Below are 42,705 nucleotides of genomic sequence, written 5' to 3' on the forward strand. Positions count from 1 at the left end.
AAATTATAACACCATAAATGGCATCCTTGTTGCCACTTAAATAAGTATCAAGATTAACAAAAGTTCCACCAAGTATGACAAGAGCAAAAATTATTGCAAAAATGTTACTTGAAAAATTAAAGCCTTGTCCCACAGTTTGAATAAGGTCATATTTGAAGTTTGAAAATTTTTCTTTGCTTTTTGTGATTGCATTATTTCTTGCTTCTTTCTGCCAATTATTATAATACTCCTTGTAAATTTGTTTTTCACGAAATATTTCAAACTCAGTCTTTACGTTCTTTTGATAATGTCGTTCGTATAAATAATCGTATTTTATTTTCTTTGTTAAATCACTTAGGATTTCATAGGCTTCCTGGATTTCTAGAAATTTATTAGTTGAATCAGTATCCCTGTTAGTATCTGGATGATACCTTAATGCTAATTTTCTATAAGCCTTTTTAATTTGATCTGAGGTGTGATTTTTGTCTACTGAAAGAATTTTATAATAATCAATGAACACATTTAATAGTTTAGTGAATTTGTCAGTAGTCGATGTGTAAATATATGTTATTAAACATGATAGGTGAATTTCTCTCCCCGGTCGGTGTCTTCACCGACCGGAATGCTGCATTTCAAATGTTGTAACGGTTCGGTGAACACACTGCCGCCTGAAGAGCTCAATACTCCATATTTTTTAATGCCGGTGCTTTAAACCAGGTAACCACCACCACCAGCAAAGTCATGCAGCCGCCGAAAACCACAGAAGGTACTGGTCCTAACAATTGCCTTGCAAAGCCACTTTCAAACTGGCCCAGTTCGTTACTGCTGTTGATGAACATAGAGTTTACAGAAGATACACGGCCACGCATTTCATCAGGCGTGGTGAGTTGTAAAATTGTACCACGAACCATTACGCTGATGCCATCGCAAACACCACTGCATAAAAGCGCCATAAAGGAAATGAAGTAAATATTGGAGAGGCCGAAAGCAATGATGCAAATACCAAAGCCTGCAACTGCCAGCAACATTCTTTTGCCTTGTTTTTTTCGCATGGGAAAAAAAGTAAGCAGAATGATGATACTCATAGAACCAATATCGGTGGCGGCAGTAAGCCATCCAAAGCCAATGGGGCTGATGTGTAAAATAGTAGCGCTGAATTCCGGTATAAGGGCAACTGCACCACCGAATAGAACTGCAAACAGATCTAATGAAATAGCACCCATCATAATTTTATTATTGAAAACAAAACGAAGGCCCTGCTTTACGCTATCCCATGCGGCAATATCTTTCGGGGCATACAAAATGGGTTTTCTTTTAATGAAAGAAAGTATAGTGGCGGCTGTTACCACATAAATCAGAATGACGATAAAAGTTTTATTTACACCAATGCCTGCAATTAAAAATCCTGCGCTGGCATGCCCTGTAATGGAGCCAATAAGCCAGGTTGAGGAGCTGATATTGGCGGCGTACTGTAAGATATTGCGGGGCACCAATTGAGAAACTATGGCATTGGAAACCGGGCCTGCAAATGCCCTGATGACCCCGGTTAAAAATATGATGGCATAAAAGCAATACTCAAGTCCGTGTGCGCTCAATTTATTTTGTGTGGCAGGGAAAGTGCAAATAACCAATAGCACCACACAAAACGAATATGCTATCATGCCTTTTAGTAGCAGTGTTCTTTTTTCAGATTTATCAATTACATGGCCTGCGTATAATGCCAGTGAAAAAACAGGTACGAATTCTGATAATCCTACAAGCCCAATAGCAAAGGAACTTTGTGTAAGGTGAAATAATTCATATGCCACCACTGTGCCCACCATACGTAGCGCCATAATGTAGATAAAGCGGCAGATGATGTATAATTTAAATTCTTTTTCTTTAAGGGGAGACAGCGCTGCTGTGTTCAATGATAATGCCATTACTGCGAAGTTGCAATTTTTTTTTGATTTGGTGAATGGTGAGTTGGGTGGGTCACCTCTTAAAAGGTGGCTCACCCAGTAGTATAGTTGCTGCCTTTAACGGAGTGGCCACCTCTTAAAAGGTGGCTCACCCAGTGGTATAGCTGCTGCCTTTAACGGAGTGAGTCACCTTTTAAGAGGTGACCCACTCTACGGCAAACTCAAATAATGTTGCCCGTCTTCATATTCTTTATCCAGTGCGTCGATGATAATTTTCATGTGGAGCTCGTTACCTAAAAAATCGGCATTGGAAGCATCAATAAAAAGTGTTTTAATATTATGCTGTTTGATGTATTGCGTATAAGTTTCCTGCAAAGAAAAAAGATAATCACTGGGGATACTTTGCTCGTAGCCACGATTGCGCTTTTTAATGTTCTCCTGCAATTTATTTACCGGGGCATGCAGGTAGATTAAAATATCCGGCTGTACAATTTGCGGATTGATGATATCGAATAATTTTTGGTAGAGCCTGAATTCTTCATCCGCTAAAGTTACCTTGGCAAACAACAGGCATTTGGTAAACAGGTAATCAGAAATGGTGATGTTCTGAAACATGTCTTTGGTTTGCAGGAGATCTTTTAATTGTTTATAGCGCTCTGCCATAAAAAATAATTCCAATGGAAAAGCATACTGCTGCTGGTTTTCGTAAAACTTTGGAAGAAAGGGATTGTCTGCAAATTCTTCTAAGATCAGCCGTGCATTAAAATGTTTGCTCAGTAAATGAGCGAGGGTGGTTTTTCCGGCGCCAATATTTCCTTCGATGGTGACAAAATTATACTTCATAAATAACTGTGGCGGATTTTGCAAAGGTTGCCAATTTTTGCTTCTTTCTCAACTTTGTAAATCTTAAATAAGGTTGGCAACCTTTAAAAAACTGCTGCAAAATAAACGTAATGAAATTCTTCTGCGATTAAATTTTATTAACAGTTAATGTATCAGGGGAAATTCTTAATAACTGGTGGATAGTTTTATTCAATACCGGGTGTTTAAGATTGGGTGAAAGTTCATTCAAGGGTATCAAAACAAAATTGCGGTTTTGCAGTTGCGGATGCGGCACAGATAAATTTTTTGTTTCAATAATTTCTTTATTAAAAAAAAGAATATCTATATCGATGATCCTCGGGGCATTTTTTTTAGTTCTTACCCGGCCCATTTTTTCTTCGATGGCAAGAATAGTTTGCATGGCTGCTTCGGCATTAAGAGGGGTGTCAACAATAATTACCTGGTTTAAAAAATCAGGTTGCTGGGTATTGCCCCAGGCAGCGGTTTGATAAATGCCCGAAACCCTTTTTATATTACCTATTTGTTTGGTAATACTGCTGCAGGCTTTTGCCAGTTGCCGGTGAGGATTATTTTGGTTGCTGCCAAGTAACAGGTAAATGATATTCATGTAAAAGAAAGTAAACGGTTGTCAAAATTAAATTCTTTGGTATCTATGATTTTTGCTTTAGTAAAATTTTTATGCAATGGATTAATAAGATAATTGTGCTCTTCTGTAATAATTGCCGAAGGAACTTTCAGGATCAGCGACTGGTTATTCTTTATAAATTCAGATCCGATAAATTGGGTATAACCTTCATCCGTTTGCCAGTTTTTTTTTAATTTGCTGTTTTGAATGTTGGTCATTTTTCCATCATCAGGTAGTTGTATTTTTAAAAGCCAGTATTCGGTGGGAATCTCAAACTCCTGCAGGTGTACCAGTGTTTCCAATACAGCCAGCGAAATGTTTTCTGCAGTATATAACATGGATATGCCAACAGTATTCCACCTGGAACCGTATAGTTTTGCTCCCATGCCGGAAATGTCGTTTTTGTATTTGGCTTTTGAAATGCGGTAGACTATCATGCAAATAAACCGTGTTCAATTCTTCCCAGCTGGGTTAATACTTTATTAATGCCGTCATTGGTAGTTAATGATTGCATGGACAAATTACCTTCAAGTGCATAAGGGCTTCTTTTTATCCAGTGATAAAACTTTGCGGTATCGCCAAATACTTCTTTCGCCCTTGTTAATACCTGTGCAATTTGCATGGCCCGTTCTGCATTAATAGGAGCAAACACACTATTGGCTTTTGCGTAACGTTGCAGCGTGCGTTCGCTAACATGTAATATGGTGGCCCATTCCGCCTGCGTAAAGGGTACTTTATCCGCAATTTTTTTAAATTCACTGTAAGTAAAATCTTTTACTGCAGCACTTACTTTAATACTGCGGTAATAAGAAGCATTGGGTTCTTCGGTTTTATTTACAGCTGGAGCAGGTTTGTAACCAGTAGCTTTCTTTTTGGGAGCATTTTTTTTCATGTGCCGACATTTGACACCCAAAAGTACGACATATGTCGGGGATCCCAAATTTTTTAAAATCCTTTTTTACCAATAGCTTTACGGCTTATTAAATAAACGGTATGCAAAAATACAGTCAGACTAAAGCATTTTTGGCCATTGTAAAAGCCAGTTTCCGGTCTATTCTCAGTAACCCAAGTGCTTTGTTTTTTAGTTTTTTATTTCCCATTATATTTATTTTCATCTTCGGGTCATTTGGCGGCGGCGGAGGGGTGCATTATACCATTGCCCTAGCCGATAATGCGGATACTACCAATGAAGTGTATGATAGCCTTAAAGCCAATGCAGCATTTACCATAAAATCATTTAGAAAAGAAGACGGCAGCATTGATACAGCGGCAAGAAGAAAGGCGCTGGAAAAAGATAATATTTCTGCTGTTGTAAATATTATTAAGGCAAAAGATAGCAGTGCAAAAAATGCGTATGAAATATTTTTTAATACTACCACCGCAAGTGCACGCTCCATTGATGACCTGCGCCAGAAATTTGCTGCGATATTAAATGTGATAGCATTAAAAAAATCCGGCGGGCAAACCGGCTCTGGTGTAACTTTTAAAGTTGAACAGGTTAGAGAATACCGTCCCATCGATTTTGTTTTACCCGGTATGCTGGGCTTTTCAATTTTGTTTTCTACTTTATTTGGTATTTCATTTACCTTTTTTCAATTCAGGCAGCAATTAATATTGAAACGTTTTTATGCCACCCCGGTGAGCCGTATGAATATTTTACTGGGTATTGGTATCAGTCGTTTGGTTTTTCAACTGATCAACGTAGTAATGCTTATAGCACTGGGTTACTTCTTTTTGCATTTTACTTTAGTGAATGACATTGATACTTTTTTAGAAATGACCTTACTTACAATTTATATGCTGTTGTTGTTATTGGGCGTTGGTTTAATATTCAGCAGTATTGTAAAATCTGATACCTCCATACCGCTATTCATAAATTTATTTGCTTTTCCTCAAATGCTCCTATCAGGAACTTTCTTTCCTATTGATGTTTTTCCAAACTGGCTGCAAACCATTTGCCGTTATGGATTACCATTGAGTCAATACAACGATGCGATACGTAAAATATCTTTTTCAGGGTTACACTTGTGGGATTGTGGCAAAGAATTAGGTATAATGGCTATTTGGATGGTGATCATTTACGCTGTTGCAATTAAAGTTTTTAAATGGGAATAAACTATGAAATATTTTAAGTTTTTAGTGATCAATATTATTGCTTTCTCTTTGTTATTTTTTCTGATCTCGTTGTTGTTTCCGTCTCAGTTGGTTACATCAAAAAGTATTTCAGTAGTGGCAGGTAAGGAAAAGATTACAGCCAAATTAGTTAATACAGAAGATTGGAAACAATGGAATGGGTTCATTAGTGGAAATGCTACAGTAACTAATACTGCAAGCGATAAAGACACATTAATCTTCTCTTTAGAAAATAATAGTAGTAATAAATTAGAATCGCATTTTAATATTTACCAGGAACAAACCAACTCTGTACTTTTAAGCTGGGCGTTGATTGAAAAACTGCCATGGTACAAACCCTGGAGAAAATTCAGTGCAATGGTATTAAGCAAACAGGTTGCAGCGGTTATGGATTCATCGCTTAATAATTTAAAAACACAAATAGAAGCAGGCAAATAATTATCCCGGAAAACTGATCTTCCCCATGGATACAGCAGGCATACCTGCAATATCTTTTTGCAGATCATCATTATCTCCGCAAATACATTCATTAGCTAATACTGCAAATAATACAGCTTCTTTTGCATCGGGGTTTATGTGTAGTGCAGCAGTGGTATCAAAATTAAAATGAGGTAATGCATTTTTTAAATGCTGCATCAATAGAGGATTATGCATGCCTCCGCCGCTTGAGAAAATAGCATAAGTTCTGTTTTGATCTGTTGTGCTTTGTAATGCATCGGTAATAGCATCGGCAGAAAATTTATTCAATGTTGCCATAGTGTCTTCAATACTTATATTTTGTGTTGCGGATCTTTCTTTTGCTTGCTGCAAATAATTCAGATTAAATAATTCGGGGCCTGTTGTTTTAGGAAAGGGCTTTTTAAAAAAAATATTTTCTTTTAATGCCGTTAATAAATTGGCATTTACTTTTCCTGCTAATGCAATAACAGCACCATCATCAAAATATTTTCCGGAAAATTGTTGTTGCATGTAAGCATCCATCATGGTATTGCCCGGGCCGGTATCGGTACTAAAAATTTTGCTGCTATCCATACTGCCGGGCAGGTAAGTAAAATTAGCAATGCCGCCGATGTTTAATAAAACTCTGTCCTCACCTTGTTTGCTAAAAATTAAATAATCACCGTACACTGCCAGTGGAGCACCTTCGCCGCCGGCAGCAATATGTTTTTGCCTGAAATCACTAATGGTGATAATGCCTGTTGCTACTGCCAGGTGATCTCCATCTCCAATTTGTAAAGTAGCATTGCCAAATTTATTTTGCTGGTGCAAACTTTGTGGCGCATGATAAATAGTTTGTCCGTGGCTGGCAATAATGTCTACTTCTTCATTTTTTATATTCCATTTTTGTAAGAGCGTATTAACGATGTTGGCATGTTGTAATGCGATAAATGGATTCAACAAAGTCAATTGCTCCAGGTTCACTTCTTTTTTACTGAAAACAGTTTTTATTTCTTTTTTAAAATCCTCATTGTAATTAACGGTTTCAAATTGCAGTACTTCAATTGCTGTTTGTAAACCGCTACCGGTAAAGCGGCATAATGCTACATCTAAACCATCTAAGGAAGTGCCGCTCATTAATCCGAGAATGTATCTTTCTGATCTTGATGCAATACTATAAAGCTTAGCTATATTCGGGTTCATGCCCCAAGATAATTTATTTTTATTTTGATTGGTGCAACGATAGTATAAAAGCGGTTGTCAAACGAGGGAATACCAGTAAATGGAGCAGGATTTAAAGCTGATAAAAGATTGTTTACAAAATAACAGGGCATCGCAGAAGCAACTGTACCAACAGTATGCCGAAACAATGCTGGGGGTTTGTTACAGGTATACCAAATCAATGGCAGATGCAGAAGATGTATTGCAGGAAGGGTTTATCAGGGTATTTAAAAATCTGCATCAATACCGGCAGGAAGGTGAATTAGGCGCATGGATAAGAAGGATAATGGTTACTACCGCACTTAATTTTTTAAAACGCAATGCAAAATACCAGCAGGACCTGGCTTTTGAAAAAGCAGACTTACATCCGGTGACGGATGAAAACCCGGAAATACTTTTAGATACTAAAGAACTGGCTTCTTTAATTCAGCAACTCCCCACCGGCTACCAAACCATTTTTAATTTACACGCAGTAGAAGGTTTTACGCATGTAGAAATAGGTGCGATGCTGGGCATTACTGATGGCACTTCAAGGTCGCAGTATGCAAGGGCCCGTGCATTGATGATCAGCTGGATAAAAAAATATTACTCAGATAATAAATTGCAGACGTATGCAAAACCGTGAATTTGAAAAGAAGGTGCAGGAACAAATGGAGAAACTGAAGTTTACTCCTGCTGATGCGGTGTGGGATAAAGTAGAAGCCAGCTTGCCTGAAGAAAAAAAACGCCGCCGCTGGATTGTTTTTATTGTAATGTTTGGGTTACTGATAAGCGGCTCTTTATTTTTATGGAAAAGCTCTTCAACAAATGATGCATCTGTCGGCACTGCAGATGATCATTCTGTTAATCAAACTGCTGTAACAACGAAAAAAAATGATTTGCAAAACCCAGCATTTAAGAATGAAAAAAGCAATACAACTATAAATATAATTGACAGTAATCCGGGTAACGGAAAAAATAAAATACTTCTTAAAACAGCTACTACTACTGTAAGTAGCGGTGCAATAAATAAAAAAGTCAGCGCAAGCTCTTTTTCAAAAATAAAAATAAGGAAAGGCAATGTAGCAACATCAAACGCAGTTTTGGAAGAGGGTATAGTTGCTAAAAACCAGGTATCGCTAAAAACAAAAGCGGCTGTAAAAATAAAAACTAAAACACCACAACCCATTGCAGAAAATGAAGAAATAGTTGTAGTGTCGGAAGAAAAAATAATAAATAACATAATTGATACTACTACTGTAAATGCTGAATTTTTGAAAACTGATAGTGTAACTGTCACAAATAAAAAAACTGCGACTGATACAATTGTTGTAGTAAAAAAAGATACTGCTTTAATTGTAAAAAAGGAGCCAACAAAGAAAAACGAAAAAAAATGGGAATATGGAATTGATGTGACAGCAGGATCATCTGCTGTAAAAAATAGCTTATTCAATAATACACTTGCTTATTCAAATACCTATTCCAGTTCGGTAAGCAGTTCTCCCGGTACAGGCATTAGTACAGGGCCAAACAAACCATCAACGGGTTTAGCTTTTAGTACCGGCTTTTATGCCGCAAGAATGATTGCTGACAGATGGCAATTCAAAACAGGATTAAGCTATTCGTATCAATCCAATACTCTAAAAGTGGGTAGCAAGGTAGATTCTACTGCTACTTTTAATTTTGACATGAATAAAAGTATTGCAGCCAGCAGTTACTTCAGGCCCGGGAATTCAGTAAGCTATATGAATAATTTTCATCTGCTGGAAATTCCTTTACTGTTTCAGTACCAGTGGTCAAAAAGATCACCTTTTAATTTTGAAATGGGACCTACAGTAAGTTATTTGATCAACTCTAATGCTTTGGTATACAGTAATAGTTCAGGAGTATACTTTACAGGCAAAGATATTTTTAATAAACTACTGGTGTCGGTGAATGCAGGAGCTGGATTTACTTTTGCAAAACAACCTAAATGGCCCATCACTTTTGGGTACAGGTTTAAGTATGGTATAAGTTCAGTGATAAAGAATTCGTTGAGCAAACAGCATTTTGTAAACTCTATGCTATACCTGAAAATTCCTTTTAAAAAATAATTTACCAGAGTGCAACGGTACTTCAGCAGCAATTGTCAATCTTGTAAATATTACATTATGAAAAAGTTTTTTACCACAGCAATTGCTTTGTTTTGTTTAGCGCTCATTACCATTTTACAACAGGGTTGTGTAAAAGATAAATGTAGCAAAACATATACTTACACTTATTTTCAACCACTATATAAAACCACAGCAGAGGTGAGGGCTAATATAAAAAGCAACGCACCTAAAACGGTAGTTAATCCTGGAAAAATTTATATCAAAGGCAATTATATCTTTTTAAATGAAGTGGACAAAGGCATTCATATAATTGATAACACCAATCCGGCTGCGCCCAAAAATATTGCCTTTATCGATCTGCCAGGCAATGTGGATATTGCAGTGAAGAATGATATTTTGTATGCCGATTTTTATACCGACCTGGTGGCGATGGATATCAGCAATCCTTTGAATGTATCGGTAGTGAAATTTGTAAACAGTGTTTTTCCTGAACGGTATTATTATGGTTACCATACAGATTCTACAAAAGTGATTTACGATTGGGTGAAAAAAACTGAAACGGTAGACTGCGATTGCGAAGGTGGTAATATGATTGCGTTTGGCGGAGGGGGCATGTTGTTCAATGCAATGGATGCCGGTTTATCCCAATCACCCAAAGCATCGCCTGTAGGTATCAGCGGATCTTTAGCCAGGTTTGCGGTGATCAATAATTATATGTACACTGTTTCCAATGATTCTTTACGGGTAATTAATGTAAGCACTGCACAAAATCCTGTTGTTGCCAATGCAATTAATTTAGGATGGGGTATTGAAACCATATTTCCTTTTAAAGACAAATTGTTCATTGGCTCCAATAGCGGTATGTTTATTTACAGTGTACAAAATCCCGTAAGTCCTGTTAAGCAGGGAACATTCACTCATGTACGTACCTGCGATCCTGTAATAGCAGATGATGATTTTGCTTACGTAACATTGCACGCTGGTACCAGGTGTGCAGGGTTCACTAATCAGTTGGATGTGCTGAATATTTCAAACATTCAATCGCCACAATTAATTAAATCTTATCAATTAACTAATCCAAGAGGGTTAAGTAAGGATGGCAATTTGTTATTTATTTGTGATGGCAATGACGGGTTGAAAGTTTTTAATGCGGCCAACCCTAATGCCGTTACGTTGATCACACAATTTGTTTTACCGGAAGCCAATGATGTAATTGCGTTCAATAATATAGCTTTGGTTATTGCAAAAGATGGATTGTATCAATATGATTATTCAAATACTGCGGCTATAAAATTGGTTTCAAAAATTGCCACACAAAATTAGCCGTTATGAAATACCTGGTTGTAATAGTTGCGTTGGTTTTATTTAGTGTAAATGTACTGGCACAAAAAAAGAATACAATAGTTTTTAACTCTTATAATGCTATCGGCTTTGTAGCAGGTAAATCGCCTGTTGCTTTAGTGGCCCAAACTGAAAATGGAATTAAAATTAAAAGCTGGTTTATTGGGGCAGGCATTGGTATAGATAATTATTATAAAAAAACAATACCCTTATTTGGCGCCGTAAAAAAAGAATTTGTTTTAAAAAGCAATAGCTTGTTCTTGTATGCAAATATTGGTGGAAATATTATTGCAGCAGATAAGGAAATCAAAAAGACATTCTCAACTATATCAACCACAGGAGGCTTTTATCTTGATGCAGGAGTGGGGTATAAAATAAAAATTACAAAGGGCAGCAGCATTTTTTTTACGCTCGGAAATTCATTGAAGAATATGAAAGAAACAGAAACATCTACTGATAGCGGGTTTCCTTATTATTATACCACCAAACGTAATCTTAGCCGTATTGCAGTAAAAGCAGGCTTTCAGTTTTAAGATTGTATAAACTTCAGGTTTCTCTTTATGCCTTCAAACTTACTTCTCTTAAGTGGCGAGTTTTTAAAAATTATTTTAAAAGATTCCTCTGTAAGTTCTTCCCAATTATTAACTGTAAAATTTAAGATTTCAGGAATAGGTGTAAAATTAATTTCGCTGCCGGGTTTGCTGAACCTGTTCCAGGGGCATACGTCCTGGCAGGTATCGCAACCAAACATCCAGTTGTCAAATTTACCTTTCATGGTTTCGGGAATTAAGGCATCTTTTAGTTCAATGGTAAAATAACTGATGCATTTACTGCCATCAATTACTTTTTCGGGCAGTATTGCTTCAGTAGGGCAGTGGTCGATACATTTGGTGCAGGTACCACAATAATCTTTTACAAAAACGTCATCGTATACCAGCTCCAGGTCGGTAATTAATGTGGCAATAAAAAAGAAAGAACCCGATTGTTTATTGATCAGGTTGCCATTCTTTCCTATCCAACCCAAACCACTTTTTTGCGCCCATGCTCTTTCTAAAACAGGAGCGCTGTCTACAAATCCTCGTCCCTGTATTTCGCCAATGTTTTCTTTAATGTACCGAAGTAATAACTTCAGCTTACTGCGTATCACCTCGTGATAATCTTCTCCATAAGCATACTTGGATATTTTTACTTCTTCAGTGTTTTGTGCGGCAGCAGGAAAATAATTGAGCAATAAAGTAATTACAGATTTTGCGCCGGGTACCAATTTAGCAGGGTCAATTCTCAGGTCGAAATGATTTTCCATGTATTGCATCGTGCCATTCATGCCTTTGTTTAACCATTGCTCTAATCTCCTGGCGTCATCATCCAGTTGTTGTGCTTTTGCAATGCCGCAAAAATCAAAACCTAATTGCGATGCAAAGTTTTTTATTTCTTGCGTATGTTTTGTTGTAGTCAAATAAAAGATATAATACTATAAAAATACAAAAGCCATCCCAACTTGTTGAGGATGGCTTTTAGAAATGTAAATACAATTTAAAATTTTATATCGTAACCCAGAGTTGCAATAGCTTCAACATAACCAAAACTATGTGTAGCCCGGTTGCCTTTTTGCGAAGGTGTGCAGGCTAAAGCATTAATATATCTTACAAAACCGGTCTTACCGGTACATTCAAAAAAGAATTTACGTAACATATATAGCCTCAATCCTGCTTCTGCACTGATATTATAACCAGCCACATGAAAATTATTATTCAACCTTTCTCCTCTCCAGGTAAAATCTGTTCTTGGAATATTAATACCTGCGCCAACTTTCCACACACCTGTAAGTAAAGGTCTTGATTTGGATGCTGTAGGCAACAATACATGTTGCTCCACATAATTAATGTGCAACCAGTTGGCGCCGTCAGTATGTTCAAAATGCAAAAAAGTATCAGGATTTAATACGCTATCACCATCAACATGTTTCCCGTCAATCGTTCCTGTTACCCTTACTGTTTGCCCATCGGTAACAACATATTTGGCATGGTCAAAATTTATTTCCAATGCTTTGGTATGAGCATAGTTCAGGTAAAATCCAAAGCGGTAATTATATTGCGGAATAGAAATCTGCGATGGTTCTTTATAAATGGCATCAAAATCGCCTTTGTCGTGCGCCACTGCATTGTGCAACACAAAATCGTTGCCGTTACTCATTTTAAAATGAATATTGCTCTTAGTGTAACTTTCAGTGTTGTATCCCCATTGGATATACATGCCTTTAAGTAACCTGTTTTTTACTTGCGAAGATGAGTACAGAAAACTGCCTGTAAACAAAATTAGTACGGATAGTTTTTTCATTGCGACTTTTGATAAAGCCGCAAAATTAAGGTTAAAAGCCTTTAGTGCTGTTATTTAGTTGCTAAAGCTTCGTCCACCAGGCGCTTTAATTCTTTATAACGCTCATTCCTGCCTTTATTTTTTATATTGAAGGTCATCAAAAAACCGGCGTATTGTTTGTTGTTATCCACCCAGGGAAAACTACCGAATAGCCCGGGGCTGGTAACAGCACCCGAACGCTGGTTGCCATCAACATCTTCCATCATCCATTCGCCCAAACCATAACCCCAGTTACCGGCTTCGGCAGGCGATGATGCAATTACTGCATCTTTTGCTACACGGTTCTTTTGCATTTCTATAATTGATGCTTTGCTTAAAATTTGTTTGCCATTAAATACACCCTCATGTAAAATCATTTGTAAAAAATTCAGGTAATCTTCAGCGGTACTCCAACCGCCACCTGCGGGTAAAGCCACTTTGCCTTTGCCAAAATCGGAGTTTTTCATATTACAGGGTTGGGCAATTCTTTGGGCGAATAAAGTTTCAAAACTTTTTCCGCTTATCTTTTCCATAATATCGCCGGCAATTTGTAAACCTATATTGCTGTAATGAAATGTTTTGCCCGGTTCGCCTTCCATTGGTAGTGTAGCAATCGATGCCATCGCTTCATCCATATTGTTCAACTCTTTCATTTCATTCAGCGATTCTTTTAATGTGCCGGCTTTAATGCCGGTTAAATGGCTAAGGCATTGCCAGATCTTTATATTGCCTTTTCCGTTAGCCGTCATCACCGGTAAAAATTTTCCGATGCTATCTTCCAAACTCAATTTGCCTTCATCTACAAATGTCATTACCATGGCAGCGCTCAGCCATTTGCTGCAGCTGGCAATTCTTTCTTTAGTGCTGATGGTAAAATCCTGCATCATCTCGTCTGCATCTTTGCCCTGCCTTTTAGCAATGAATTTGCCAATTCTTTTCTGCCTGCCGCTCAACTCATTTTCAGCTTTGCTGTATACTATTTTGCCATCTTTATAAATTACCAGAACGGCCCTGCCGCCAATCTCCTTAAGGTTATTGCTTAACCAATCATCTACCTTACTAAAATTGTATTGTGCATAGCCCGACTGTAACAATAGCAGTAAAACCGCCAACAGGCTGAATTTGCGGCAGATAGAATGATATTTATATGACATATTAGCTGAGATTTGGTCTTGGATTGTAATTTGACAACTAAGTTTAAAATTACGAACTATGAGTTTACAAAATCTAACCATAAAATCACAAGAAAGAATTCAACATGCCCAGCAACTGGCGTTCAATAATGGCAATGCCAATATTGAAACAGAACATTTGCTGCAATCACTATTAGATGATGCTGATTCTGCAATAGAATTTTTATTAAAGAAGAATAATGTTAACATCAATTTTGTAGAAACAAAGTTGGCAGACAGCATTAAAAAATTAGCCAAAGCTTCCGGAGCAGAGCCAGCACAAAATGTGAGCCGGGACCTGAATAATGTATTGCTGCGTTCATCAGCCGTATTAAAACAATTTGGCGATGAGTTTGTGGCACCGGAGCACTTATTAATTGCTTTACTGGAAGGAAAAGATAATACCGCTAAAATTTTAAAAGATGCCGGCCTTACTGAAAAAGGCTTGATTGCTGCTACAAAAGAATTGAAGAAGGGCTCAACTGTTTCTTCTCAAACTTCCGAAACGCAGTTTAATGCGTTGAATAAATATGCCAAAAATTTAATTGAGATGGCAAGGCAGGGTAAGTTAGATCCTGTTATTGGTCGTGATGAAGAAATAAGAAGAACACTGCATATTTTATCCAGAAGAAGTAAGAACAACCCGATATTAGTGGGTGAACCTGGTGTGGGTAAAACTGCCATAGCAGAAGGTTTGGCCATGCGTATTGTAAATGGCGATGTACCCGAGAATCTAAAATCAAAAATAATTTATGCTTTAGATATGGGGCAGTTAATTGCCGGTGCAAAATATAAAGGTGAGTTTGAAGAACGTTTAAAATCTGTAGTGAAAGAAGTTACCGATAGTGATGGGGAAATTATTTTGTTCATTGATGAGATACATACATTAGTTGGTGCAGGTGGTGGCGATGGCGCTATGGATGCTGCCAATATTTTAAAACCTGCATTGGCAAGGGGAGAGTTGAGGGCAATAGGAGCTACAACATTAAGTGAATATCAGAAATTCTTTGAAAAAGATAAAGCTTTAGAACGTCGTTTTCAAAAAGTATTGATTGATGAGCCAAGTGTAGAAGATGCCGTGTCTATTTTACGTGGATTGAAAGATCGTTATGAAACTTATCATCACGTACGGATCAAAGACGAAGCGATCATTGCAGCAGTGGAATTATCTCACCGTTATATCACCGACCGTTTTTTACCTGATAAAGCTATCGACCTGATTGATGAAAGCGCAGCAAAACTGCGTTTGGAGATGAACAGCATGCCTGAAGAACTGGATAAACTGGAAAGACAGATCCGTCAACTGGAGATTGAAAGAGAAGCTATAAAAAGAGAGGATGATGCGGTGAAGCTGAAAGAATTGAATACTGAAATAGCCAATCTTTCCGTGGAAAGAGATACTTATAAAGCTAAATGGCAGACTGAAAAAGAAATTGTGGAAAAAGTGCAGAATGCCAAAGCTGCCATTGAGCAACTAAAGTTATCTGCTGAAAAAGCAGAAAGGGAAGGGGATTACGGAAGGGTTGCTGAAATACGTTATGGCAAAGTGCAGGAACAGGAAAAGATAATTGAGGAAATGACAAGGCAATTAGACGCCAGCAGTGAAAAAAGATTGTTAAAAGAAGAGGTAGATGCTGAAGATATTGCAGAGAATATCGCTAAAGCAACCGGCATTCCGGTGATGAAAATGCTGCAGAGTGAAAGAGAAAAATTATTACATCTTGAAGAAGAGTTGCATAAAAGAGTGGTAGGCCAGGATGAAGCTATTGAAGCGGTTTCAGATGCTATCCGTAGAAGCAGGGCTGGTTTACAGGATCCCAAAAAGCCCATCGGCTCTTTTATCTTCCTGGGTACCACGGGTGTAGGTAAAACAGAACTGGCAAAAGCCCTGGCTGATTACCTGTTTGATGATGACAGCATGATGACCCGTATAGACATGAGTGAATACCAGGAAAAACACTCTGTAAGTCGCCTTGTTGGGGCACCTCCGGGCTATGTTGGCTACGATGAAGGCGGTCAGTTAACTGAGGCGGTGAGGAGAAAACCCTATAGTGTAGTTCTTTTAGATGAAATAGAAAAAGCAAATCCTGACGTTTTTAACGTATTATTGCAGGTGTTAGATGATGGCAGACTGACCGACAATAAGGGTCGTATGGTGAATTTTAAGAATACTATCATCATTATGACCAGTAATATGGGCAGCCAGATCATCCAGGAGAACTTTGAAAAAGTAACGGAAAAGAATAAGGATGAGGTAGTTGAAAAGACAAAAGACGAGGTGATGGTGCTCTTAAGGCAAACCATTCGTCCGGAGTTTTTAAACCGTATCGATGAGGTGATCATGTTCCAGCCGCTGATGAAAAGAGAGATCAAGGGAATTATCAAAATACAATTGGATAACCTGAAGCAATTGGTTGCTCAAAGTGGAATAAATCTTCAATTCAGCGATTACGCTTTAGATTACCTTGCAGAAAACGGTTACGATCCTCAATTTGGCGCAAGGCCATTAAAAAGGCTTATTCAAAAAGAGATAGTGAACCAGTTGAGTAAAAGGATACTGGCCGGAGATGTAGATAAAACAAAACCTGTTTTAGTGGATGTGTTTGATGGACTGGTGGTTTTTAGAAATGAAATGCCTGAACCCGAAACTACCGGAACAAAGAAAAAATAATGCCTGTAAAGACGATGTTTTTCGGGCAGATCAATAGCTAAGGATTAATAACAAACTGCTGTAAAAAGCAGCAGAGAAAAGACAATACATAATATGGCAACAAAAACAAAAGACGTTGTTGAAATTATCCCCAGCAAGGAGATATTTGTAGGCAACCCCGAAGCATCGGTTACATTAACAGAGTTTGGTGAGTACGAAAATGAAGATTGTGCAAAAGCAAATGAAGTGGTAAAAAAATTACTGGAAGAGTTTGATGGCAAGATCAGGTTCAACTTCCGCCATTTTCCCCAAACAAAAATTCACCAACGCTCAATGAAGGCTGCAGAAGCTTCTTTAGCTGCTGCACAGTTGGGCAAGTTTTGGGAAATGCATAATATTTTATTTGAGAACCGTCGTCGTTTGGGTACCACCAGTTTAAAATTATATTCTAAGGAAGCTGGTGTTATCAACAAGCATTTCCTGGATGACCTGATCAACTCAACTTATGGATGGCAGATCCGCAACGATTTCCAGGATGGCGTTGATAAAGGTGTAAAGGATATTCCTGCATTTTTTATCAATGGCGAACAGGTAAGCGGTAAAGGCTCTTTCGAAAACCTGAGTAAAGAAATTGAAACGGCTTTAAAGAAAGTAAAGAAAAAAGCACCCGTAAAACAAAGGGCATAATATAAAAAAACCTCAACTGAAAAGTTGAGGTTTTTTGTTGAATAAATTTTTATTCAATATCTACCATATATTCAGCCAGCTCCTTGCCGTTTACTAAAACGGTAACGGGAAAACTGTCCTCTTCCTCAAATTTATAGGTGAAGCCGAGCATATTACCGCTGAATGAAAATGGTACATCCTTTATTTTTTTCTTCTTTCCTTCGCCAAAAACTAACGCAACTTTAGTTACAGTGGCATTACTGTTTAACTGGTAACTAAAAGCCAATGGTTTATTTACTTTTACTTTAACCACTCCATCATTGGGGTTCATTTTTTTTAATCCCAATTCGTAGGCCGCAGATTTTATAACAGGCATACCAAAGAAATCTTTTTTATTTTTTGGTCCGGGTCCTAATTGCCAGGCCATATTATCAGGATAATGTTGCCAGTTAAAAATAGTAAGGTCTGCAAAAAAATAATCGGGATTAAATGCCTTGGTAAAAGTTTTAAATTCAGCGTCAGTGTAACCGGCGCCCCAGCAAGGATCAGCGTAATACCAGGCTTCTGGGCTTTGTCCCAGCTGTACTACTGCCCAGCTATGATTGATCTCTGTTTTAGTATCATTGATCTGGTCGGCACCAAATTTTACAAAACCGTCAGCAGTGAGGCATCTTATGCCTGCGCTGCTGCACATATCCTGGAAAAGAGTAGCGTATCCTGCACCGGTAGCTTTGCGGCGCAATAGTACTTCGGTTGAAGTATTTTTGTCTCCGCTGCCACTGCCGGCATTTTTTAAATCGTAAGCAATATTGTAAGCAATCCAGTCGTAAATGGCACGTACCTTATCAGTTTTATCCGAATAATTTTTGGTGAGCAGGCTGCTGATAGTACCCATGTTCAAACTATCTAGAGTGCCTAACTTTTTTACATACTCATCTATAGCTTTAAAATCCTTACCTTCTTTTTGAGCAAAACAATTTAATGCAATACAAACCAGTAGCAGGGTGAATATTTTTTTTGAGATATGCTTCATGCAATAAAATTAAGTATCTAAAAGTTAACGATAGCTGAAAATATTCCGGGTGAGTCACCCTTACAGGTTATTTTTAATTTATAAGAATACTATTGGGTCACTCACCCTTATTAAAATCGAAAAGGGTGGCTGTAAACACTCCACGTTCCCGGGATTTAAAGATGGCTTTCCAGTTACCTGTATAACGAATTATTGAGGGTACTAAGTATGTATTGAATTTTGTCATCACCACTTCCATCTGTACTTTAAAATCATACACACCGGCATCGTAGCTGATGTTGTAATTTCTTGCCACTACATCATAAGTATGCTGGTCAAACCAGGTGGTCATTTCATCAACCACCACATTGCTTTTATAATCGGGCTTTACGGTTTGCTTAAAAATATAGCAGTTGGCCCCATTATACATATCCATGTCTATTTCCATATCGTATTTATCAGCCATATCGTCATCAAATATGGCCGTTTTGTTACTCATAAAGGGAAGGCCGTTAATTTTTTTTCCGGGGTTGAAGAAGAGCATTTTTAATTGCTCTTTATGTTTTTCCATACCGCTTTTACCGGCAGTACTGAATTCCTTACCTAATACAATATTGTCTTCGCCACAAACAGAATCTTTGGTGAAAAAAAGCGAGGCATACATTTGTGCCGTGTAATAATTGTAATTGTGGTTGTCATCATAAAAATCACCGGTCACCTGCTCTTCCAATGTTTCCATTGTACGGCAATTGCTACTGCGTAACTGTTTTGTTTTGCTGTGCAACGAGGCTTTAACTTCACCATCACTGTTATTCATGCGGATGTCATTAATAGCACTAAAACCCAGTACACGTAAATTGCGGAAGGCTTTATAAAAACTGGTATCGTTTTTTACCCGTTCAATAAATACCGGAACATTTAGTTTATTGTCGATAATAACTTCACTAAGGGTAATTGCTTGTTTGCCTACTGTAACAGTACTGTCTTTTTTAATTTGTGCTGAAGCGCTGATTTCAAATAACAGGCAGGTAAAAAATAAGCAAAGTATTTTCATGCTGCAAAGTAAATAATAAAGGCTGTCATTGATTGACAGCCTTTATTATTTTTATTTAAACAGGAGTTATTGTTTAGCAGGGATTTTCTGGTCGGGAACCGGGGGTAATTTAACTATGATAGAATCCACAGGCCTTATCACTTCCTTTCCCTGGTTTGCCACAGCAGCTATAGGATCGGGTATCATATTTTTTATAACATTTTTTGCAGCCTCATGGGTGCTGTCTTTTATTGTTGCCGATGTCGCTTTTGTAATTGTTTTTACAGCCGGGGTGGTTTGTGCTGTAGTTTTTGATACAATAAAAAATAAACCTATAATTAAAGCTGATGATCTTATTAATTTTTTCATTTTATTTTTTTTAAGGGATTATTGATTGTTTTGAGTAGCATTTTTGGTTGCAGTATGTATATTGCTTTCAGTATTAGCTGGTGCCGCAACAGGGCTACAACCGCATGCCAATCCTTCTTTTTTTAAGTAAGCCAGGTAAGTTTCCTGTATAGTCTGTCCTTCAATAGCATCAATGGCAACTTCTTTGCCAGTAGAAAAAGTTACAATTATTTGTTGCTTGCTATTGGTGCCTATAACAGCCCTGTGACTTACAATTTGTGGTTTTTGTTCGGCAGCAACTTGTTTACTTTGAGCTGCCTGTTGAGTAATAAAGTTGAGATATTTTGCCTTTAATGCCGCATCATTGCCGGCAGTGATAGTGGTTACCTTGCCAGATACATCTGTAATGTTTATCTGTTTAGTGCCGTTGGCATTATTTATAGCTTCTACCTGTTCTATAGTTTTTTGTGCATTTACGGTTTCGGTAAAAGAAAATAGTAGTATGAGCAAGTATATTATATTTTTCATCATAACATTATTTTAGTGTTTATAGTAAAGGAGTAACTCAATAGTTATGGTTCCAATCTCAATTTTACTTTTGTATAAGCACCACCGCTTAATTGACCACCTGCAGGAAAGATGCGGAAATATACATCATGATTTACAATAGCAGCTGGCGTGCTGAAAGAGAGATTATCAAAAATACTTACACCAGGATGAGAGCCAGGATTAAAAAATCCTGGAGTACAACCTGAATTTACTGTACCCAAATGCAGTTTATCAGTAGTTTGAACCGTACAGGTAATAGAATTAGCAGTAGCAAGGTATTGCATAACGCCTTGTTCTGTGGCAATTTGAGTGCCCCCGTCTGTAGCCCTTATTTCATATTGTATCCTTCCGCTGGAAGTATTTGTGCCTGTAAGATTGATAGAGAGCAAAGATGTAAAACCAGGTGTACTAAGTGTTAGCGTTTTATGTATCAGTTTAAGTTGTTCCACTTCTACCTGTTGCCATAGTGCAGGCGATGTTTCAGGTGTGTTGCCAATATTTCCTGACGACAGGGAAAAGAAATATACATCAGGAGTGGTAGAACTTACCAGGTCGTTAACGGCATAAGTAGTACCGGCATTAAAGGCGCCCAGCATATTTACTACTTCGGGTACCACAGCAGCTGCACCTCCGGGGCTTTGCCAGGTTGCTTTACCGGTTGCATCACTGGTAAGTACTTTTCCTGCTCCTTCATTAATGCCGGTAAGTTGTACCGCCCCGGTGGTTTGCAGGGCCAAAGGAATTGCATTAGTACTAGAAGCCTGCAAGGCAAATCCTGTGCCGTTAGTTGTTGCCGTTACTGTGTTATTAGCATTGGTAGCATTTGTATTCTGAAAATACCCGGAATTACCACTGGAGCTGCTGCCATACACGCCTACGCCTGTGCTGCTAAGTCCGTACACGCCAAAACCACTGGCACTGTTACCATGTACACCAATACCACTAGGCGTGGTGCCATAAACACCCCAGCCACTACCTGCTTGTGAGCCATATACGCCAATGCCCAAACCACCGGTACCGTTATTAATACCACGTATACCCGAAGAAAATCCTCCGGGTGCAGTAGGGGTAACAGTGCCTAAAATACCCACTGCACTGGCATCCTGGCTGGCAGTAGATCCGGTAATACCCGCAGTGGTGCCAGTTGTTGTTGTTCTGTTACCGGCTATAGCACTACCGCTGCCGTTTGTTGTTGCAGTTAATGTATTGTTTGTATTGGTATTGTTGGTAATGTCAAACACTGCCGGCTGTCCGCTGGTGCTATTGCCATACATACCTACACCTGTAGTGCTTAACCCGTATACCCCAAACCCACTCGAAGAGTTACCATAAACGCCAAGACCGGATGGAGTAGCACCGTAAACGCCCCAGCCACTACCAGCCTGCGATCCCCAGACCCCTATGCCTAGTCCACCGGTGCCGTTGTTAACACCCCGTAAAGCTGTGGAGAAACCACCGGGGCTGGTATTGCTTACAGTTCCTAATATCGCATTAGCACTACCTGCTGTTGATCTTGATGTGCCGCTTAGTGCAGCCGTAGTAGTGGCAGTGGATGTTTGTATGATATCAAAAATATTTGCAGTAGTTGAAGCTGCAGAATCTTTATAAGGTAATGCAATATTTGTAGCGGCAGCAGCAGTTGCCCATACTGCATTTCCGGTTGCATCTGCAGTTAAAACTTTTCCTGCAGCTTCTCCAATACCTGTTAGCTGAACACCGCCGGTAGTTTTTAATGCTTTGGCTGTTGGGTTAGTGCTGGTGATATTAGCCGCAAAGCCTGTACCGCTGTTGGTAACATTTAATGTGTTTGATGTATTAGCTGCATTGGTATTTGTAAATGAGCCTGCTATGCCGGTACTGCTTGTACCATTAACACCAATGCCTGATGTTGCAGAACCAAATACCCCAATTCCCGACCCTCCGGATCCGTTTACACCAATACCTGAGGGAGTGGTACCATATACACCCCAGCCACTTCCTGCCTGGCTGCCGTAAACTCCAATACCTAAACCACCGGTGCCATTATTCACCCCTCTTACAGCAGATGAAAAACCACCTGGTGTAGTTGAAGAAATTGTTCCCTGTAGTGCTACTGCATTGGCATCTGTGCTGGCACTGCTGCCTTGTACTGCTCCCAGGATACCAGTAGTGTTACTATTGGTCATGCCTATCAATGGACTTGCTGCCTGAGCCGATGTTTTTATTAAAGGAATATTTATTGTTGGATTAGGATAAGTGCCTGAAAGATCTCCACCCGCTGGTCCGGATGGCGGGAGGCTTGTGGGCAAATTTAATTGCCCTGCAGCAGTTAATCTTCCCTTTCCATCAACAGTAAAAGTAGGGTAGCTGGTAGCATTACCATAACTACCTGCAGTAACTGTAGTTGCTGCTAACACAGGATTTGGATAAGTGCCGGTTAAATCGCCACCTGCCGGGCCTGTAGGCAATGCCGCAGCAGCCATTAATGCATATGGTACAGAATTGAAAGGGTTTTTGCCAAGATTATTAAACGGCCCGCCGTCTACCGAAACTTCCACCTGCAGCCATTGACTTGCTGTTGTCCAGGGAATGGCAGTAAAAGTACCGGTAACGGGTACACCTTTTCCTATTACAAGATTAAACAAACCGTATGCATTGGTAACCGCATTCTGTGTTTCCTGGTACTGTACAATGGTTGTGTTACCCAGTGTAATTGTAAAACGAACCTGCACTACTTTGTTGCTTAAAACAGTACCGTTTAAATTACGGGCCACAGCCTGGTAATTAATTCCATTGAGGCCCTGCGAAAAGCCGGTAATACAAAAGATAACTGCAAGCAATAGCAGCGATAAACTTTTTTTCATATCTGAGTGTTTAGTTTTTTTATGTTGAAAAGAGAAAGACGAATAGATTAGTTGACTACCACATACCTGCCGGTATACACTTCAAAACCAACCGTAACTTTTACAGTGTAAGTGCCACCAGCCATTATTTGCGGATTAAGACTATGCCATGTTTGCCCGGCATAACTTTCTAATGTCTGGCTTTGGTATAATTTGCCTTGTGCATCATAAATGGTTATCATAAGAGAAGGTTTATCTGCTCTTAAATAAAAACTTAAGTTGCTGTTTGGCCGGCCAGGATTAGGGTATATGACCAGGTTATTTATTAAAGGAATAAAAGGCGTGATGGAATAACCGTCCGGCTGATGAAAGCCTTGAGTAAATGTAAGTGCACCACCCGTATAAGTTTCAATTACAGGTTCCCCGATTGTGGAGGCCCATATCGTGGTGCCTATAAGTGTGTCTTTACCGGCTGAAGCAACTACCTGGCGCACTGCAATTACCTGTGCATTTATGCTATTGATTACAGTAAGTAAAATAATTAAGGGTACAATTCTTCGGATAAGCATCATTTTAGTTGATTTGGTTTGATGCGGTAAAGGTAGACCTGAAGTATAGGCGAGACAATACCCTAAATAGGGGATTTTTTAAACTTTATTATGTTTAAAGCTACTGATTTGAGTTAGTAATTGGCGAGGGGAGTCGTTTTCAGTTTTATTTAGGAAAAACCATCCGGTAGTCAACTTTTATTTTCCCTTTAGAGATATCCGTTAGTTTACCTTGCAATAATTTGCGTTTTAACGCCTTTATATGATCGATGAATAATTTACCTTCAATATGGTCGTACTCATGTAAAATAACCCTTGCTGTTATACCGTTAAAAGTTTTGGTATGATGAACAAAATTTTCATCATCAAATTCCAGTGTTACCTCTTCTTCACGATATACATCTTCTCTTATTTTAGGAATACTCAGGCAGCCTTCATTATAACTCCATTCTTCGCCATTCAGCTCAGTAATATGTGCATTAATAAAAACACCTTTATAACCAGGTTCATCAGGAAATTCTCCTTTTTCATCTTCTTCCTGGTTGGCAAAAATCTGTTCACTGTCAATAACAAATACACGAATGTCTTTATTGATCTGCGGAGCAGCAAGGCCAACACCATTGCTATTGTACATCGTTTCCCACATATCGGCAAGTAATTTATCCAGTCCCGGATAGTCGGGACTAATATCACTACAGATCTTTCTTAAAATTGGCGAACCGTATGCTACTATCGGAAGAATCATTTCATTTTTGATTTGTGAATTTCGATTTCAGATTTAAGTACAAAGGTAAGGAGATCATTCGATTTTAGATTTGCGTTTTTCTGATTTCCTTGAGTAAACAGGCCATCACAATGCTCAAACAGCCTGTACTTTAAATCATAAATCAAAAATCAGCAATCTACAATCTGTCCATGTATTCCTGTAAAATTATTGTTGCTGCAATTACATCCACATTGCCTTTTATACGTCGGTCTTTCTTTTTCATCCCCATTTCCAGCATGGCATCTTTAGCCATTTTGGAGGTATAGCGTTCATCAACAGTTTTAAGAGGGATAGCAGGAAATTCTTTTTGTATTTTTTTAATAGCCGCTTCCACCAGTGGTGTACCATGTGTATCGCTTTCATCCCAGTTTTTAGGTAAACCTATAATTATCAGCTCAACTTTTTCTGTAGCGAAATATTTTTTTAAATAAGGAATTAATTCTCTTGATTCAATCGTTTCTAAACCCGTTGCGATGATCTGCAATGGATCTGTAACCGCAAGGCCGGTTCTTTTGCCGCCATAATCAATTGCTAATATCCGGGCCATACACGATTTTAGATTTATGATTTGTGATTTAAGATTTATGACTGAGAACTATCAACTAATAAACAGGTCTAACAAAACGAATACGGCAAAAACAACTGATGCAATTCCATTTGTGGTAAAGAATGCCATATTTACTTTACTCAGATCATTGGGCTTTACCAATACATGCTGGTAGATCAATAGGCCAATATAAAATACCACGCCTGCCCAATACCATATTCCAAAGTGGCCATAAAACCCGGCACCAATAACACAGGCTGCAGAAAGTACATGAAGCATTTCAGAAATACGCAATGCTTTTACTTTACCTACGGCAGAAGGAATGGAATGTAATTGGTTTTGCCTGTCAAAATCTTCGTCCTGCAATGCATAGATAATATCAAAACCACTTACCCAGAATAAAACAGTAAATGAAAAAAGAACGGGTAATAAATTGAATTGTCCGGTTACTGCAATATAAGCACCAATCGGCGCAAGACTTAAACCTACACCCAGCACCAGATGGCATAATGCAGTAAAGCGTTTGGTATAACTATAAAATAACACTACAAATAAGGCAACAGGGGAGAGGTAAAAACAAAGCCTGTTAATAAAGAATGTTGCAGTTATAAATAAAACGCAATTAACAATGGTGAAGATTAACGCATTGTTGGGTTTGATAACACCCGCAGGAATTTCTCTTACAGCAGTGCGAGGGTTCATCGCATCATATTTAGCATCCAGCCAGCGGTTGAATGCCATGGCAGCGGATCTGGCGAAGATCATGCAAAGGATAACAAGGCAGAATTTTAATAAATTATGTTTTGACGAGACGAAATTTGTAATATCATTTCCCCAACCTATATAACTATTAAGATTTTCAGAAAATGAAGATCGGGTCAACCCCAAAAAAAATCCAATCAATGCAAAAGGCATTGCAAAGATGGTATGCGAAAACTTTACTAATGATAAATACTTCTTAACAGCTAACATAGTGCAAAGATACGATGCCTGAAGAAAGTACTTATTCGATTTTGGATATTCTTGTTCTTACAATTTCCCAGAGTACCACACCGGCGGCAGTAGCAATGTTTAAGGAATGTTTCATGCCTAATTGAGGGATCTCTATACAGCCATCGCATTGTTCTATTGTGGATTGTTCTACGCCTGTAACTTCATTACCCAAAATAACGGCAATCTTTTCATCACTTTTAAAATCCACCAGTTGCAGGTGATGGCTGTTTAAAGCCTGCTCAACAGCGTATACTTTGTAACCATTTTGTTTTAGCACTTTAATTGCTTCCGTGGCATTGGTAAAATGTTTCCAGTCCACACTTTCTTCGGCACCAAGCGCTGTTTTTTTAATTTCTTTGTGTGGAGGGGTGCAGGTATAGCCGGTAATATAAATAGCTTCTAATAAAAATGCATCCGCAGTACGAAATACACTGCCCACATTATAAGCACTGCGGATATTTTCCAATACCGCAATCACGGGTGTTTTTTCAGAACGCTTGAACTCCTCCACCGATTTACGGTTGAGCTCGTCCATTGAAAGCTTGATGTTAGTTGTTGCCACAGATTACACAAATTTCACAGAAAGAAAACAATATTATATAGCACTGCCAAAATCGGCTTTTAAAAAATGTTCAATTTTCAACACTCAATATTCAATGTTCAATTAAAAATGCAGTCTGTATAAATTACAGGCTCTTGTATTTTATTGAACGTTGAATATTGAACATTGATTATTGAACATTTCCTTCTTTATAATCAATTCAATTATATCATTTCACTCTGCAATAAAGGATTCTTCACCGCATCTCTTTTTTCTGCAAATGCTTTTGCCGCTTTTACAAAATGAACAAATATCGGTTGTGGGTTTTCTACCGTACTTTTTAATTCAGGGTGATATTGCACGCCAATGAAAAACGGATGCTTAGGCAATTCCACAATTTCAACCAAGCCACTTGCGGGGTTTTTACCACTGGGTACCATGCCGGCTTTTTCAAAATCGGTGATGTATTTGTTATTAAACTCCCAGCGGTGCCTGTGGCGTTCGCTGATTTCGGTAGTGCCATAAATGGTATGTGCCAGCGTACCTTCTTTAATAGTACAAGGATAAGCACCCAAACGCATGGTGCCGCCTTTTGCAGTAATATCTTTTTGTTCATCCATCAGGTCAATAACAGGATGAGCAGTATCTTTTACCATTTCTGTAGAGTTGGCATCGGCCCAGCCCAATACATTTCTTCCGTATTCAATTACGGCCATTTGCATACCCAAACAAATACCAAAGAAGGGTAGATTATTTTCTCTTGCATATTTTACTGCAGTGATCTTTCCTTCCACACCACGGTTGCCAAAACCAGGTGCTACCAGTAAACCATCCAGCTTGCTTAATTTTTCTGCTACATTATCTTCAGTAATGGTTTCGCTATGTACATCTATCACTTTTACTTTACACTCGTTCATAGCACCTGCATGTACAAAACTTTCTAAAATAGATTTGTAGGCATCCTGCAATTCGATATATTTTCCAATTAAACCAATAGTAACTTTTGTTTTTGGGTATTTTAATTTGTCTAAGAAAGCTTTCCACTTGGTTAATTCAGGAGCGGCATAACCATTGATCTGTAATTTTTTCAACACAATAATATCCAGGCCTTCCTGCAACATCAGCAAAGGCACTTCGTAAATGCTTGATGCATCCATGGCCTCAATAACAGCATCAGGTTTTACATTACAGAATAAAGCAATTTTCTTTTTCAGGTCGCTGTTTAATGGTTGTTCTGTACGGCATACGATAACATCAGGATGTACACCTTCCTGGCTTAACAAACGAACGCTATGTTGTGTAGGTTTGGTCTTTAATTCCTTGGCTGCACTTAAATAAGGTATTAAAGTAAGATGCACCACCATGCAATCTTCTTCAGGCATTTCCCATTGCAGCTGGCGTACCGCTTCTACAAAAGGCAAACTTTCAATATCACCCACGGTACCACCTAATTCAGTAATAATAATGTCGAATTTGCCGCTTTTGCCCAATAAAAGCATACGGCGTTTAATTTCGTCGGTAATATGAGGAATAACCTGTACAGTTTTACCCAGGTAAGCGCCTTCACGTTCTTTATTAATTACGGTCTGGTAAATACGGCCTGTGGTAACATTACTGGCTTGTGAAGTAGGGGTATTTAAAAAACGTTCGTAGTGGCCAAGATCAAGATCAGTTTCTGCGCCGTCGTCGGTTACAAAACATTCGCCATGCTCGTACGGGTTAAGCGTTCCCGGATCCACGTTGATATAGGGATCAAATTTTTGAATGGTTACTTTTAAACCCCTTGCCTGTAGCAGTTTTGCTAACGAGGCAGCAATAATTCCTTTTCCTAATGATGATGTAACACCGCCGGTTACAAAAATATATTTTGCCATAATGATGATTTTCTGCTGTCAATAAAAAACTCCGGGAAAAACAAAAAAATAGAATCAACATCGTTGTGAGGTTCACTTCAACGTTCAATTCTTTTTATCCGTGAAAAACTTCGAATTTGTTAACCCAATCTACATTTGACCAATTGGGATTCATAAAGAAAAATCCTAGAGGTCATGCAAAGATAGGACGATTATTCGGGAGGAGGAAATTTGAGGGAAAATTTGTGGAAAAATGGTATAATTGCCTATAATTCAAATGATGAAAACTTTTGTTTTAATATTGATTTTATTGCCTTTTGTTGCCTTTGGCCAAAAAGTAAAACCTGAGATAACCAATCCGGATATACTTCCTGAAAAGGAATTTAAATTAACTGTAAAAAAAATAGCCCCTGGAGAAATAAAATTCCCTTTTTCTTCCATCAAAATTATTGATAACAGATTTGATACTTCAAAAATTGGCTTTGTTCCTGTATTTCAAATTATTGGCAACAAAAAAAGGGTTGGCAGAAAAGTTGTGTTTAGTGAAGGGGTTGCAAAAGCGATAGAAAATTATTATAACGAATTTTATCAAAATGCCTTTTCCAATACCGATACTAAATTATTAATTGTGATGAAGAAGTTTTGGTTTTCGGGTGTCGACGACGAGAAGAATAAAGAAATTGATATTTCAAGGAATGAAAAAACGCAAAGCTTTTTGTATTGCAAGTGGGAATACTATTTAAATAAAGGAGCAATATTTATTCCGTTGAAAAGAATAGATACGGTGGTTAACGGAGTGATGTTTGAATCTGAAATAAAAGAAGATCAAAAAAGAAATAAAGAGGTTTTGAAACTTATATTAAACGGGTTAATAGAAGTACCTGATTTTAATAAAGCAGTTGCAGGAATTGAAAAATTACCTAAAAAGACATGGGTAGAAATACAAAAATATAATGCCATCTATTACGATATCCCTGTTTTAAGAGACACATTTTTTAACAAGGGTATATATGTCAACTTTAACGAGTTTAAAAATAACAAACCTTCAATAATAAATTTTACAGAAAAAAAAATCAGGCTTGGCCTGAATGAGTTTGAAAATTACCTGGAAGATGAAAAGGGCAACAGGATCACAAAATACTGGGGCTACTTTGATGGGAATGATTTAAAAATAGGTAAGTACGGAAATGAAAAATTGTACAGAAAAAATTATGCGTTTGAATTCTTTCTTAAACATCAATATGCAACAAGTAATGAAGTGTGGATACCTTATCAAATTGATATGGAAACGGGAAATATTTACTAACCCTTCACAATTTTATTATAACTCGTAGCAATTCCTTTAATCAGCGAAGAACTAAATCCCTGGTGTTCCATTTCATTTAAGCCGGCAATGGTGCAACCTTTTGGAGTAGTTACTTTATCAATCTCCTGTTCAGGGTGTGTACCTTTTTGTAATAATAATTCTGCAGCACCTTTTACTGTTTGTGCAGCAATTAAACTGGCAGTAACAGCACTGAAACCAATTTCGATACCGCCTTGTATATTGGCACGGATATAACGCATAGCATATGCAGTACCACATGCTCCTAATACGGTTGCAGCATCCATTAATTTATCTTCAATCATGCAAACCTTGCCGAGGGTTTCAAATAGTTGTTGTACAAATTGAATTTGCGCAGGTGTTGCATTATCATGGCTGATGCAGGTCATACTTTCCTGTATAGCAATAGCAGTGTTGGGCATAGCACGGAAAACAGGGTTTTTCTTTTTTACCATTTCGGCAAGATCTGCCAATGATACACCCGTGATAACGGAAACCAATACATGTTTTGCAACCAGGTTTTTCTTTAAACCGGCAATTACTTCCGCTACCTGGAAAGGTTTAACAGCCAATAATACCAGGTCGCTTTTTTTTACCGCTTCATTATTATTGGCAGTAACAAAAACGCCTTTATCACTTAAAGCCTTAAGCGTAGTGATATTTCTTTTAGTAATGCTAATATCTGAAGCTTTACAGAACTTACTTTTTAGTAAACCTTCTGCTATAGCGGTACCTAAATTGCCACCACCTATGATTGCTATTTTCATTTTAGTAGAATAAATTTTTGTTTAAATAATTCCGCACATAATCATCCACACCTTTTTCTAAAGAATAAAATTCGTTGGGGTAACCGGCGTCTTTAAGCTTCTCCATTTTGGCTTCCGTAAAATACTGGTATTTGTCCCGGATGTCTTCGGGCATATCAATAAACTCAATAACAGGAGCTAAGTCCAGTCCGGCAAAAGTTGATTTTACAAGGTCATTAAAACTACGGGCATTGCCGGTGCCTAAGTTGTAGAGACCGTTCATGAGGCGTGAGGCCTGAGGTGTGAGTGAAGCATTCTGGCCAGAAGACTCTTTACTCACGACTGACGGCTCACGACTGACGTTCTGCATTAACCAGAAACACACTGCCACCACATCTTTTACATACACAAAGTCACGCAATTGTTCGCCATCTTCAAAACCATCCTTATGTGATTTAAATAATTTTACTTTTCCTTTTTCTTTTATCTGGTTAAAAGAATGGAAAATAACACTGGCCATTCTTGCTTTATGATATTCGTTAGGGCCATACACGTTAAAGAATTTTAAGCCTGCCCAGAACGGCGGTAATTCTTTTTGGTGCAATACCCATTTATCAAATTCATTTTTGCTGATACCGTATGGGTTTAAAGGTTGTAACTGTTCTACAATGTCGTGGTTGTCATCATAGCCATATTCCCCTTCGCCGTAGGTGGCAGCAGACGAAGCATATACCAGCGGAATTTTATTGATGGTGCAATAATGCCATATGCTCTGAGAGTATTCTACATTTAATTTTTGATGTACACTGTAATCAAATTCGGTAGTGTCGGTTCTGGCACCTAAATGAAAAACAAATTCAACAGGAGGTTTTTCTTTTAACAACCAGTCAAATAAATTTTCTCTTTCTACTCTTACTAAATATTTTTTGTGCAACAGGTTAAGTTCTTTTTCGTCATCATCAAACTCATCTACTAAAATTAAATTTTCAAACCCCTGCTGGTTTAAATAGCTTACCATGCAGCTGCCGATAAAACCGTAAGCGCCTGTAACAATTATGGTGGAATTGGTAGTCAAGATTATTATAGTTTATAAAGTAATTTTAAGTTTATTGTACGGGTAAGTAATTTACGGGTATTATCAGCATCAATTAAACTATTTAATCCATGTACATACTCCAGGCCTATACCCAGTTCTTTTGTAATTTCATAATCAGAACCGATACTCAATCCCACTTCGGTATTCTGATTATTTGTAAAAGGAGTTTCATTTATAGTGATCTCGCCACCGTAATTGTCTTTTAATTTCTTTTTAGAGGAATTGATTATAAAAGAAGGCGTAATACCTGTTTCAAACCGCCATTTTTCTTTTTTGTAAATGATGCTTATCGGCGTATTCAGGTTAGTGAATGAAAATTTTTCAGGTTGATTAGTAAAAGAAGAAAAATAATTAGCTGCAGTACCAATAAAAATTACAGATCCTGATCCGGTAGTGCCGTAGATTGAATCCCCGGGATTCAATCCGGTTCCTGCTAAAAAAGGATTGGATGAGTTGTTTTCTGTTATCCTGGATACTGTAAATATGGATAAAGTAGCACCGACAGAAATATCAAAATGTGTATTTAACGGATAGCTCAACCTTCCCCCAAATGTAATACCCGCTGTTAATTTCGATTTATATTTTATTGAATTAGCCGTTTGCCGGTAAGCAGTATACACACCCGTAGATAAAAAGACAGGGTTACCTGCAGAATCAAGCATTGGCCTGCTGCTGCCTGTTACAATATTGTTGTTTTGCGGACTGGAATTACTTAGACCAGATACAGCAACAATTAATTCCCAGGCAGGCTTGCTTTGTGCCGATCCTTTAAGAGAAAAAGCAAGTAAAATAATAAGGGTGACCTTTTTCATAATAAGGTTGCATTTGGTCTTATAAAGAAGATAAAGCCGCTTCGCTTTCGTGCCCTGCTAATAATTTACCAATAGCATTATCATATTTTTCTTTCCAGTCAGCTACATTGCCCCAATCTTCCCCATCAATATTTACAGCGCCACTGGTAACAGTGCCTAAATAAGTTACTGTAATTTCCATTTTCTCTAACAGCATATTAAAGTCATTCCTGTTTTCTTTAGCAACAGAAACCACCACACGGCTTTGCGCTTCACCAAACCAGTACGCATCTTTTCTTATTGTTGTATCTGTAGTAGATATTTTAAAACCTGTGTTTCTGTTAAACGCACTTTCAATTAGTGTAACAAACAAACCACCTTCACTAACATCGTGTGCAGACTTGATCATTTTTTTCTCGATCATCTTTTTTATTTCATGCTGCACTGCAAACTCTTCATCAATATCAAAGTAAGGAGCGGGGGAAAATTCCACACCATGCAGTTTATGCAGGTACTCAGATGAATTGATATCATTGCGTTGTACGCCCACTAAATAAATTTCATCATCTTCGTTTTTAAAATCCATGGTCATTTTATCATCGGGAGAATCCAGTAAGCCCACCATGCCGATTGTTGGAGTAGGGTATACGGCACCGTCAGGCCCCTGGTTGTAAAAGCTAACATTACCTCCGGTAACGGGCGTATCAAATTTTCTGCAGGCTTCACCCATGCCTTTAATAGCATGTACAAATTGATAGTATACTTCTGGATCGTAGGGATTGCCAAAGTTTAAACAGTTGGTAACACCCAATGGTTGCCCGCCACTGCACACAATATTTCTTGCAGCTTCTGCAACAGCAATCATAGCACCTTTATAAGGATCGGCAAAAACATAGCGGCTGTTACAATCTGTTGTAAGTGCCAATGCTTTGTTGGTTGGTTTTGCAATTACAATAGCAGCATCGCTTGGTGCGTTGGTGCTTGCATTGCCGGCACCTACCATGCTATCGTATTGCACATAGATCCATTTTTTGCTGGCAATATTCGGTATCTGTATAATTTGTTCGGCTGTAGCTTTTAAATCTGCAGGCACAGCAATTGTATCAGCGCTGAATGCTTTTATTTTTTCAAAATATTTTGGTTCTGTATAAGGCCTGTCGTTTTGCGGAGCACCGCCACCTAAAACTAATTCGTATGCAGGCAATGTGGCTTCTAAATTTCCATTCATATAAAAATTCAGCATACCATCGTCAGTTACTTCACCAATTTCACTGCAGGGCAGATCCCATTTTTCAAATACATCAATTACCAGTTGTTCTTTTCCTCTTTCAGCAACCAGCAACATTCTTTCCTGGCTTTCACTCAATAATAATTCCCAGGCTTTCATATCTTTCTGACGGGTAGGCACTTTTTCTAAATCAATTCTCATTCCGGCTTCGCCTTTCGCACTCATTTCGCTGGTGCTGCAAATAATTCCTGCTGCACCCATATCCTGCATACCAACTACAGCACCGGTATTCATTACTTCCAGGCAAGCTTCCAGTAATTTTTTTTCCTGGAAAGGATCACCCACTTGCACTGCAGGCAGATCTTCCGCACTGTCTGCTGTAATATCCGCACTGGCAAAACTTGCCCCGCCAATACCATCTTTACCGGTAGCACTACCCACAAAAAAAACAGGATTGCCTTTTACTTTGCCCGATGTTGCAGAAATGGTTTCGCCATTTTTTAAAATACCCACGCTCATAGCGTTTACTAACGGATTCGTATGGTAGCAGTCTTCAAAATATACTTCACCACCAACAGTTGGTACACCAAAGCAATTACCATAATGACCGATACCATGTACAACACCTGCTAATAAATGTTGTGTTTTTGCTTCTTTTAAATTACCAAAGCGTAAACTGTTTAAGGAGGCGATGGGCCTTGCACCCATGGTAAAAATATCCCTGTTAATACCACCCACACCTGTTGCTGCACCCTGAAAAGGTTCAATAGCAGAAGGGTGGTTATGACTTTCAATTTTAAAAACCACGCCATAACCATCACCAATGTCCATTAAGCCGGCGTTTTCTTCTCCTGCTTTAACCAACATTTTTTTTCCTTCACGTGGCAATGTTTTTAACCATTTAATAGAATTTTTATAACTGCAATGCTCACTCCACATGGCACTAAAAGAACAGAGCTCATTAAAGTTAGGGGTGCGCCCCAGCTTTTGTTTTATCAATTCAAATTCGTCGGCGGTAATTCTTAATTGTTCTGCGGTTTTTACTGTTATTTCCATAAATGTTGTAGAAGAAGATGGTTAGAAAGCGCAAAGGTAACGCCCTAAAAGTTTATTCGGGTACAAGGATGGCAAATATTTTAACTATCTTCCCACATTGAAAATTAATTGCATTGGAATACATTCTTTTTATTGTTTACCTGTTGATATTTTGCTGGCTGCTTACCAAGGTGAGGTTTGTGAAAAATTCTGGTCTTAGCAATAAATATATACTCTTGCTTTTTGGGGCAAAAATTTTTGCAGGGTTGGCTATAGGCTGGATATCGATTCATATCTACAGCACCGGAAATGATTATTGGGATGTAAACCGGGAAGGGTGGAGTGAATACCAGTTGTTATGGTCGGACCCCAAGGAATATTTCAGCAATTTATTTACCTCCAATTACCAACAGGGTTATGGCGGTTTGTTCGATTCCTTTCAATCGTTCTGGAATGACCTGAGGAATAATATTATTATCAAAATGCTTTCTGTTTGTGATATTTTCAGCCGGGGTAATTATTATATCAACAGTTTGTTTTTCAATTTTGTGGGCTTTTTAGGGCATGTAGCATTTTACAAAATATTTATTCAGATTTACCGGAAGCAACAGCTGGCAGTTATTGTTTGCTGTTTCCTACTGCCTTCAATGCTATATTTTACTTCAGGGGTACAAAAAGATAACATCGTTTTTACCACACTGGGATTTTTATTATATGCGGTGTATCAATCACTCAATAAAAATCGATGGACTGCAAAACGCCTGGCCATTATTTTCATTGCTTTTATTATGTTGTTTTTAATAAGAAGTTATGTGCTTATTAATTTACTGCCTGCACTTACTATTTGGATATTAGTATCAAAATATAAATGGCCCCCCTTAAAAAGTTTTATAATTGGTTATATCATTACTGGGGTTCTTTTCTTTAATGTGAATGCTATAGTAAATAGTATTGATCCGCTTAAAACAGTAACTAATAAACAAGCCGCTTTTTTTACACTTCCCATTGCTGCAACACAAATAAAACTGGATACGCTGTATCCCAATTTTAAAAGTTTTGCTTTTAATGCACCACAGGCATTCAACCATCTTTTATTGCGGCCTTATCCCACAGAACTTCCTGCCAAAAGCCTTTTGCCAATAAATATCGAGTTGATCATTTTTCAGTTATGCTTTATTCTTTTTCTTTTATTTAAACGGAAAGCAATTCCGGAAGAAAAAGATGCTTTTATAATTTTCGGAATCTTTTTTTCCATGACCATGTTTCTTTTTATTGGATATATAATGCCTAATTTAGGCTCTATTGTACGATACAGAAGCGTATACCTTCCCTTTTTAATGGCCCCGGTTATTTGCAGGATAAACTGGGAAAAAATAGCTCGCCTTATAAAAATTAAAAAATAATTGCATATTTGTGTTTTTTCCACAAAACGATAATTTTTATCACATTTCTGATAAAAAAATTGTTTTATAACGATTTTTGACGTTTTTTTGTTGCTCAAAACATATAAATATGCAATCTTTACGCTCCCATGCGCTGGAAAACCTAACCAGCAATCCAGTAGAAGTTAAGGTATCAGGTTCATCAAAAATTACTGCAATTTTTAATGAAAATGTGTTTACTCTTAAAGTAGCCCGTCAGTTTTTAAGTGACGACGCTTATAAAAGCTTAACAGCTTCGGTAAAAAGTGGTAAAAAAATTGAACGCTCTATGGGCGGGCAGGTAGCCAACGGATTAAAAGCCTGGGCCGAAAGTAAAGGTGTAACACACTATACACACTGGTTTCAACCTTTAACTGGTTTATCAGCAGAAAAACATGATTCATTTTTTACTTTAAAAGGTGATGGCACTCCAATTGAAGAATTTGATGGTGGTGCTTTAATTCAACAAGAGCCAGATGCATCTTCTTTTCCAAGTGGTGGTTTAAGAGCAACTTTTGAAGCTCGTGGATACACTGCATGGGATCCCTCTTCTCCTGCATTTATTATGGAGATCGGCCAGGGTAAAACTTTATGTATCCCTACCATTTTTGTTAGCTACACCGGCGAATCTTTAGATGCTAAAACTCCTTTGTTAAAAGCATTAGTGGCTTTGGATAAAGCTGCAGTTGATGTTTGCCAGTATTTTGATAAAAACGTAACTAAAGTAACACCAACCTTAGGTTGGGAACAGGAATATTTTATGATAGATGCTGGTCTTGCAAATGCTCGTCCGGATCTGTTATTAACCGGCCGTACTGTATTTGGCCATGCACCTGCAAAAGGGCAACAGCTGGAAGATCACTATTTCGGAACTATTCCTGAAAGAGTGTATGCCTTTATGAGAGACTTTGAAGAAGAAAGTTACAAATTAGGTATTCCTTTACGCACACGTCATAATGAGGTGGCACCTGCACAGTTTGAGTGTGCACCAATTTATGAAGAAGTAAATATTGCGGTTGATCACAACTTGTTGTTGATGGACATTATGACAAGGGTTGCAAAACGTCACAACTTAAAAGTATTGTTGCACGAAAAACCATTTGCTGGTATTAACGGTAGTGGTAAGCACAACAACTGGAGTTTGGCTACTGATACCGGTGTTAACTTATTAGCACCAGGTAAAACACCAAAAACTAATTTAATGTTCTTAACATTCTTTGTTAACACCATTAAAGCAGTACACGATTATTCTGAATTATTAAGAGCATCAATTGCCAGTGCAGGTAACGATCACCGCCTGGGCGCTAACGAAGCACCACCGGCAATCATCTCTGCATTTATCGGTAAATACTTAACTACAGTTTTAGAACAAGTAGAAACAAGGGTAGGTGGTAAATTTGACGAGCAGGATGAAGCTATGTTGAAACTGGATATTCATAAAAGCATTCCTGAACTGATGTTGGATAATACCGACAGAAACAGAACTTCTCCATTTGCATTTACAGGAAATAAATTTGAATTCCGTGCGGTGGGATCTGCAGCTAACTGTGCTACTAACATGACCGTGTTAAACACTATTGTTGCAGAAACCTTAAAGAATTTTAAAATTGAAGTAGATGCTTTAATTGAGAAAGGCGATAAGAAAGAAGTAGCGATCATGCACATTTTGCAGAAATATGTTGTGGATAGCAAGAAAGTATTGTTTGAAGGTGATGGCTATAGCGAAGCATGGGCAAACGAAGCTGAAAAGCGTGGTTTACCAAATGTAAAAACTACTCCATTAGCATTGGATGCTTATTTGTCTGAAAAATCTAAGAAATTATTTGAAAGCAACGATATCTACAATCATGCTGAGTTGGAAGCAAGACATGAGATCATGCTGGAAGATTATATCAAGAAAGTACAGATCGAAGCAAGGATCATGGGTGAATTAGCTACCACTTACGTATTGCCTTCTGCGGTTAAATACCAGAATATTCTGATTGAAAATATCAAAGGTTTAAAAGAAGCAGGTTTAAAAGAAGCAGCTTACTCCAACCAATTGCAGGTATTGGAAGCCATCAGCAATCACATTGCTGTAATCAGCGATAACGTTAAAAAAATGATCGAAGAAAGAAAATTAGCTAACGAATTGACCAGCTCAAGGGATAAAGCTATTGCTTACTGCGATAAAATTAAAGGTGAGTATTTTGACCTGATCCGTTATCATGTTGATAAACTGGAATTAATGGTAGATGATGCACACTGGGTGTTGCCAAAATACAGAGAAATTCTTTTCTTAAGATAAAAAATGCTGGCAAGCAAATCTGTCATGCCAAAAGCATGACGCAATCGTTGTTAACCCCGTCTTTTGGACGGGGTTTTCATTTATTTTTTATGCCGTTAAACTTTCAGGAACTTTTGGTATCTATAAAAAAATAAAAGAGAGCTTATGAAAAAAATTATAGGAGTATTGGTATGTAGTTTGATTTTTTCTATATCATTTGCGCAGGTGCAGCGGCAGAAAAAAACAGTGGATAAATCCGATTCTTCTCTTAATACCACAGCACAAAAACAGGATGCTGGTATGAACAAACGGGAAATGATGAAGGACCTGGACCTTACAAAAGAACAAAAAGGAAAATTGAAGGAAATACGCCAGGCCGGAAAAGCGCAAAAGGAAGCGATTGAAAATGACGAAAAATTAAGTGCTGATGAAAAACAGGCCAAACTAAAAGGTCTGAAAAAAGAACAGGCAAAAAGTACCATGAGTATTTTATCAAGAGAGCAGAAATTAAAATTGTTGAAAATGAGGCAGGAAAAGAAAGGCGGTATGATGGATGAAATGGATAATGAATAACAAAAGAGTTTTTACATATAAGGTAGGTTGAGCACAAAGAAGGCCGCTTCATTTTTATGGAGCGGCTTTTATTTTAAAGGTTGGCAACCCTTTTTCGCAAACTGAGATACTATTCGGCTTTACCTGGTTTCTACCGCAATAATATTTAAGCTATTTTTGTTTGATGGAAGAAATATACAATTACCAGCAGCTGTATAACTTTTGTACAGCTGTTTTTGTAAAGATAGGTTGTAGTAAAGCAGATGCTGATATTGCTGCAAAAGCCCTGATAGCAGCGGATCTGAGAGGTATTGACAGTCACGGTGTGGCAAGGCTTACAGGTTATGTACGCCTTTGGGAAGTAAAGCGTGTAAATGCAACACCGCAGATAAAAATTACGCATGAAACGCCTTCTACCGCCGTGGTTGATGGTGATGCAGGTTTGGGGTTAGTGGTGGCGCCTTATGCCATGCAGGTGGCTATTGATAAAGCAAAAAATGTGGGTACCGGTTGGGTTAGTGTAAAAAACAGTAATCATTTTGGTATTGCCGGCTATCATGCAATGATGGCTTTACCCAACGATATGATTGGCATTGCCATGACGAATGCCAGCGCATTGGTAGCGCCCACTTTTTCTGTAGAAAGAATGTTAGGTACCAATCCTATTGCAGTAGCGATACCAGCAGGCGTTGAACCTGCATTTGTTGCCGACTTTGCAACTACCACTGCTGCCAATGGCAAATTAGAGATCTTACAAAGAAAAAATGCGGATGCACCAACGGGTTGGATACAAACAAAAGATGGCCAGTCAAGTATCAATGCCAACGAATTAAAAAACGGCGGCTCACTATTACCGTTAGGTGGCGACAGAGAGCACAGCAGCCACAAAGGCTATGCTTTAGGCGCTATAGTAGATATCTTTTCTGCGGTGCTGAGTGGTGCTAATTACGGGCCCTGGGTGCCGCCTTTTCCTGCTTATGTACCCATGCCCGAAAATATGCCGGGCGAGGGAATCGGGCATTTTTTTGGCGCTATGCGTATTGATGCCTTTAGAACTGCGGATGAATTTAAACAGCATATGGATAACTGGATACAACGTTTCCGTACCGCAAAAACAGTGGAAGGGGAAGAAAAAGTGATCATACCCGGCGATCCGGAACGGGAAATGGAGGCCGAACGTAGTTTGTATGGTATTCCGCTGGTAAAAGCTGTGGTAGAAGACCTTAAAGGGCTTGCCGCAAAACTGGAAATTCCATTTTAATAATTGCATTTGGAATAGCCCTTTACATAAAATACTTTTGCAAAAAATTTAAAATCATTTATTAATTTAAAATCAGCCGTAATAACGGCATCGGGGGGGATTATGAAAATAATGAAATTTGGCGGCACCAGCGTTGGCAAGCCGGAAAGAATGAACCAGGTATCGCAATTGATAACTGCAGATGACGAAAGTAAGATTGTAGTACTGTCGGCTTTAAGCGGCACTACAAACAGTTTGGTAGACATCAGTAATGCTATGGCTGCCGGTAATAAATCGGATGCAAAGCAATTGATTGAAAAATTAGAAAATCACTATAAAGATTTTATTAAGCAACTTTTAAAAACAGAAACTGGTTTAGATGCTGCCGGTAAAGTATTGCAGGAACATTTTGAATTTCTGTATATCATATTAAGGATCTCCTTCAGTGAAGCATTGAATAAAGACATATTGGCACAGGGAGAATTGCTCAGTACTAAATTATTTTCTATCTATTTAACTGAAAATAATATTGACCACGCTTTATTACCTGCATTGGAGTTTATGACCATTGATGCGTATGATGAACCGCAGGTTGGCGCTATAAAAGTTAAGCTGGCACAATTACTTAAGCAAAGCGATAAAAAAATATTTATCACACAAGGATATATCTGCCGCAATGCAAAAGGAGAAGTAGATAATTTAAAACGTGGCGGTAGTGATTATAGTGCTTCTTTAATTGCAGCAGCTATCAATGCCAGTGTTTGCGAAATATGGACAGACATTGACGGTATGCACAATAATGATCCAAGAATTGTAAATAAAACTTTTGCTATAGAGCAATTGAGTTTTGAAGAAGCAGCAGAGTTGGCGTATTTCGGGGCGAAAATTTTGCATCCCGCCAGTATCTGGCCAGCACAGTATTACAATGTGCCGGTTAAATTACTGAACACAATGGAGCCTTCTGCAAAGGGAACATTGATTGCAGAAAAAGCAGGTAGTGTGGGCGTGAAAGCTGTTGCTGCAAAAGATGGTATCACCGCAATAAGGGTAAAGAGCAGCCGCATGTTGCTGGCTTATGGTTTTTTACGTAAAGTATTTGAAGTGTTTGAAAAATACCGCACCTCCATTGATATGATCACCACATCTGAGGTAGCAGTTTCTGTTACTATTGATAATGATGTTAACCTTCCGGATATTATCAAAGAACTGGAACCATTTGGTACAGTTGAAATTGATACCAATCATACTATTGTTTCAATTGTGGGTAACGAAATTGCCGAGACAAAAGATGTGATGAAAAAATTGTTTGATGCTATTGAACCTATACCGGTGCGTATGGTAAGCTATGGCGGCAGCAAGCACAATGTTTCTTTATTGATAGCCAGGAATTATAAAGAACAAACTTTGCAATTGCTGAATACCGGCTTATTTGGATTGTAAAAATTAAAAAGCAAATACATGTCTGAATTGTTTGGAAGAATTATCCTGGAAAGAAAAAGCGAATTTCTGAATCGCCTGAAAGGTTACGGCGTGGAAATTAATGGAGCAAAACAGGAGAAAAAAATCACCAACGGTTCAAGTGAGGAGTATGAAGTACCAGGCGGCGCTAATGTAATTGTTTGCAAAGTAAACTGGTGTAGTTCTACACCGTTAACTGTTGATGTAAAACCAGGTGAAACAGTGTATTTAAAAGTGACTTCCGGAATGAAATATTTTTGGGCTGTATATGGCGTTTTTCTTGTTGCCTTACTGGGTCGTTTATTCCTGAGAGAAAAAATGACACCGGAAATGAACATTGCCGCCTTATCTATATTTCTTATTGTGATTATATACTTTGGTTACTACTTAACCCTTGGCCGAAAACAATACCTTAAAGTGGAGCAGGATAATAATAATATTTTCGCAAAATAATTATAAATTAATTTCCCTAAAATGTAACTGCAGGCAGTCAACCTTTAAAAAGTTGGCTGCTTTTTATTTATAAACCTATTCCCAGTTTTTTATAAATAAAACTCATCAGCCAGGCTGGCCCTATCATTAAAAATTGCAGGTCTTTTAAAAAGGATGGTTTTTTACCTTCTACTTTGTGGCCATAAAATTGTCCTACCCAGGCCAGTACAAAAGCAATAACGCAAAAGAGCCACAGCGGCATAAAACCGGCTTTCTCAATAATATGACATAACCAGCCACATAAAATAGCAAAGCCTGCCATGCCTATCCAAAGCGTTCGGGATAAAGAAAAATAATAGGCAATAGTGAGTAGCAATACTATCATAGCAACGTTAAGTGTATGGCCTTCGATTACCCATGGCAGTTTTATGCTATACAGCAGGCCCAGAACGGAAAAGAAGATGACAGGAACGCAGATCCAATGTATAGATTTATTGGTTTCATTTTGATGACTCTCGCCATACTCAGCAAGCCATTGTTGAATAGATTTCATATCAAGCATTTTACGTTACTTAAAAATAAATAAAACTATTAACAATTCATTTACAACTTTTTGTGCACTTTGAACGTCTTATGTATGGTTTTTCATAGGATATTGGATTTAAAACGGGGCTGGATTTTTATCCTGGCCCTTTTTTATTTTTAATA

At 38.1% G+C, this 42,705-nt stretch carries 41 protein-coding genes (1 of these 41 running past the window's edge); 15 read left to right on the forward strand and 26 right to left on the reverse strand.

The annotated features are described in order from the left end of the window. The 6 genes from ACQ334_RS05705 to parS form a co-directional block, all read right to left on the reverse strand. Nucleotides 1-499 carry the 5' portion of a DnaJ domain-containing protein gene (locus tag ACQ334_RS05705; RefSeq protein ID WP_430987207.1) on the reverse strand. Its footprint begins 59 nt before the window's first position, so the window shows 499 of its 558 coding nt (coding positions 1-499); its start codon is at nt 497-499; its stop codon lies beyond the left edge, outside the window. Between the two features lie 157 nt (nt 500-656). Continuing rightward, entirely contained in the window at nt 657-1,901 is a 1,245-nt protein-coding gene (locus tag ACQ334_RS05710; protein ID WP_430987208.1) for an MFS transporter, read from the reverse strand. Nucleotides 1,902-2,090: 189 nt separating this feature from the next. Then, nucleotides 2,091-2,723 carry a deoxynucleoside kinase gene (locus ACQ334_RS05715; RefSeq protein ID WP_430987209.1) on the reverse strand — a complete coding sequence of 211 codons (633 nt, stop codon included), beginning with the start codon at nt 2,721-2,723 and terminating at the stop codon, nt 2,091-2,093. A gap of 127 nt (nt 2,724-2,850) precedes the next feature. Continuing rightward, nucleotides 2,851-3,330: a 2-amino-4-hydroxy-6-hydroxymethyldihydropteridine diphosphokinase gene (gene folK / locus ACQ334_RS05720; RefSeq protein WP_430987210.1), complete on the reverse strand. Its 480-nt coding sequence runs from the start codon at nt 3,328-3,330 to the stop codon at nt 2,851-2,853. After that, the gene (locus tag ACQ334_RS05725) at nt 3,327-3,785 is read right to left on the reverse strand and encodes an RES family NAD+ phosphorylase (RefSeq protein ID WP_430987211.1); all 459 of its coding nucleotides are present in this window, start codon (nt 3,783-3,785) and stop codon (nt 3,327-3,329) included. The genes folK and ACQ334_RS05725 overlap by 4 nt, the downstream gene beginning before the upstream one ends. After that, nucleotides 3,782-4,240 (reverse strand): type II RES/Xre toxin-antitoxin system antitoxin, encoded by a 459-nt coding sequence (gene parS / locus ACQ334_RS05730; protein ID WP_430987212.1) that lies wholly within the window; start codon nt 4,238-4,240, stop codon nt 3,782-3,784. The genes ACQ334_RS05725 and parS overlap by 4 nt, the downstream gene beginning before the upstream one ends. A 101-nt stretch (nt 4,241-4,341) precedes the next feature. On the opposite strand from parS, the gene ACQ334_RS05735 reads away from it, so the two are divergent. Together ACQ334_RS05735 and ACQ334_RS05740 are read left to right on the forward strand one after the other, a co-directional pair. After that, nucleotides 4,342-5,463: an ABC transporter permease gene (locus ACQ334_RS05735; RefSeq protein ID WP_430987213.1), complete on the forward strand. Its 1,122-nt coding sequence runs from the start codon at nt 4,342-4,344 to the stop codon at nt 5,461-5,463. Nucleotides 5,464-5,466: 3 nt separating this feature from the next. Continuing rightward, nucleotides 5,467-5,919, forward strand: a complete 453-nt coding sequence (locus ACQ334_RS05740) for a hypothetical protein (RefSeq protein ID WP_430987214.1) — start codon at nt 5,467-5,469, stop codon at nt 5,917-5,919. Here ACQ334_RS05740 and ACQ334_RS05745 read toward each other — a convergent pair whose 3' ends face one another. Next, the gene (locus tag ACQ334_RS05745) at nt 5,920-7,122 is read right to left on the reverse strand and encodes an anhydro-N-acetylmuramic acid kinase (RefSeq protein WP_430987215.1); all 1,203 of its coding nucleotides are present in this window, start codon (nt 7,120-7,122) and stop codon (nt 5,920-5,922) included. It abuts the gene before it with no gap. Nucleotides 7,123-7,201: 79 nt separating this feature from the next. On the opposite strand from ACQ334_RS05745, the gene ACQ334_RS05750 reads away from it, so the two are divergent. The 4 genes from ACQ334_RS05750 to ACQ334_RS05765 are packed head-to-tail and all read left to right on the forward strand — an operon-like array spanning nt 7,202 to nt 11,086. After that, nucleotides 7,202-7,765, forward strand: a complete 564-nt coding sequence (locus tag ACQ334_RS05750; protein ID WP_430987216.1) for an RNA polymerase sigma factor — start codon at nt 7,202-7,204, stop codon at nt 7,763-7,765. Further along, nucleotides 7,752-9,212: a porin family protein gene (locus ACQ334_RS05755; RefSeq protein ID WP_430987217.1), complete on the forward strand. Its 1,461-nt coding sequence runs from the start codon at nt 7,752-7,754 to the stop codon at nt 9,210-9,212. Before ACQ334_RS05750 ends, ACQ334_RS05755 begins: the two co-directional genes overlap by 14 nt. Nucleotides 9,213-9,269: 57 nt before the next feature. Next, nucleotides 9,270-10,535, forward strand: a complete 1,266-nt coding sequence (locus ACQ334_RS05760; protein WP_430987218.1) for an LVIVD repeat-containing protein — start codon at nt 9,270-9,272, stop codon at nt 10,533-10,535. Nucleotides 10,536-10,540: 5 nt separating this feature from the next. Next, complete coding sequence (locus ACQ334_RS05765; protein WP_430987219.1) at nt 10,541-11,086, forward strand: hypothetical protein; 546 nt, start codon at nt 10,541-10,543, stop codon at nt 11,084-11,086. Here ACQ334_RS05765 and queG read toward each other — a convergent pair. The 3 genes from queG to ACQ334_RS05780 all read right to left on the reverse strand — a co-directional run bounded on the left by queG (nt 11,083) and on the right by ACQ334_RS05780 (nt 14,062). Next, nucleotides 11,083-12,009, reverse strand: coding sequence for a tRNA epoxyqueuosine(34) reductase QueG (gene queG, locus ACQ334_RS05770; protein ID WP_430987220.1), 927 nt, complete (start codon nt 12,007-12,009; stop codon nt 11,083-11,085). The genes ACQ334_RS05765 and queG overlap by 4 nt on opposite strands. A 77-nt stretch (nt 12,010-12,086) precedes the next feature. Further along, nucleotides 12,087-12,890 (reverse strand): hypothetical protein, encoded by an 804-nt coding sequence (locus tag ACQ334_RS05775; RefSeq protein WP_430987221.1) that lies wholly within the window; start codon nt 12,888-12,890, stop codon nt 12,087-12,089. A 50-nt stretch (nt 12,891-12,940) separates the two neighbouring features. Then, nucleotides 12,941-14,062, reverse strand: coding sequence for a serine hydrolase domain-containing protein (locus ACQ334_RS05780; protein ID WP_430987222.1), 1,122 nt, complete (start codon nt 14,060-14,062; stop codon nt 12,941-12,943). Nucleotides 14,063-14,120: 58 nt separating this feature from the next. On the opposite strand from ACQ334_RS05780, the gene clpB reads away from it, so the two are divergent. Both clpB and ACQ334_RS05790 read left to right on the forward strand, forming a co-directional pair. Further along, a complete protein-coding gene (gene clpB, locus ACQ334_RS05785) occupies nt 14,121-16,751 on the forward strand; it encodes an ATP-dependent chaperone ClpB (protein ID WP_430987223.1) in 2,631 nt (876 codons plus the stop codon). A 93-nt stretch (nt 16,752-16,844) separates the two neighbouring features. Then, complete coding sequence (locus ACQ334_RS05790) at nt 16,845-17,417, forward strand: DsbA family protein (protein ID WP_430987224.1); 573 nt, start codon at nt 16,845-16,847, stop codon at nt 17,415-17,417. A 49-nt stretch (nt 17,418-17,466) separates the two neighbouring features. On the opposite strand, the gene ACQ334_RS05795 is transcribed toward ACQ334_RS05790, so the two are convergent. The 11 genes from ACQ334_RS05795 to ACQ334_RS05845 all read right to left on the reverse strand — a co-directional run bounded on the left by ACQ334_RS05795 (nt 17,467) and on the right by ACQ334_RS05845 (nt 28,429). After that, on the reverse strand, nt 17,467-18,429 hold the full coding sequence (locus tag ACQ334_RS05795) for a transglutaminase domain-containing protein (protein WP_430987225.1): 963 nt from the start codon (nt 18,427-18,429) through the stop codon (nt 17,467-17,469). A 97-nt stretch (nt 18,430-18,526) separates the two neighbouring features. Continuing rightward, on the reverse strand, nt 18,527-19,462 hold the full coding sequence (locus ACQ334_RS05800; protein ID WP_430987226.1) for a hypothetical protein: 936 nt from the start codon (nt 19,460-19,462) through the stop codon (nt 18,527-18,529). A 66-nt stretch (nt 19,463-19,528) separates the two neighbouring features. Further along, nucleotides 19,529-19,810 (reverse strand): hypothetical protein, encoded by a 282-nt coding sequence (locus tag ACQ334_RS05805; protein WP_430987227.1) that lies wholly within the window; start codon nt 19,808-19,810, stop codon nt 19,529-19,531. 18 nt (nt 19,811-19,828) lie between these two features. Further along, nucleotides 19,829-20,320, reverse strand: coding sequence for a hypothetical protein (locus ACQ334_RS05810; protein WP_430987228.1), 492 nt, complete (start codon nt 20,318-20,320; stop codon nt 19,829-19,831). 41 nt (nt 20,321-20,361) lie between these two features. After that, nucleotides 20,362-23,181, reverse strand: coding sequence for a beta strand repeat-containing protein (locus ACQ334_RS05815; protein ID WP_430987229.1), 2,820 nt, complete (start codon nt 23,179-23,181; stop codon nt 20,362-20,364). A 47-nt stretch (nt 23,182-23,228) separates the two neighbouring features. Continuing rightward, nucleotides 23,229-23,732: a T9SS type A sorting domain-containing protein gene (locus ACQ334_RS05820; protein ID WP_430987230.1), complete on the reverse strand. Its 504-nt coding sequence runs from the start codon at nt 23,730-23,732 to the stop codon at nt 23,229-23,231. A 142-nt stretch (nt 23,733-23,874) separates the two neighbouring features. Further along, nucleotides 23,875-24,453, reverse strand: coding sequence for a peptide deformylase (gene def, locus ACQ334_RS05825; RefSeq protein ID WP_430987231.1), 579 nt, complete (start codon nt 24,451-24,453; stop codon nt 23,875-23,877). Nucleotides 24,454-24,610: 157 nt separating this feature from the next. Further along, entirely contained in the window at nt 24,611-25,021 is a 411-nt protein-coding gene (gene ruvX, locus ACQ334_RS05830; protein WP_430987232.1) for a Holliday junction resolvase RuvX, read from the reverse strand. A 51-nt stretch (nt 25,022-25,072) separates the two neighbouring features. Further along, nucleotides 25,073-25,993, reverse strand: a complete 921-nt coding sequence (locus tag ACQ334_RS05835; protein ID WP_430987233.1) for a UbiA-like polyprenyltransferase — start codon at nt 25,991-25,993, stop codon at nt 25,073-25,075. A gap of 31 nt (nt 25,994-26,024) precedes the next feature. Continuing rightward, complete coding sequence (locus tag ACQ334_RS05840) at nt 26,025-26,549, reverse strand: RNA methyltransferase (RefSeq protein ID WP_430987234.1); 525 nt, start codon at nt 26,547-26,549, stop codon at nt 26,025-26,027. 230 nt (nt 26,550-26,779) lie between these two features. Then, nucleotides 26,780-28,429 (reverse strand): CTP synthase, encoded by a 1,650-nt coding sequence (locus ACQ334_RS05845; RefSeq protein ID WP_430987235.1) that lies wholly within the window; start codon nt 28,427-28,429, stop codon nt 26,780-26,782. A gap of 241 nt (nt 28,430-28,670) precedes the next feature. Between ACQ334_RS05845 and ACQ334_RS05850 the strand changes: the two genes are divergently transcribed. Then, nucleotides 28,671-29,714 (forward strand): hypothetical protein, encoded by a 1,044-nt coding sequence (locus ACQ334_RS05850; RefSeq protein WP_430987236.1) that lies wholly within the window; start codon nt 28,671-28,673, stop codon nt 29,712-29,714. Here the strand turns inward: ACQ334_RS05850 and proC are convergent. From proC to purL, 4 genes are read right to left on the reverse strand one after another with little or no spacing between them, the layout of a single operon-like run. Continuing rightward, nucleotides 29,711-30,499, reverse strand: coding sequence for a pyrroline-5-carboxylate reductase (proC, locus tag ACQ334_RS05855; RefSeq protein WP_430987237.1), 789 nt, complete (start codon nt 30,497-30,499; stop codon nt 29,711-29,713). The genes ACQ334_RS05850 and proC overlap by 4 nt on opposite strands. 1 nt (nt 30,500) lies before the next feature. Further along, a complete protein-coding gene (locus tag ACQ334_RS05860) occupies nt 30,501-31,553 on the reverse strand; it encodes an ADP-glyceromanno-heptose 6-epimerase (protein WP_430987238.1) in 1,053 nt (350 codons plus the stop codon). A 5-nt stretch (nt 31,554-31,558) separates the two neighbouring features. Beyond that, nucleotides 31,559-32,386 (reverse strand): outer membrane beta-barrel protein, encoded by an 828-nt coding sequence (locus ACQ334_RS05865; RefSeq protein WP_430987239.1) that lies wholly within the window; start codon nt 32,384-32,386, stop codon nt 31,559-31,561. Between the two features lie 19 nt (nt 32,387-32,405). Further along, on the reverse strand, nt 32,406-34,649 hold the full coding sequence (gene purL / locus ACQ334_RS05870) for a phosphoribosylformylglycinamidine synthase subunit PurL (RefSeq protein ID WP_430987240.1): 2,244 nt from the start codon (nt 34,647-34,649) through the stop codon (nt 32,406-32,408). A 113-nt stretch (nt 34,650-34,762) separates the two neighbouring features. Between purL and ACQ334_RS05875 the strand changes: the two genes are divergently transcribed. From ACQ334_RS05875 to ACQ334_RS05900, 6 genes are all read left to right on the forward strand, one after another. Further along, nucleotides 34,763-36,031, forward strand: coding sequence for a hypothetical protein (locus tag ACQ334_RS05875; RefSeq protein ID WP_430987241.1), 1,269 nt, complete (start codon nt 34,763-34,765; stop codon nt 36,029-36,031). A gap of 109 nt (nt 36,032-36,140) precedes the next feature. Beyond that, entirely contained in the window at nt 36,141-38,336 is a 2,196-nt protein-coding gene (locus ACQ334_RS05880) for a glutamine synthetase III (RefSeq protein WP_430987242.1), read from the forward strand. 144 nt (nt 38,337-38,480) lie between these two features. Then, the gene (locus tag ACQ334_RS05885; RefSeq protein WP_430987243.1) at nt 38,481-38,888 is read left to right on the forward strand and encodes a hypothetical protein; all 408 of its coding nucleotides are present in this window, start codon (nt 38,481-38,483) and stop codon (nt 38,886-38,888) included. 163 nt (nt 38,889-39,051) lie between these two features. Then, nucleotides 39,052-40,128 carry an Ldh family oxidoreductase gene (locus tag ACQ334_RS05890; protein WP_430987244.1) on the forward strand — a complete coding sequence of 359 codons (1,077 nt, stop codon included), beginning with the start codon at nt 39,052-39,054 and terminating at the stop codon, nt 40,126-40,128. A gap of 111 nt (nt 40,129-40,239) precedes the next feature. After that, nucleotides 40,240-41,547, forward strand: coding sequence for an aspartate kinase (locus ACQ334_RS05895; protein WP_430987245.1), 1,308 nt, complete (start codon nt 40,240-40,242; stop codon nt 41,545-41,547). An 18-nt stretch (nt 41,548-41,565) separates the two neighbouring features. Further along, nucleotides 41,566-42,018: a hypothetical protein gene (locus ACQ334_RS05900; RefSeq protein ID WP_430987246.1), complete on the forward strand. Its 453-nt coding sequence runs from the start codon at nt 41,566-41,568 to the stop codon at nt 42,016-42,018. A gap of 67 nt (nt 42,019-42,085) precedes the next feature. On the opposite strand, the gene ACQ334_RS05905 is transcribed toward ACQ334_RS05900, so the two are convergent. Further along, nucleotides 42,086-42,550 (reverse strand): DUF962 domain-containing protein, encoded by a 465-nt coding sequence (locus tag ACQ334_RS05905; protein WP_430987247.1) that lies wholly within the window; start codon nt 42,548-42,550, stop codon nt 42,086-42,088. Between the last annotated feature and the right edge of the window lie 155 nt (nt 42,551-42,705).

This window comes from Ferruginibacter sp. SUN106, assembly GCF_050611765.1.
Lineage (GTDB): Bacteria > Bacteroidota > Bacteroidia > Chitinophagales > Chitinophagaceae > Ferruginibacter.

Excerpts from the sequence above, each read along its gene's own strand:
- ACQ334_RS05710 (WP_430987208.1), bottom strand. The coding sequence starts at position 1,901 with ATGGCATTATCATTGAACACAGCAGCGCTGTCTCCCCTTAAAGAAAAA.
- ACQ334_RS05715 (WP_430987209.1), bottom strand. The coding sequence starts at position 2,723 with ATGAAGTATAATTTTGTCACCATCGAAGGAAATATTGGCGCCGGAAAA.
- folK (WP_430987210.1), bottom strand. The coding sequence starts at position 3,330 with ATGAATATCATTTACCTGTTACTTGGCAGCAACCAAAATAATCCTCAC.
- ACQ334_RS05725 (WP_430987211.1), bottom strand. The coding sequence starts at position 3,785 with ATGATAGTCTACCGCATTTCAAAAGCCAAATACAAAAACGACATTTCC.
- parS (WP_430987212.1), bottom strand. The coding sequence starts at position 4,240 with ATGAAAAAAAATGCTCCCAAAAAGAAAGCTACTGGTTACAAACCTGCT.
- ACQ334_RS05735 (WP_430987213.1), top strand. The coding sequence starts at position 4,342 with ATGCAAAAATACAGTCAGACTAAAGCATTTTTGGCCATTGTAAAAGCC.
- ACQ334_RS05740 (WP_430987214.1), top strand. The coding sequence starts at position 5,467 with ATGAAATATTTTAAGTTTTTAGTGATCAATATTATTGCTTTCTCTTTG.
- ACQ334_RS05745 (WP_430987215.1), bottom strand. The coding sequence starts at position 7,122 with ATGAACCCGAATATAGCTAAGCTTTATAGTATTGCATCAAGATCAGAA.
- ACQ334_RS05750 (WP_430987216.1), top strand. The coding sequence starts at position 7,202 with ATGGAGCAGGATTTAAAGCTGATAAAAGATTGTTTACAAAATAACAGG.
- ACQ334_RS05755 (WP_430987217.1), top strand. The coding sequence starts at position 7,752 with ATGCAAAACCGTGAATTTGAAAAGAAGGTGCAGGAACAAATGGAGAAA.
- ACQ334_RS05760 (WP_430987218.1), top strand. The coding sequence starts at position 9,270 with ATGAAAAAGTTTTTTACCACAGCAATTGCTTTGTTTTGTTTAGCGCTC.
- ACQ334_RS05765 (WP_430987219.1), top strand. The coding sequence starts at position 10,541 with ATGAAATACCTGGTTGTAATAGTTGCGTTGGTTTTATTTAGTGTAAAT.
- ACQ334_RS05775 (WP_430987221.1), bottom strand. The coding sequence starts at position 12,890 with ATGAAAAAACTATCCGTACTAATTTTGTTTACAGGCAGTTTTCTGTAC.
- ACQ334_RS05780 (WP_430987222.1), bottom strand. The coding sequence starts at position 14,062 with ATGTCATATAAATATCATTCTATCTGCCGCAAATTCAGCCTGTTGGCG.
- clpB (WP_430987223.1), top strand. The coding sequence starts at position 14,121 with ATGAGTTTACAAAATCTAACCATAAAATCACAAGAAAGAATTCAACAT.
- ACQ334_RS05790 (WP_430987224.1), top strand. The coding sequence starts at position 16,845 with ATGGCAACAAAAACAAAAGACGTTGTTGAAATTATCCCCAGCAAGGAG.
- ACQ334_RS05795 (WP_430987225.1), bottom strand. The coding sequence starts at position 18,429 with ATGAAGCATATCTCAAAAAAAATATTCACCCTGCTACTGGTTTGTATT.
- ACQ334_RS05800 (WP_430987226.1), bottom strand. The coding sequence starts at position 19,462 with ATGAAAATACTTTGCTTATTTTTTACCTGCCTGTTATTTGAAATCAGC.
- ACQ334_RS05805 (WP_430987227.1), bottom strand. The coding sequence starts at position 19,810 with ATGAAAAAATTAATAAGATCATCAGCTTTAATTATAGGTTTATTTTTT.
- ACQ334_RS05810 (WP_430987228.1), bottom strand. The coding sequence starts at position 20,320 with ATGATGAAAAATATAATATACTTGCTCATACTACTATTTTCTTTTACC.
- ACQ334_RS05815 (WP_430987229.1), bottom strand. The coding sequence starts at position 23,181 with ATGAAAAAAAGTTTATCGCTGCTATTGCTTGCAGTTATCTTTTGTATT.
- ACQ334_RS05820 (WP_430987230.1), bottom strand. The coding sequence starts at position 23,732 with ATGATGCTTATCCGAAGAATTGTACCCTTAATTATTTTACTTACTGTA.
- def (WP_430987231.1), bottom strand. The coding sequence starts at position 24,453 with ATGATTCTTCCGATAGTAGCATACGGTTCGCCAATTTTAAGAAAGATC.
- ruvX (WP_430987232.1), bottom strand. The coding sequence starts at position 25,021 with ATGGCCCGGATATTAGCAATTGATTATGGCGGCAAAAGAACCGGCCTT.
- ACQ334_RS05835 (WP_430987233.1), bottom strand. The coding sequence starts at position 25,993 with ATGTTAGCTGTTAAGAAGTATTTATCATTAGTAAAGTTTTCGCATACC.
- ACQ334_RS05840 (WP_430987234.1), bottom strand. The coding sequence starts at position 26,549 with ATGGACGAGCTCAACCGTAAATCGGTGGAGGAGTTCAAGCGTTCTGAA.
- ACQ334_RS05845 (WP_430987235.1), bottom strand. The coding sequence starts at position 28,429 with ATGGCAAAATATATTTTTGTAACCGGCGGTGTTACATCATCATTAGGA.
- proC (WP_430987237.1), bottom strand. The coding sequence starts at position 30,499 with ATGAAAATAGCAATCATAGGTGGTGGCAATTTAGGTACCGCTATAGCA.
- ACQ334_RS05865 (WP_430987239.1), bottom strand. The coding sequence starts at position 32,386 with ATGAAAAAGGTCACCCTTATTATTTTACTTGCTTTTTCTCTTAAAGGA.
- purL (WP_430987240.1), bottom strand. The coding sequence starts at position 34,649 with ATGGAAATAACAGTAAAAACCGCAGAACAATTAAGAATTACCGCCGAC.
- ACQ334_RS05880 (WP_430987242.1), top strand. The coding sequence starts at position 36,141 with ATGCAATCTTTACGCTCCCATGCGCTGGAAAACCTAACCAGCAATCCA.
- ACQ334_RS05885 (WP_430987243.1), top strand. The coding sequence starts at position 38,481 with ATGAAAAAAATTATAGGAGTATTGGTATGTAGTTTGATTTTTTCTATA.
- ACQ334_RS05890 (WP_430987244.1), top strand. The coding sequence starts at position 39,052 with ATGGAAGAAATATACAATTACCAGCAGCTGTATAACTTTTGTACAGCT.
- ACQ334_RS05895 (WP_430987245.1), top strand. The coding sequence starts at position 40,240 with ATGAAATTTGGCGGCACCAGCGTTGGCAAGCCGGAAAGAATGAACCAG.
- ACQ334_RS05900 (WP_430987246.1), top strand. The coding sequence starts at position 41,566 with ATGTCTGAATTGTTTGGAAGAATTATCCTGGAAAGAAAAAGCGAATTT.
- ACQ334_RS05905 (WP_430987247.1), bottom strand. The coding sequence starts at position 42,550 with ATGAAATCTATTCAACAATGGCTTGCTGAGTATGGCGAGAGTCATCAA.